Source organism: Streptomyces sp. NPDC056128, from assembly GCF_042263835.1.
In the GTDB taxonomy this organism is placed as follows: Bacteria; Actinomycetota; Actinomycetes; order Streptomycetales; family Streptomycetaceae; genus Streptomyces.
On record NZ_JBHJVQ010000010.1, the window covers coordinates 111,760 to 166,742 of the forward strand.

A 54,983-nucleotide genomic window follows, 5' to 3' on the forward strand; every position below is an offset into this window, starting at 1 on the left:
GTGTGGTGATCGGCAGCTGGCCCGGGGCCCCGGACCTCGCCGCGCGCTGCAATCTCGCGGACCTCCCGGAGGTGTCCGGTGCTCCGCTGCTCGGCGCCGTCCCCGCCGGGGCGGGTGCCCTGCCGCCGGCCGCCTTCCGGTCGACGGCGCCGGGATGGCTGGCGCCGCGGCTGGACGGCACGTGGGACGCGGCGGCCTTCGGGGCGCGGGAGGCGCCCTGAACGGCAGGGCGCGCCCGGCCGCCGGTGCGGTGGGTGCGGAGCGGGTCGTACGGGGGACAATCGCGGTAAGGCACCACCTCGTGAGGGAGGGCCCATGCCGCTGCGATCCGCCCGCGGGGTGCCGCGGGACGCCGTGCACCATCCGCTGTTCGCCCGCTACTACGCCCGGGCCAGCGTGGGCGCCGAGACCCGGATGGGTGTGGGGCGCGTCCGCGAGCGGCTGCTGGCCGGGCTGTCCGGGCGGGTGATCGAGGTCGGCGCGGGCAACGGGCTGAACTTCTCGCACTATCCGGGCGCCGTCTCGGAGGTCGTCGCCATCGAACCGGAGCGGCTGCTGCGGCGGTTGGCGGTGGAGGCGGCGCTGCGCGCGCGGGTGCCGGTGGACGTGGCGCCGGGCGCGGCCGAGGCGCTGCCGGTCAAGAGCGAGGCGTTCGACGCGGTCGTGGTCTCCCTCGTGCTGTGCAGCGTCCGCGACGTGCCGCGGGCGCTCGGGGAGGCGCGGCGGGTGCTGCGGCCCGGCGGCCAGCTGCGGTTCTTCGAGCACGGCCGGGGCGGCGGGCGGATGATGACCTTCACCCAGCGCGCCCTGGACCGGACGCTGTGGCCGCCGCTGTCCGGCGGCTGCCACCTGTCCCGCGATCCCATCGCCGCGCTGCGGGACGCGGGGTTCGCGCTCGGCCCCTACCGGCGGATGATGATCCCGGAGCACGGGCCGGCGCTGCCCAGTTCGTACTGCGTCCTCGGCACGGCTTGGCGGCCACCGGAACCGGGGGCGGGGGCGGACTAGGGGCGGTCGGGTGCTGGCGGCCGTCGCCCGCGGGTGATTGACTCCCGTGTCCCCGAAGGCCCCCGGTGTGCGAGGAGAGTTCATGTCGCGTCCGTTCCGGTTCGGCGTCAGCCTGATGGTCTCGGCCCCGGCCGACGAGTGGAGTGCGAAGTGCCGGCGGGCCGAGGAGCTGGGGTACGACGTGATCCTGGTCCCGGACCACCTGGGCATGGTGGCGCCGTTCCCGGCGCTGGTGGCCGCGGCGCGGGCCACCGAGCGGCCCCGGCTCGGCACGTTCGTGCTCAACGCGGGCCTCTGGAACCCGGCGCTGCTGGCCCGGGAGGTGGCGACCACGGACGCCCTCACCGGCGGACGGCTGGAACTGGGGCTCGGCACCGGGTACGTACGGGAGGAGCACGACAAGGCCGGGCTGCCCTTCGGCTCACCCGGCGAACGGGTGGACCATCTGCGGCACACGGTCGAGGAGCTGGAGCGGCTGCTCGGCGACCCGGAGCACCTGCCGCGCCCGGCGCAGCGGCCCGGAGTGCCGCTGCTGATCGGCGCGAACGGCGACCGGATGCTGGAGCTGACGGCCCGGCACGCGGCCGTCGCCGCGTTCACCGGCGGGCGCACGGGCCGGCGGACGGGCCGGCTGGCACCGATCACCGCCGAGGACCTGGACGAGCGCGTCGCCCGGTACCGGGAGCTGGCGGCGGACCGCGCGGAACCGGCGGAGCTGAACCTGCTCATCCAGATGGTCGTCGTCACCGAGGACCGTGAGGCGGCCGTCCGGCCCTTCCTGGAGTACGTACCGCATCTGACCGCCGGACAGGTGCTGGACCTGCCCATCTTCCTGACCGGGACGCTGGAGCAGATCACCGCGCAGCTCCGGGCGCAGCGCGATCGGTACGGGTTCACCTACCTCACCGTGCTGGAGCCGTACATGGAGGCGTTCGCCCCGGTGCTGCGGGCGTTGCGGGAGGACTGAGCCGCGGTCCGCCGTGGTCCGCATGCCGGAATTCCCGCACGGGTGTGCGTCCGGCGTGCTGGGATCGCGGCATGACCGATCTGCGCATACGGGCCGCCGGGCCCGAGGACCTGGACACCGTGCTGGCCTTCTGGAAGGCGGCCGCCGAGGGCACGAGCATCAGCGACGACCGCGAGGGCGTGGAGCGGCTGGTCGCCCGCGACCCGGAGGCGCTGGTCCTGGCCGAGCGGGACGGGGAGCTGGTGGGCACGGTCATCGCGGGCTTCGACGGCTGGCGCTGCCATCTGTACCGGCTGGCGGTGCACCCGGAGCAGCGGCGCCGGGGCATCGGCACCGCCCTGCTCGCGGCGGCCGAGGAGCGGTTCGTACGGCTCGGCGGGCGCCGCGGCGACGCGATGGTGCTGCGGCGCAACGAGCGGGCCCAGCATGCCTGGCGGGCGGCCGGGTACGCGCCCGAGGAGCAGTGGCGACGCTGGGTGAAGCCGCTCACGGAGTGAACGGACGGAAAGGTTGAGCACCGGCGCATGAGCGAGTCCCTCCACGGCAAGGCTCCCGGCGCCTCCCCCGGCGCACGACATCGCGCGAGCCACCGGTTCCTGGCCGATCATGGATCCGAGGTGACCCGATGACGGAAGTGCTCCTGCTGCTGGTGGCGGTCCTGCTCTCGCTCATGTGCGGCGCGTTCGTCGCGGCCGAGTTCTCGCTGACCACCGTGGAACGCGGTGAGCTGGAGCGGGCGGCGGAGCGGGGCGAGCGGGGCGCGGCCGGCGCGCTGAAGGGCGTACGGAGCCTGACGTTCCAGCTCTCCGGGGCGCAGCTCGGCATCACGGTCACCAACCTGGTGGTCGGCATGCTCGCCGAGCCCTCGGTCGCGGCGCTGATCGCGGGCCCGCTGGAGGCCGTGGGGGTGTCGCGTTCGGCGGCCTCCTCGCTGGCGCTGGTGCTGGGCACGGCCCTGTCGACGGTCTTCCTGATGATCGTCGGCGAGCTGGTGCCGAAGAACTGGGCGATCTCCTCGCCGCTGGCCGTGGCCAAACGGGTGGGCGGCCCGCAGCGCTGGTTCAGCGCGGCCTTCCGGCCCTTCATCACCCACCTCAACAACACGGCCAACCGGATCGTGCGCCTCTTCGGCGTGGAGCCGGCCGAGGAGCTGGCGTCCGCGCGGGGGCCGCAGGAGCTGGCGGCGCTGGCCCGGCACTCGGCCAAGGAGGGCGCGCTGGAGGCCGACACCGCCGAGTTGTTCGTCCGGACCCTGAACCTGGCCGATCTGACGGCCCAGCACGTGATGACCCCGCGCGTCCAGGTCATCGCCCTCGACTCCCGGGCGACGTGCGAGGACGTGGCCAACGCGACGCGGGCGACCGGGCTGTCCCGGTTCCCGGTCTTCCAGGAGACCCTCGACGCCGTGGTCGGCACCGCCCACGTCAAGGACGTGCTGGCGGTGCCCGCCGAGCGGCGGCCCCGGATGCCGGTGTCCGAGCTGATGCGCGAGCCGCTGCTGGTCCCGGAGACGCTGACCGTGGACCGGCTGCTCGACCGGCTCTCCGGGCGGCGCACGATGGCCGTGGTCATCGACGAGTACGGCGGGACGGCGGGCGTGGCCACGCTGGAGGACATCGTCGAGGAGGTCGTCGGCGAGGTGCGCGACGAGCACGACCCGCACGAGACGCCCGAGCTGGACCCGGCCGGCACCGACGCGCAGGGACACACGATGTTCTGGGCCGACGGCTCGGCCCGCGTGGACCGGCTCGCGCGGCTCGGCCTGCGGGTGCCCGAGGGCCCGTACGAGACCGTCGCCGGACTGGTCGCGGCCGGGCTGGGACGCATCCCGGCCGTCGGCGACACGTTCGAGGTCGCGGGCTGGCGGCTGGACGTCGTGGACGACACGGGGCGCCGGGCGGCGCGGGTGCTGCTGCACGCGCCGCTGGACGACGCGGGCGCGGCCGGGGGCCCGCACGGCGCGCGCGGCACGCACGAGGACGGGGAGGGCGGCCGGTGATCGCCGTACAGCTGCTGATCGGTCTGGCGACGCTCGTCGTCAACGCGTTCTTCGTGGGCGCCGAGTTCGCGCTGATCTCCGTGCGCCGCAGCCAGGTGGAGCAGCACGTCGAAGCGGGGGCGGAGGGCGACCGGCGGGCCAGGAGCGTGCTGTGGGGTCTGGAGCACGTGTCGGCGCTGATGGCGGCGGCGCAGCTCGGCATCACGCTGTGCACGCTGGTCCTCGGCGTGGTCGCGGAGCCGGCGATCGCGCACCTGCTGGAGCCGGTGTTCCACGCGGTGGGCCTGCCGTCCGGGGTGGGGCACGCCGTCTCCTTCGCGATCGCCCTGACGCTGGCGACGTATCTGCACATGCTGCTCGGCGAGATGGTGCCGAAGAACATCGCGCTGGCGGAGCCGGTGCGCAGCGCGCTGCTGCTGGGGCCGCCGCTGGTCGCGCTGTCCCGGGCGCTGCGGCCGGTGATCTTCACGATCAACGCCTTCGCGAACGCGCTGCTCAAGCTGCTCAGGGTCGAGACGAAGGACGAGGTGTCGGCGACCTTCACGGGCGCGGAGCTGGCCGAGATCGTGAAGGACGCCGGCGACGCCGGGCTGATCGACGACCGGGCCCAGGAGCGGCTGCACGACGCCCTGGAGCTGGGCCGGCGGCCGGTGCGGGACGTGGTGCTGCCGCTGGAACGCGTCGTCCACGCGCGCGTGGGCATCACGCCCGAGCAGTTGGAGCGGCTGTCGGCGCAGTCGGGGTTCTCCCGGTTCCCGGTGGTGGACGACGGGCGGCGGATCGTCGGCTACCTGCACGTGAAGGACGCCCTGGACGCCTCCCCGCGGGACCTGCCGTTCCGGCTGCGGGACATGCGGCCCATCGCGCGGGTGCGGGAGAGCACCCCGCTGGACGACGTGCTCACCGCGCTGCGCCGCAGCCGTACGCATCTGGCCGCCGTACTCGGGTCCGACGGCCGGCTCGCGGGCCTGGTGACCATGGAGGACGTGCTGCGGGAGCTGTTCGGTCAGCGGACCTGAGCCCGGAGGGCGGGCTGGGAGGCTGGGCGGGGGCGGCCGAGGGGGCCGAGGGCGGGCCTGAGGCGGGCGGACGAAGGCGCGGACCTGAGCCGGGCAGCCGAGGATGCGGACCTGAGCCGAGCGACCGAACGCGCGGACCTGAGCCGGGCGGCGGAAGGCGCGGACCTGAGCCGGGTGGCCGAGCGCGCGGACTGAGCCGGGTGGCCGAGCGTGGATCGGCCTGTAGGACGAGCGACGGGAAGAGAGACCGGGCGCGGCGGCGAAGCCGGACGCCATTGACCGGGAGGCCCGGACGCGGCAGGCCGACGGCAGGACGCGACAGACCGGGAGGCCCAGACGCGGTGCGCCGAAGCAGGACGCGACGGACCGGGAAGCCAGGCGCGGCAGGCCCTAGGCCGACCGACCGTCGGGTATGTGCACGCGCTACCATTTCTGTCGCCATGCAGACGAACCCCACTCACAGCAGCCTCGTCGCCGTGGGCGACTCCTTCACCGAGGGCATGTCGGACCTGCTGCCCGACGGCTCCTACCGGGGCTGGGCCGACCTTCTCGCCGCGCGGATGGCCGCCCGCTCCCCCGGCTTCCGGTACGCCAATCTCGCGGTGCGCGGGAAGCTGATCGGGCAGATCGTCGACGAACAGGTCGAGGTGGCCGCGGCCATGGGGGCCGACGTGATCACCTTGGTGGGCGGGCTCAACGACACGCTGCGGCCCAAGTGCGACATGGCGCTGGTGCGGGATCTGCTGACCCAGGCGGTGGAGCGGCTCGCGCCCAGTTGCAAGCAGCTGGTGCTGATGCGCAGCCCCGGCCGTCAGGGTCCGGTGCTGGACCGGTTCCGGCCCCGTATGGAGGCCCTCTTCGCGATCATCGACGACCTGGCCGCAGGGCACGGCGCCGTGGTCGTCGACCTGTACGGTGCGCGCTCCCTGGCCGACCCGCGGCTGTGGGACGTGGACCGGCTGCACCTGACGGCGGACGGGCACCGCCGGGTCGCGGAGGCCGTGTGGCAGGCGCTGGGCCACGAGGCCGAGGACCCCAACTGGCACGCGCCGATCCCGGTCACACCGCCACCGGGGTGGGTCACCCGCCGGACCACCGACGTCCGGTTCGCCCGGCAGTACCTGCTGCCCTGGATAGGCCGCAGGCTGACCGGCCGCTCGTCCGGCGACGGCCTGCCGCCCAAGCGCCCCGACCTGCTGCCGTACGAGGTCACCGCGCCCTGATCCCGGGGGCGCAGCCGCCCTCGTAGGTTCCGACGAACAACCCCGTGGCGCTGGCCTGCACGAATCGCCAGTAGAATCCGTACACGTGACTTCCGCTCCCGCCAAGCCCCGCATCCCGAACGTCCTCGCCGGACGCTACGCCTCCGTCGACCTCGCCACGCTCTGGTCGCCCGAGCAGAAGGTGAAGCTGGAGCGCCGGCTCTGGCTCGCCGTGCTGCGGGCCCAGAAGGACCTCGGCATCGACGTCCCCGACGCCGCGATCGCCGACTACGAGCGCGTCCTCGACCAGGTCGACCTGGCCTCGATCGCCGAGCGCGAGAAGGTCACCCGGCACGACGTGAAGGCGCGGATCGAGGAGTTCAACGACCTCGCCGGGCACGAGCACGTGCACAAGGGCATGACCTCCCGCGACCTGACGGAGAACGTCGAGCAGCTGCAGATCCGGCTCTCGCTGGAGCTGGTCCGCGACCGCTCGGTGGCCGTGCTGGCCCGGCTCGGCAAGCTGGCCGGAGAGTACGGCGAGCTGGTCGTGGCCGGCCGCTCCCACAACGTCGCCGCCCAGGCCACGACGCTGGGCAAGCGCTTCGCGACCGCCGCCGACGAGCTGCTCGTCGCGTACGGCCGGGTGGAGGAGCTGCTCGGCCGCTACCCGCTGCGCGGCATCAAGGGCCCGGTCGGCACCGCCCAGGACATGCTGGACCTGCTCGGCGGGGACGCCGGCAAGCTCGCGGAGCTGGAGCGGCGGATCGCCGGGCACCTTGGCTTCTCGCAGGCCTTCACCTCGGTCGGCCAGGTCTACCCGCGCTCGCTGGACTACGAGGTCGTCACCTCGCTGGTGCAGCTCGCCGCGGCGCCGTCGTCGCTGGCCAGGACCATCCGGCTGATGGCCGGGCACGAGCTGGTCACCGAGGGCTTCAAGCCCGGCCAGGTCGGCTCCTCGGCGATGCCGCACAAGATGAACACCCGCTCCTGCGAGCGCGTCAACGGCCTGATGGTGATCCTGCGCGGCTACGCCTCGATGACCGGCGAGCTGGCGGGCGACCAGTGGAACGAGGGCGACGTCTCCTGCTCGGTGGTGCGCCGGGTGGCCCTGCCCGACGCGTTCTTCGCCCTGGACGGCCTGCTGGAGACCTTCCTGACCGTGCTCGACGAGTTCGGCGCCTTCCCGGCCGTCGTGGCCCGCGAGCTGGACCGCTACCTGCCGTTCCTGGCCACCACCAAGGTGCTGATGGGCGCGGTGCGGGCCGGGGTCGGGCGCGAGCTGGCGCACGAGGCGATCAAGGAGAACGCCGTCGCCTCGGCGCTCGCGATGCGCGAACAGGGCGCCGAGCGCAACGAACTGCTCGACAAGCTGGCCGCGGACGAGCGCATCCCGCTCGACCGGGCCGGGCTGGACGCGCTGATGGCGGACAAGCTCTCCTTCACGGGCGCCGCGGCCGACCAGGTCGGGGCGGTCGTGGGCCGGATCGAGGAGATCGTCAAGCAGCACCCGTCGGCCGCCGCGTACACCCCCGGGGCCATCCTCTGACCCGCTTCACCCGGGCCGAGTTGGAGGCCGCCCGCGACCGTCTCGTACCGGACGTCGTCGCGGACGGCCTCCGGGTGCTGTTCTGCGGGATCAATCCCGGTCTGATGACGGCGGTGACGGGCCACCACTTCGCCCGGCCGGGCAACCGCTTCTGGCCGGTGCTCCACCTGTCCGGGTTCACGCCGCGGCGGCTGGCGCCGTCGGAGCAGGACCTGCTGCCGTCGTACGGGCTCGGGATCACGAACGTCGTGGCGCGGGCCAGCGCGCGGGCGGACGAGCTGACCGCCGAGGAGTACCGGGAGGGCGGGCTGCTGCTGACGCGGAAGGTGGCGCGGCTGCGGCCCGCTTGGCTGGCCGTGGTGGGGGTCACCGCGTACCGGGCGGCGTTCGACGACCGGCACGCGCGGGTGGGGCCCCAGGAGCGGACGTTCGGGAGCACACGCGTGTGGGTGCTGCCCAATCCCAGCGGGCTCAACGCGCACTGGACGGCGGAGACGATGGCGGAGGAGTTCGCGCGGCTGCGGGTCACGGCGGAGCCTTCTCCGTGACCACCGCCAGCAGTTGCACCTCGTCCGTCTCGTCCCGGTCGGCGACGGCCAGCGCGATCCAGCGGCCGGTGCCCCCGGCCTCCCAGAGGTACGCCACGCGCGCGCGGGCGCTCAGTCCGGCCCACGGCTCCGGTATCTCCTCCCGGTCGGTCCGCAGCAGGACCGTCTGAAGGTTCAAGGGGTCCCCCTCCTCCCCCCAGCGGGCGGCGAGCCGCTCGTGGAGGGCGTCCCGGTCCTTCTCGTACTGCTCCACCGTCACCGCCCGCTCCGCCGGGCACCCGCCGCGCAGGCCGTGGCTGGTCTCCAGCACCGCCGTGAAGTGACCGGGAGCCCCGGCGCCCTCGCCCGACGGACCGTGCCCCGCCGGGAAGGGGCGGTGGCACAGCTCGTCGATGAGGGCGATGTGCCGTGCGATGTCCATGCCGTCCAGTAAACCGGTCGGCACTGACATTTGGCGGCCCGTCAGCCGCCCGCACGCTCAGGCGTCCGGCGGCGCGGCCGAGTTCCACCGCCCCTCGCGGACGCCGAGCGGCTGCGGAGCGCGCGCACACGGGCATCGACGCCGGCGATTGGCGGGGACGCGTCGAGCTGCCGTCGGGCTGATCTACGCTGGGCGGATGCCGGTCAGTGTGCTCCTCGTCGACGACGAACAGGCGGTGAGCACCGCGTACGAGTCGGGGTTCGTGGCGCCGAGGTGAGGCGCGCGCACGGGCCGGGAAGGCGTGGACCGGCACTCGCCGGGGCGGAGCGGGCCGAGTACGATCCGGCCCACACGCGCACGAGCTGGGAGGACGGACCTTGGGAGGCCTGACCGGCGGGGATCCGTCGCTGTTGCGGAGGATCAACTCCGCGGTGGTGCTGCACGCGTTGCGTGCCACGGACTGCGCGACGCTGACCGAGATCACCCGGGTGACGGGCCTGTCCCGGCCGACCGTCGAGGGCGTCGTCGAGGGGCTGATAGAGGCGGGCCTGGTGGTCGAGGCGGCCGCCGAGGAGGGCACCGCCCGGCGGCAGGGTCGGCCGGCGCGGCGCTTCCGGTTCCGGGCGGAGGCGGGGCATCTGCTGGGTCTGGAGATCGGGCCGCACCGCGTCGCCGCGCTCCTGTCCGACCTGGACGGCCGGGTGATCGGCGCCCAGGCCAAGGACGTCGACGAGGGTGCCTCGGCCGACGAGCGGCTGGAGCGGCTGCGCACGGCCGTCGCCGAGCTGCTGCGCCGGGCCGGGGTGGCGCGCGGCTCGCTGCGGGCCGTGGGCGCGGCCACGCCGGGGATCGTCGAGGCGGACGGCACCGTCCGGCTGGGGACCGCGCTGCCGGGGTGGACGGGGCTGAGTCTGGGTGAGCGGCTGAGCCGTTCCTTCAAGTGCCCGGTGCTGGTCGAGAACGACGCGAACGCGGCGGCGGTCGCCGAGCACTGGAAGGGCGCCGCGACGGAGTCGGACGACATCGTGTTCGTGCTGGCCGGGCTGAGCCCGGGGGCCGGGGCGCTGATCGGCGGGCGGCTGCACCGGGGGTACGGCGGCGCGGCCGGGGAGATCGGCGCGCTGCACCTGATGGGCCAGGACGTGACGCCCGAGACGCTGCTGTCGACGACCGACGAGCCGCTGCATCCGCTGGACGAGCAGGCGGTCGCCAAGGTCTTCGCGGAGGCCCGGGAGGGCGATCAGCGGGCCCGCGCGGCGGTGGAGCGTTTCATCCAGCGGCTGGTGCACGACGTGACGGCGCTGGTGCTGGCCCTGGACCCGGAGCTGGTCGTCGTCGGCGGCTGGGCGGCGGGGCTGGACGGCGTACTGGAGCCGCTGCGCCGGGAGCTGGCCCGCTACTGCCTGCGCCCGCCGCGGGTGGCGCTGTCGCTGCTCGGTGAGGCCGCGGTGGCGACCGGCGCGCTGCGGCTGGCCCTCGACCACGTGGAGGAGCAGCTGTTCGCGGTGGAGGGCGCGACGGCACGCCGCTGAGCCGCCGGGAGGCGGGTGCGGGCGGGGCCGGTCAGGAGGCGCGGGTCTGCGGGCCGTGGTGGATCTCCACGTCGCCGGAGTCCCCGAACGTCAGCCGGCAGGTGTCCGCGCGGTAGGTGGCGACGGAGAGCGCGGCGGTGCGGCCCCCGGCGAGGTAGCGGGTGGTGACCACGAGGACGGGCGCGCCCGGGAGGCGGTCCAGCTCCTTCGCGTCGTCGGCGCCGGCCGAGCCCAGCTCGACGGCGCTCTCCCGGCGCTCCAGGTCGCCGCGCTGGAGTTCGCGCAGTACGGCACGCGCGCGGGCGGCGCCGGAGGGCGACTCGATGGCGGTGAGCTCGGGGACCGAGGCCGACGGGACGTAGAGCAGCTCCGCGGCGACGGGCTGGCCGTGTGTCACGCGGGAGCGGCGGACCGTGTGGACGGGCTCCTCGCGGCCGGTCCCGAGGGCGTCGGCGACGGCCGCGGGCGGGGCCGCCGGCGCGCAGTCGACGGGCTCCCAGGCGTCGTCGGCCGTGCCCGGCCAGGCGTGCTGTGCGGTGCCGACGGCAACGCCGACACGTGGCGGGGCGACGGTCGTGCCGACGCCCCGGCGGCGCTGGAGGCGGCCTTCCAGTTCGAGCTGCTCCAGGGCCTGGCGGAGGGTCGCGCGGGCGACGCCGAAGCGGGCGGCGAGCTCGCGTTCGTTGGGCAGGACCTCGCCCACCGAGAACTCCGAGTCCAGGGCCTCGCTGAGTACGGTCCTGAGGTGCCAGTACTTCGGTTCCGGCACCGATTCCAACTGCGTGGTCCCCACCCTGTCCTCCGCAATCGCCGTGGTCCGGCGGCGTTTTGACGCCCTTGTTTATTAAAGGTTGTTGCAGTTCTCTGCGACCATAGGACGCCCTACCCCCTTGGTCAAGACCAATCCGGCTAGGCGAGGTCGGCCAGGGAGAGCAGTTTGTCGGGGTTGCGGATGATGTACACCGACTGGATGCGCCCGTCGGCCACCTCGATCTGGAAGACGGAGTCGGGCTTGCCGCCCGACAGGGCCAGCAGGGCCGGTCCGCCGTTGATCTCCAGGAAGCGGTAGGAGAAGTCCGGGACGCCCTTGCGGGCCGCGCCCTGGAGGAAGCGGGCCACCTTGTCGGAGCTCTCCAGCACGCGCAGGGGCGCCTTGGACTTGCCGCCGCTGTCGCCCACCAGCCGGACGTCCGGCGCGAGCAGCTCCATCAGCCCGGCCAGGTCACCGTCGGCCGCGGCGGCGAGGAAGCGCTCGGTCAGGTCGCGGCGCTGCGCCGGGTCCACGTCGTAGCGCGGGCGTCGCTCGTCGACGTGCTTGCGGGCGCGGCCGGCGAGCTGGCGCACCGCGGCCTCCCCGCGCTCCAGCATGGCGGCGATCTCCGCGTACGGGTAGCCGAACGCCTCCCTGAGCACGAACACCGCCCGCTCCAGCGGTGACAGGGACTCCAGGACGACGAGGACGGCGAGGGACACGGAGTCGGCGAGGACGGCCCGCTCGGCGGTGTCGGGCACGGTGTCCCCGAAGTCGGTGACGTAGGGCTCGGGCAGCCACGGGCCGACGTACGTCTCGCCGCGCGACTTGATCTGGCGCAGCCGGTCGATGGCGAGGCGGGTGGTGACCCGCACCAGGTAGCCGCGGGGCTCGCGGACGGTGGAGCGGTCGGCGCCGGACCAGCGCAGCCACGCCTCCTGGACGACGTCCTCCGCGTCCGCCAGGCGGCCCAGCATGCGGTAGGCGACGCCCAGGAGGACGGGTCGGTGTGCTTCGAAGACGTCGGTCACGGTTTCGGTGGTCACCGCTCCATACCAGCGGACGTGTCCGGTCGTGTCCAGACGGGGCCGCCGGGGGCTACCCGTCGGTAGCTCTTACTGACAGGCTGTCTACGCAACGCCTCAACGTCCGCGTGTCCCGACAAGGAGCCCCATGTCCGCAACGCTCTCCTTCACGGCCCCCACCCCGCACGGTCCGCAGGACATCACCGTCGCCTACACGCGCGTGGGCACCGGCGAGCCGCTGCTCCTGCTGCACGGCATCGGCCACCACCGGCAGGCCTGGGACCCGGTGGTGGACATCCTCGCCACCGAACGCGAGGTGATAGCCGTGGACCTGCCCGGGTTCGGGCAGTCGTCCGCGCTGCCGCAGGGGCTGCCGCACGACCTGTCGACCACGAACGCGGTACTCGGCGCCTTCTTCGCGAAGCTGGGGCTCGACCGGCCGCACGTGGCGGGCAACTCGCTGGGCGGTCTGCTCGCCCTGGAGCTGGGCCGCCAGAACCTGGTGCGGTCGGTGACGGCCCTGTCCCCGGCGGGCTTCTGGACGCAGGCCGAGCGGCGCTACGCCTTCGGCGTGCTCATGGGGATGCGCCGGACCGCCCGGAGCCTGCCCCTCCCCCTGGTCGAGCGGCTGTCCCGCACGGCCGTCGGACGCACCGCGCTGACCAGTACGATCTACGCCCGCCCCGCGCGCCGCTCCCCCGAGGCCGTGGTCGCCGAGACGCTCGCGCTCGCGCACGCCGAGGGGTTCGCCGAGACGCTGCGGGCCGGACGGAGCGTGCTGTTCACCGACGACGTGCCCGGCATCCCCGTGACCGTGGCGTGGGGCGACCGGGACCGGCTGCTCCTCCCCCGGCAGGGCGTCCGCGCCAAGCACGCCGTCCCGCGGGCCCGCCTGGTGCGGCTGCGCGGCTGCGGTCACGTGCCGATGAACGACGACCCGGCGCTGGTGGCCCGCGTCCTCCTGGACGGCAGCCGCTCTCAGGAGGCGAGCGCCGCGAGCACTTCCTTCAGCACCGTCGGGTTGTAGGGCATGCTCGCGTGCGGGGTGCGGTCGTCCGGATCGATGTCCTGGAGCACGATGTTCTTGACGTAGCGGCCCTCGGTCTCCTCCAGGGCGCATGAGGTGTACGGGGTGACCACGTCGTCGTGCCGGGTGGCGATGACCGTGTGCCGGACGCCCTCCGTGGTCTCGCCGAGTTCGGCCAGCTCGCGCTGGAAGGGGTGGCCGTGCTGGAGCTGGGGCCAGGCCGGCACGACCTCCCCGACGGCGCCCTGTTCGAGGAGTTCGACCGCTCCGGGGATCTGGCGGGCCAGGTTCAGCAGCCCCTGCGCGGTGACTCCGTGGTTGCTGGGCGCGATGCCGACGAAGTTGTGCACCTTGGGGCCGCCGCCCAGCGCGTTGAGGTAGTAGCGCGGCATCATGCCGCCCTGTGAGAAGCCGACGACGTCGACCTGCTGGGCGCCGGTGCGCCGCAGCACCTCGTCGACGAAGTCGGCGAGCTGCCGGGCCGAGTGCTTGATGTCGCCGAGTCCGAAGATCACGGGGTTGCCGTGCTGGCCGTAGTCGAGCCGGAAGACCCGGTGGCCGTGGAGCCGCAGCAGCGGTGCGGCCGAGGTCCAGGTGTAGCCGCGGTTGCCGAAGGTGCCGTGCACCAGCACCACGGGGCGCGGATGCTCCTCGCCGGCCGGGACGTTCCAGTCGTCCTCGCCGGCCTGTACGTCGACGGTGGCGACGAGCTGTGCGGTGCCGACCTGCCCGAGGCCGGTCAGTCGGTGCGGGGACTCGGTGAGGTCCGTGGTGACGTCCTCGGAATTGACCCCCGGGATGTGGGGATTAAGGAAACTCACGACGCTCTCCCTGTCGTTGGGACGGCCCGCCGGGATCGCCGATGGGCACGCTGCGACTTCTCAGTCTCGCGTCCATCGAATTGCGCAACGATCCCTCGTCCGAGCGAAAGAATTCCCTCCATCGAGTCATTAGGGTCCGTGCATTCGAATGCGTTACGCGGCCCGTCGGAGAGTGGCGCCGCGCAGCAGCCGCACATACCAGCCGCACTCGACGGGACGGGCCACCCGCCCCGTCAGCGCCCGCTCGGCGCAGTCCATGCCGTGCTCGAACGCCGCGTCGTGCAGCGGCCGGACGATCAGCGCCCAGGCCAGCCAGCGGACGCCGCGGGGGCGGACGACGAGGGTGTTGCGCAGCACCGTCCGCCCGTCGTCGAGACCTTCGAGACTGAATTCGTGGAAGCCGTCGAAGCCCGGGGGGCCGGTGAACCGGAAGCGGACCCAGCGGCCCGGCACATAGTGGCTCACCACATAGCGCACCGGTCCGTGGCCGCCGGACACACCGACGGTCAGCGGCCGCTCGAAGCGCAGCGGTGGCCAGTCGGGCGGCCAGAGGCGGTCGTGCTCGCTGCCCAGCGAGTCGATCAGCGCGCCGACCCTGTCCGGTGCGACGGGCAGGGGGCGTTCATGCACGTTCCACACGGCGATCACGCCATTCATGGTGCCCGTTCCGGCTTTCCGGGGAATCCGCCGAAGGGGCGGCCGCAACGCACCACCGGAGCGCGCGTTCCGCGCCGCGCGCCGTCGCCCGTACGCCAACGCGCGGGCGGCGGACGGGCGTTGCGCGTGGGGGGTGCGACGGCGCCCGAGCGTAAGCACAGATGAGACGGAAACCGCCGGTACGGCACACAGTGAGGGGGAACGGCCATGGCCGCAGGGCCCGAGGTACCCGAGTCCGGTGACGAGGGGGCGAGTTGGCCCGCCGTCCCGCCGGAGGCGCTGCCCGGCGCGTGGCAGCCCCTGCTGGGGCGGCCCGCCCTGGCGGAACTGCTCGGACATCCTCTCGTGGGCGCCGCGCTCACACGGATGCGCCGGCTGCCGCCACGGGTCGCCCTGCACTCCCTGCGGACGTTCCTGCTGGCCGACGCCCGCGCGCGGGTCGACGGGATCGCCTACGACCGGGTCGGGCTGCTGGCCGCGGTGGCGTTCCACGACGCCGGGCTGGTGGGGCGTTCGCCACTCGGGCGCGGCGGATTCCCGGGCCAGTCGGCCGAGTTGCTCGACCGCTTCCTGGCCGGCCATCAGGTGGGGGCGGCCCGGCGCGGAGCGCTGACCCGCGCGGTGCGTGAGCACATGCGGCCGTTCCCGGCGCGGGGGGCCGGGCCCGAGGCGCGGCTGCTGCACTTCGGTGCGTGGCTGGACGTCACCGGGCGCGGCGAGCGTCACGTGCCGGGAGACCGGCGGCGGCTGTCCGAGCTGGCGCCCACTCCCTGGTTCGCCGTCTCCTTCTCCGCCCGGGTCGCGGCCTGCGGGCTGCGCCGGGTGCTGCCCGCATCCCCGGCCGCCCACCGGTGAGCGCGGAGCCGGGCAACTCGCTCTACCCGTCGCGAAAGGAACCGCAGACATGCAAGAGGACCAGCGTGTTTTCGATGTCGCCATCGTGGGTGGCGGCATCGGCGGGACGATGCTGGGGGCCGTGCTCGCCCGCAACGGAGTGCGCGTGCTGCTGCTGGAGGGCAGCGGCCACCCCCGCTTCGCCATCGGAGAGTCCACCGTCCCCGAGACCACGTTCGGCCTGCGGGTGCTGGCCCGCCGCTACGGCGTCCCGGAGATCGAGCACCTGGCGACCAACGGGGCGCTGCGCCGCCACGTGTCGTCCCACTGCGGGGTCAAGCGGAACTTCAGCTTCGTCTACCACCGGGAGGGCGAGCCGACCCGGCCCGACGAGTGCACCCAGTACCCCACCTGGGGCCCGCCGCTCGGCCCGGACTCGCACTACTTCCGGCAGGACGTGGACGCCTACATGTTCCACGTCGCGGTGTCCTACGGCGTCACCGCGTACACCCACACCATGGTCGACGACGTGAAGTTCGAGGAGGACGGCGCCACCCTGGTCACCCGGGACCGGGGGAGCTTCCGGGCGTCGTACGTGGTCGACGCCGGCGGGATGCGCGCCGTGCTGCCCGAGCGGCTGGGCCTGCGGCAGGAACCGCCCTACCGCACCCGCTCGCGCACGATCTTCACGCACATGGTGGACGTGCGCCCCTTCGACACGGTGGCTCCGCCGCGCCGGGAGCACGGCATGCCCAGCCCGTTCAGCCAGGGGACGCTCCACCACATGTTCAAGGGCGGGTGGCTCTGGGTCATCCCGTTCGACAACCACTCGACCAGCACCAGCGAGCTGTGCAGCGTCGGCGTCAACCTCGATCTCGACCACCATCCCCGCCCGGACGACGTCCCGGCCGAGCAGGAGTTCTGGCAGCACGTGCGCCGGTTCCCCAGTGTGGCCCGGCAGTTCGACCGGGCGCGCGCGGTGCGGCCCTACGTGTCCACCGACCGCACCCAGTTCGCCTCGCAGAAGGTGGTCGGCGACCGCTGGTGCCTGCTGCCGCACGCCAGCGACTTCATCGACCCGCTCTTCTCCAGCGGCCTGGCGGTCACGGTGATGGCGCTCAACGCGCTCGGCCACCGGCTCATCGAGGCGGTGCGCCAGGACGACTTCGACACCGCCCGGTTCGCGTACCTGGACCACTGGACCAAGCGCATGTTCCGGTTCTACGACGACCTGGTGTCGTGCAGCTACATCTCGTTCGACGACTTCGAGCTGTGGAACGCCTGGAACCGGGTGTGGACCATCACCACGCTGTACGGGACCAACGCGCAGAACCAGGCCGCCGTGACCTTCGAGAAGACCGGCGACACCGCCTGCTTCGACGCCCTGGAACTGCCGCCCTACCGGGGCCTGCAGGGGGTCGACAACCCGTGGGTGGAACGGCTCTTCGACCAGGCGAGGGACGCGGTGCTCGCCTACCGCGCGGGCGACTCGACGAAGGAGCGGACCGTCGCCCGCATCTACGAACTGCTGCGCGAGAGCGAGCTGTGCCCGGCCGTGTGGGGCACCCTCGACCCCGAAGACCGCTGCCCCGCGGGCGTGTTCACCCTGTGGCCGCTGATGAAGATCCTGCTGTGGGGCAAGTTCCGCTCGCCGCGGCACGTCCGCGGTTCCTACTTCACCGGCGGCGCGCGGCTGGTGGGCAAGGAGGCCGTCCAGGCGTACACCACCGAACTGCGGGCCGGCGGCTCCCAGGTCCACCAGACCGTGCGGGACATGTGGGTCAACTGGAACCGGGACTGGGCACGGCGTCCGGCGCCGCGGAAATGAGCGCGAAGAATCATTCCTGCCGACCGACGGAGGCACACATTCCGGTTTGCCGCTCCAGGGCCTCGGGTAGGAAAAGCACATGGCCGAGAAATGGAAATTCGGCCGCGATTCCCCCTGCTCAATCCGAGAGACAACGGGCTGCAATCCACAATGGCGCGACATTCCACCTGCCAATCGCCCGCTGAATGCTCCTGGGAAGACATCTTCCAGCACCAGGACCGCCTCATGCGGTTGGTTCGGCGAAGACTGCCGAGTTTTCAGGACGCCGAGGACTGCGTTCAGGAAACGATGGCCCGCGCAGCCGCCCACGCCGCGTTGGACAGGAATCGACTCGGTGCCTTTCTGACGTCCGTGGCGCTTCGCCTCTGCATCGACTTCTACCGTGACATGGACCGACGCAGCAGACTTCTCCAGCGCGCGGTCCTCCTGGACGCCTCCGGCACGACCGAGGAGGACGTCTGCGACAGGGACTTCGGCAAATGGCTCCTGGCCCAGGTGCAACACCTGCGGGGGCGGGAGCAGGAAGTCATACTCGCCCGCTCAAAGGGAATTTCCACGGCGGAATTCGCCCGCATGCACAATATCTCCGTCAAGGCGGCCGAGGCCGCCTTCACCCGGGGCCGTGCACGACTCAAGAACGCGTGCGCAAAGGCCCTGGAAGGCTGCATCCAGTAACCCATCGAGCCACAGCTCCCCCATCGAAGAGAAACGGAAAGGGAGACCATCCATGTCCAACAACAAGAACATCCAGGATATTTTCAAGGACCTCGTCGGCAATATGGCCGACAGCGGGAAGGAGGCGTTCGACGACATTCTCAACCGCCCGGAGAAGTCCGGCTCGTCCCGCTCCGGCAACCCCGTCGACACGCTGGCCGGGCTGCCCGCGAACGCCCTCGGCGCCCTGGCCGGCGCCGTCAACCCGGCGACCGCGCTGGCCGGCGCGGCGAACCCGCTGGCGGCCCTCGCGGGCGGTGTGGGCGGCCTGGCCGGCGCGGGCAACCCCCTCGCCGGGCTGGGTGCGGGCGCCGCGAGCCAGCTGGGCAACATCGCGAACGCGGCGCAGAACCCGCTGGCCGCCCTCACCGGCGCCGCGGGCGCGGGCAACCCGCTCGCGGCCGTCGCCGGGGCGGCCAACCCGCTCGCCGCGCTCAGCGGCGCGGGCAACCCGCTGGCGGCGCTGGGCGGTGCGGCGAACCCGCTGGCCGCGGTCGGCGGCGCGGCCGGCGCCCTCGGCGGGCTCGGTCAGCTCGCCGGAGGACTCGGGCACGCGGCGGGCGGGGTCGGCGACCTGATGTCGCTGCCGGGCCAGCTCACCCAGCTGCTCCAGGTGCTGCCCAAGCTCATCGAGACCCTCCAGGGCCTGCAGAACCTGACCAACCTGCCGGCCCAGGCGGGACAGCAGGGTCTCGGCGCCCTCCAGGGCCTGACCGGGCAGCAGGGCGGCGGCGGCGCCTCCCAGGGCGGAAAGTCCTCGACGACCAGCTGACCGTCGCACCACCCCCTCCCGTCGTCCCACCGTCACACCGTCCCACCTTCAAGGAGGACACACGATGGCGTCTGTCGTCGGCGACCGGCTGCGTCTCGTGGTCAAGGTCCTGGGCAGCCTCGTTGCCGACGAGGTCGGACAGGCGACACGGCTGCGGAGGCGCACCCGGCAGGACCTGCGGTCCCCGGCGGAGGGCGCCGACGCCTCCGCCGGGTCCGAGCTGCGCCGCGCGAAGGCGGTGCGGCAGGCACTGGAGAGCCTGGGGCCGTTCTACGTCAAGCTCGGTCAGATCCTCTCCACCCGGCCGGACATGGTGCCGCAGTCGATCCGCGAGGAACTGCAGAACCTGCACGACCAGGTGGACATCCAGCCGTTCTCGGTGTTCGAGCCGGTGCTGGCGCGCGACCTCGGGCCGGACTGGAAGCTGCGCTTCGACGACGTCGAGACCGTCGCCCCGCTCGGGGCCGCGTCCCTCGCCCAGGTGTACCGGGTGACCCTGCCCGGCGGACGTCCGGCCGTGGTGAAGATCCAGCGGCCCGGCATCCGGGACGGCGTGCTGGCGGACATGGCCCTGATGCGCCGGGCGTCGAAGATCGTGGCCCGGGTGGCGCCCCGGTTCAACGAGGTCATCGACATCGAGGCGATGCTCGGCTCGGTCTTCGACGCGATGGAGCCCGAGCTGGACTTCAACGGCGAGGCCCGCAACATGGACGAGGCCCGCGAGCACGTCCGGCCCTTCCGTTCGCTGGAGGTTCCCCGGGTCCTGTACGCCGCTCCCCGGGTCCTGGTCCAGTCGCTGGCCGGCGGCAGGTCGGTGCGGCACATCGACCGCGCCCACTTCACCGACGACGAACGCGTCGAGATCGGCAAGGACCTGCTGCGCTTCATGTACCACGGGTACTTCGTGCACCGCTTCTTCCACGCCGACCCGCACGCGGGCAACGTCTTCGCCGCGCCCGGCGGGCCCGCGACGCTGATCGACTGGGGCATGGTGGGCCGCCTGGACCGGCGCACCAGCCTGCAACTGCTGCCGCTGTTCATGACGTTGGCGCAGAACGACGGCGCGGGCCTGGCCCAGCACTGGGCGGAGATGGGCCGGATCACCCCGTGGGCCAACATGCCGGCGTTCGCCGCCGACATGGCGGCCTTCGTGCCCAAGGTCTCCCATCTGGCGCTGGAGGACATGAACTTCGGCGTCTCGCTCACCACCGTGCTGGCGAAGGCGACCAAGCGGGGCATCGGGTCGCCGCCGTCCGTGTCGCTGCTGGGCAAGTCCTTCGCCAACCTGGACGGCTCGGTGCGCTGCCTGGCTCCGGAGATCACGCTGCCGGAGGTGTTCCAGGGCGAGGTGCCGAAGATCCTGTTCGCGCTGGGCCGCGAGTTCCTCGGCCGCAACCAGTTCGCCCGCAACTCCATGGAACTGCTGCTGGCCGCGGTCACCAGTCCCGACCAGGCCCGCGGGGTGCTGTCCGACATCGCCAACCGCCAGTTCGCGCTCAACATCCACGAGCCGCGTACCCCCGCCGCGATGGGCGGTCAGCGGCCCTCCCGCCCCTCCGGCGGGCTGCTGGCCCTCGGCGCGCTCGCCGTGCTGCTCAGCCGCCGCCGGTCCTCCTGACCCCCACCCCGTCCGCCCTGCCCGAACCCACCGACACGGAGGTTTCCCATGCCGGACCCCGCACGGCCCCAGCCCCCGCCCGCGCCGGGCACTCCCCTGCCGGACGGGCTCTCGCGGGTCGCCCTGTGGACGGCGTCGGCCCACGCCCGGGAGTTCGGGCGGTCCGCGCCGTACGTCCGCGATCCGTGGGCCGCCGACTTCGTCCGCGCGGCCGGCTTCACCGGCGGCCCGCCGGGCGACGGCCCGCTGCAACGGCTGCTGCCCGACTGGGCCGTGGTGCGCACCCGCTTCTACGACGAGTTCCTGGTGGGCGCGGCCCGGGCCGGCTGCCGCCAGGTGGTGCTGCTCGGCGCCGGTCTGGACACCCGCGCCTTCCGCCTCGACTGGCCCACGGGGACACACGTCTTCGAGATCGACGATCCGGCCCTGCTGGCCTTCAAGGAACACGTGCTGGACTGGGCCGCGCCGTCCTGCGGGCGGCGCAGCACCGTGGGTGCCGACCCGGCCGGATCGTGGGGCGGGGACCTGCTCGCCGCAGGGCTGGATCCGCGGCGGCCCACCGCGTGGCTGTCCGAGACGTACCTCTACCACCTCCCGCCGCGCACGGTGGAGTCCCTCGTGCGCACGATGACGGAGCTGTCCGCGCCCGGCAGCGTCTTCGGCGCCGAGTGCGTGAACGCGGGCGCCGCCTCGTCGTCGTTCGTGGCGCCGTTCCTCGATGCCCTGTCGGCGACCGGGATCTCCTGGCAGTGGCAGCTCGCCGATCCGCGGGGCTGGTGGGCGGAGGAGGGCTGGGAGGCGGAGGTCGCCGACCTGTTCACGCTGCCGTACGTGGTGCAGCGGCTGGCGCCCTACCTGCCGCTGCTCACCGAGGCCGCGGCGAAGTGCGTGTTCCTGACGACGGGGACGCTGAAGGAGCACTGACCGCCGGGCGAACGGCGCGGGCCCCGGGCACACGCCGCCCGGGGCCCTCGTCGTGCCGGGTACCGCTACGGCCGTTCCAGTTCCAGCAGCGCCGCGAGCCACAGGCCCGGGAGCGCGTCGGCACTCGTCAGGGCCTCGTCGTGGATCACCGCGAGGCAGGCGGTGTCGTGCTGGCTCGTGAGGGTGGTGAGGCAGCGGATGCCGGCGCCGAGCCCGGAGTAGAGGACGGCGCGGCGGGCGGTGCTGCCCTGGTGGACGAGGGCGCTGCCGAAGTCGACGCTGCTCACCGGACCGGCGACGGAACGGCCGTTGACCATCCGGGTGCCGACCCGGGCGCCGATGCCTCGCGGGCCGGCCGCCAGCAGCAGCCGCAGGGCGTCGCGCTGCCGGCCGGTGCGCATGGTGTCGGTGCGGGCGACCACCCGGGTCAGGGCGTGGAGCGGGGACGGCGCGTCGCAGGGCAGCAGGACGCGGGCGACGACGAGCCGGTTGCCCGGGGCGCACTCCTCGCCACGGGTGCGCACCGACATCGGGACCGCCACCGGCAGCGGCGGGTGGGCGGCGCCGGTGCTCTTCCGGTGCCAGGTGCCCACCGCGTGGGCGAGCGCGGCGAGGAAGACGTCGTTCACCGTGGCGCCGTACGCGCGGCCGACGGCCCGCAGCCGGGCCACCGGGACGACGGCCTGGCACAGGGTGGTCCGGCCGCTCACCGGTACGTCGAAGGCGGGCTTGTCGCTGGCGCGGAAGGAGGCCGCCATGTCGCCGAGGGCCCCGGCGAGTCCGGCGGGCGCCGGTGTGCGGCGGCGATAGGCCGGCGGCCCGCCCGCGGGATGGTCGTCGGGGTGGTCGTCCAGCAGCGCCCGGGCGGTGTGCGCGGCGCCCACGCCGTCCTGGAAGGTGTGGTCGGTGCGGTAGCACAGGCTGTGTCCGCCGGTGGGGCCGTGCACCAGCCACACGTCCCAGGGCGGACGGCCGTCGCCGCCCATGGGACGGGACAGCATCAGCCGTCCGGCGCCCGCGCCGTCGTCGTCCCCGGGCAGCCACGCCTCGTGCACGTGCCGTTCGACGTCGATCCCGTCGACCCGGGAGAAGGTGCGGCTCTGCCGCGCGATGCGGTAGCGCAACGCGGGGATGCGGGCCGCCCGTTCGGCGACCCGGGCGCGTACCGAGTCCAGGGTGGGCGCCCGGCCGGAGAACCCGAACAGGAAACCGGCCGGCAGCGGTCTGCCGCCCATGGCCAGGTGGTAGGCGACGTCGGCGGTGCCCATGGGCAGGGACGGCGGCAGGTCGTCGTGGGCGCCGGGGCGGGGGTCGTGCATCGGGAACCTCTCGTTCGGTTGCGGGACATGGCTACCGCGCCGGACCGGCCCGTCAGCACGCGTACCGCGCGACACGCCCGAGCGTGTCCACGTACCCGCGCAGCACGAACCGGCCGGGCCCGCCCACGGGCAGGCGGGGTGCCCGGGAGCGGTGCCACGGCAGCGGTTCGCCGGGTTCCGGCTCGCCCAGCAGGGCGGCGGCCACGTGCGCTCCGTGCGCCACGGACAGGGCGAGGCCGTGGCCGCAGCAGCCGCCGACGTACCAGACGTCGGGCAGGCCCGGGACCGGCCCGACCACCGGCAGGTCGTCGCCGGTCATGCCGATCCGGCCGGACCAGCGGTGGGTGACCCGGACCCGGGCGAGGTCGGGGTGCAGGGACCGCAGCCACCCCTCCAGCCGGGCCCAGGCGCGCTCGCGGAGCGCCTGGAGCCGGGGAGCGCCGAGCCCGGCCGGGACGGTGACGGTGCCGCCGCCCGCGACCAGCCCCCGGTCCGGCAGCAGCCGGAAGTACGGTGCCAGCGGCACGGCGTCGACGACGGCGTGGCCCGCGCGCCCGCCCAGCGCCTCGTACGCGGCGTGGCTCAGCGGCTCGGTGGCGACGGCGTACACCTCGAGCGGCAGGACCGTGCCGACCGGCAGGTCCAGTGCCTGGGCGGCGGAGTTGACGGCGAGCACCGCCTGCCCGGCGTAGAGCCGGCCGTGCGGGAGGACCAGCTCCGGGCCGACCAGGTCACCCGGGCGGACGGCCAGCAGCGGGCTGCGGCCGTAGAACCGCACCCCCTTCCCGGCGCAGGCTCGGGCGAGGGCGCAGGTCAGGGCGGCCGGGTCGAGCGTGGCGGCGGGCCGGTGCAGGAGCGCCGCCCGGTAGGGCACGCCGACGCGCTCGCGGATGCCGGCCGGGGTGAGGACCGTTAGGTCCAGGCCGAGTTCGCGGGCGGCGCGGGCCTGGCGGGCGAGTGCCACCAGGCCCGCCGGGGAGCGCGTGGCGATGAGCTGGTCGCCGGGGCGCGGCGCGCAGGGCACGTCCAGCCGCGCGCACAGGTCGAGGACGTCCCGCACCGCCCGCTCACCGGCGCGGTGCATGCGGCGTGCGGCGCGCGGGCCGAAGCGGCGCACGGCTCGGTCGAGGGCGGGTCCGGCGCGCGGGCCGAGCAGACCGGTGCCCCGGCCGCTGGCCCCGGCGGCGGGCTGCGCGGCGTCCACCACGGCGATGTCGAGGCCCGGCGCGCGCTCCGCGAGGTGGTAGGCGCAGGACAGCCCGGCCAGACCGGCCCCGACGACGGCCACGTCCGCGGTGACCACGCCGTGCAGCTGGGGCTGGGACGGCAGTTCCGCCGGGGCCCAGCGCGGCGTTCCGGCCGGCGGCCCGGTCATCCGGCGGCGTCCGGGACCGGACAAGTCAGTGCGCCGAACCGGCGGTCGTGCCACAGCAGCGGGCGGCCGGCGCCCACGTGCACGGCGGCGACCCGGCCGACGACGAGGTGGTGGTCGCCGTAGCGGCGTACGTCCTCGGTGAGACACACCGACCAGGCGAGCGACCCGGCCAGCACCGGGACGCCCAGGACCTGCCGGGTGTCGGTGCCGGCGAACCGCTCGGCCGCGGTGGTCGTCGGTGCGGCGAACCGGCCCGCCAGGTCCTGCTGTTCCTCGCGCAGCAGGTGCACGGCGAAGGTCCGGCGGGCCCGGACGGCGGCGAGGGTGCGGGAGCCGTCGCGCAGACAGGCCAGGAGCAGCGGCGGGCGGGCGGAGAGGGAGGTGACGGCGGAGACCGTCATGCCGAGCGGTCCGTCCTCGCCGCGGGCGGTCACGACGGTCACCCCGGCGGCCAGCTTCGCGTACAGGCCGAGGCAGCGGGCGGCGCCCGGTCCCGGCTCCTCGTGCAGGGGGTCGGCGGACGGCGGCGCGGGCCGCTCGGCCGTCCGGTCAGCGACGAGCCGCAGCCGCGCGTTCATCGATCACCTCCGCGTCCGCCAGGCCCCGCAGCACCCGGGCGATGTTGGCCCGTACCGTCGACTCGGCCACCGGGTCGAGGATCTCGGCGAGGGACGGGATGCCCAGGTCGAAGGCGGCGGTGAAGACGACGAGCGTGCCGCCGTCCCGGGCCTCGCAGCGCCAGCTGCCCTCGAAGGTCTGGAAGTCGCCGCTGAGCTGTTCGAAGGTGAGGGAGTACGTCTCGGGCGCGTAGGTGTCGCGTTCCCGCCACCGCATCAGGCCGCCCCGGAACTCGACGGTCCAGTCGGAGACGGTGGAGCCGTCGGGCAGCGGCGGTTCCACCCGCACCTCGCGGAAGGTGGCGCTGTACTCGGGGTAGCGGCGGAAGTCGCTGATGCGGCGGTAGACCTCGGCGGGTGCCAGGCCGTCGGCGAGGGCGTGCAGGACCACGTGGCGCATGGGTGGTTCGGTTCCTTCCCGGTGGGTTCGCGGACGCGGGGGTCAGCCGGCCATGCGGCCGGCGGTGCGGTGCAGGGCCTCGGCGAGGGTGGTGCGGAACAGGTCGAGCGCACCGTCCTCGACCACGGCGGGCGGCGTCAGCCGCAGCACCCGGGTGGAGTTGAGGGAGTGGTTGACGAGCACGCCGCGGGCGATCAGCTCCAGCAGCATCTCGCCGACCGCCTGTTCCTCGGCGAACTCGACGCCGATCAGCAGCCCCCTGCCGCGCACCTCGCGGACCAGTCCGCCCTCGTAGGGCGCGCAGGCGGCCCGCACGTCGGCGAGGATGCGGGCGCCGAGCGCGGCCGCGCGGGCCACGGTGTTCTCGTCCTCCATCGCCCGTACGGTGGCCAGGGCGGCGGCGCAGGCGATCGGGGAGGCGCCGAAGGTGGAGGTGTGCAGGTAGGGGTCGCGGCTGAAGGGCGCGTACGCCTCCTCGGTGGCGGCCATCGCGGCGATCGGTACGACACCGCCGCTGAGCCCCTTGCCGGCCAGCAGCACGTCGGGGCGCACGTCCTCGGCGTCGACGCCCCACCAGGTGCCGAGGCGCCCCATGCCGGTCTGGATCTCGTCGACGACCATCAGGGCGCCGTACGTCCGGCACAGCGCCCGCACCTGACGGAGGTAGCCGGGGCGGGGGATGCGGACGCCGCCCTCGCCCTGGACGGGTTCCACGATGACGCAGGCCCGGTCGCGGCGGGCGGACAGTGCCTGTTCGAGGTCGGCGGGATCGTCGTAGTCGGCCTGGGTGACGTCCGGCAGCAGGGGCCGGAACGGTGTCTGGTAGGTGGCGTTGGCGGTGACGCTGAGCGCGCCGAGGGTCTTGCCGTGGAAGCCCCGGCGGGTGGTGATCACCGAGGTGCGGCCCTGGGCGCGGGCGAGTTTCAGGGCGGCCTCGGTGGCCTCGGCACCGGAGTTGACGAAGTGGACGTAGTCGAGGCCGGGCGGGGTGTGGGCGGCGAGGGCCTGGGCGGCCCGGGCGGCGACCGGTTCGAGGAAGACGCGGCTGGCCAGCGGGTGGGTGTCGATCTGCCGGTGCACCGCCTCGACGACGGCCGGGTGGCGGTGGCCGAGGAGGAACACGCCGTAGCCGCCGAAGTCCAGGAAGCGGCGGCCGTCGTCGGCGTGGATCCAGACGCCCTCGGAGCGGACCTCGGCCATGCCGCCCATGACGCGGCCCATGACGGCGCGGCCGGTACCGATGTGCTTCAGGTAGAGGTCGACCACGTCGGTCGCGTCGGCGGGCGGGGCGGAGGGGGGTGACATCGTCATGACGCCACCTCCGCCGGGGCGGCCGCGGCGGCCCGGTGCCGGCTGAGCAGGCCGGACCGGTCCTCGGCCCAGCTCTCCGCGTTGCGTACCAGCGCGGCCCGGATGTCGCCGCGGGTCAGACGGGTGCCGCAGTGGGGTTCGCCGAGGGAGGTGTCGAAGGGCAGTTCCCGCTGGAAGACCAGCAGCAGTTCCGCGTAGTGCTCCAGCCGGCGGCGGACCGAGGCGGGCAGCGCGGTGCCCTCCAGCATGGGCAGCAGCAGCCGGTGCACCGCCTCGACGGGGATGAGCCGGGGGCGCTGGGGGCGGGGCAGGCCGTGGCGTACGGCGACGTCGGCGCAGACGTCGGCGAACTCCCGCAGTTCGATGGCCGCTCTGCCCGCCGTCAGCCAGTACTCGCCGCCGCCGACCCCGCCCCGGACCAGGCTGCCGACGGCCCGTGCGACGTAGTCCTGGGGGACCATGTCGATCCGGGCCTCGGGGGCTCCGGGAAGCACCGGCACCTGTCCCAGGACCATCGACCCGATCGTCTTGGTCAGGCCCTGCTGACCGGCGATCCGTCCGGTCGCGGAGTCGCCCATGACGACCGAGGGCCGCACGATGACGCCCGGCACGCCCGCCTCGCGGGTCAGCTGCTCGGCCCGGCTCTTGGAGTCGAGGTAGGCGGCGGCGCCGGGGAAGCGCCGGCGGTCCTCGTCGGTGGGGGTGTTGGCCACGAACGCGGTGCTCATGAGGTACAGCGGGGCGTCGGCGCGGGCCGCGAGGTCGAGCACGTTGTCCGCGCCGCGCACGTTGGTGCGGGTGATGTTCTCGGGCGGGGTGCGCCAGTTGGTCTCGGCGGCGGAGTGCAGCACCACGTCCACCTCGAGGGCCAGTTCGTGCCAGGCCCGGGGGCTCAGTCCGAGCCGGGGAGCGACGAGGTCGCCCTGGAGTTCGCGCACCCGCGGGTCGCGCAGCGGTGTGTTGCGGCGCAGGCACAGCAGGTCGTAGTCGGGTGCCAGTTCGTCGATCAGGGCCCGCCCGAGCACTCCGGAGCCGCCGGTGAGCAGCAGGGTGGGGCGGTCGCGCGGTCCCGTGCGGCCGGCGGGCAGGACGGTGAGACGCGGGTTGTCCGAGGGCATGAGGGTGTTCTCCCAACGGGTCTCGACCACCGGTGGGTCGGTGGGGCGGGGTGGGCAGTGGGCCGGGTTCAGGCGATGGCCAGCGGGCCGTCGGCCAGGTACGCGCCGAGCGGTGCGGTCATCCGGGAGCGGGACGGCGGGTGCAGGGAGAGTCCGTTGACGCAGGCGGCCAGGTGGCCCACCTCGTCGGAGGTCATGAAGTTCAGCCCGCCGAGCAGTTCGACCGCGCGGGGGACGATGCGGGCGAGGGCGTCCTGGACGCCGTACCGCACGCACAGGGCCTGGGCGAGGGCGGACTCGTCGAGGTCGCCGCCGTCGACGCGGCGGGCGACGCCCTCGGCGGCGGCCATGGCTGCCTCGGTCTCGACGAAGAGCCGTACCCGCTCGTGGTCGGGGACGCGTTCGTTGAGCAGCACGCGCTCCACCAGGGCGCTCGCGGCGCCGAGGTAGCTGCCCGTCATGAGGACCTGGAACCAGATCAGGCCGGCGGTCTGGAGTTCGTCCAGCCGCTCGCCGGAGGCGGTCGCGGTGCGCAGGACGAGTTCCGGCGGGACGAGGACGTCGGTGAGCGTGACCTGGTCGCTCTCGGCGCCGGCCAGGAAGGTGCTGGACCAGAAGCCGCTGACGCTGAGGCCCTCGCTGTCGGCGGGCACGAGGGCGACGGCGAGTTCGTCGCCCTGCCCGTCCTCGCGCGGGATCACGACGCCGGCGGTGAGCACGTCCATGGAGCGGGCGAGGCTGCACGGGCGTTTGACGCCGTTGATCCGGATGCCGTCCGCGGTCGCGGTGGCGGTCATCGAGGGGTCCAGGATGCCGGCGCCGCTGCGGCCCTCGGCGAAGCCGGAGGCGATGATGCGGTTGCTCGACGCCACCCCCTCGATCAGCATCCACTCCAGGCCGTCGCCGAGGCCGCCGAGGCCGACCAGGGTGGCCATGGAGAAGTGGTGCATGGTGGTGGCGACGGCCAGCGAGGGTGAGCGGCTGCCGATGGCGCGCTGCACCCGCAGCGCGTCCAGCGCGGTGGCGCCGCGCCCCTGGTGGGACTCCGGGACGAGCAGTCCGGGCCCGCCGCTGTCCCGGAAGTGCCGGACGCCCGGGCTGCCCGGCCGCTCCAGTTCCATCAGCGGGGTCTCGCGCAGGGCGGGGTCCAGGTCGGGGAGCAGCTTGGCGAGGGTGGTGCGTTCGCGTTCGAGGAATCTCATGGGGTGTGCGGTCCTCCTGGGTGAGGCGGTGGCGGCGGTGTGGTTCACACGGCGTTGGTGGCGCGCAGCAGTTGCCAGACGGCGCCGGGGCGGGGCCTGCCGCGGAAGGCGATGTACTCCGGGAGGACCGCGTGCGGGGCCCATTTCTGCTTGTACTCGAGCTGGGAGGCGGCGGGGTAGACGGCGCCGCCGTGCTCCGCCAGGAGGCGGGCGAACCGGGTGAACAGGCGGCTGGCGCCGGGGAGTTCGTGCTCCGGGTCGAGCCCGGTGAAGGGGGTGAAGCCGAAGTGCAGCCAGCCCGCGCCGTCGGCGGTGAGCCGTTCCATCACGGTCGCGTTGAGCGCCTCCATCACGCCGGGCGGCGCGTCGGGGCGGCGTCGGCTGAGGTCGTGGAGCATGCCGGGGCGGCTGCCGTAGACCGGCGAGTAGTTGATGTAGCCGACCGCCTCGCCGTCGACGCGGCCGACGAAGAGGCGGCGGTGGCGCTGGAGGCCCCCGGTCCGCTGGCCGACCAGGAAGCGCAGCTCCTTGACGTGCCGGCCCTTCTCCCGCAGCCAGCACTGGTCGATGTGGTCCAGCTCGGCGCAGTCGTCGCCGTCCCGGACCTCGGCGACCTCCAGGCCGGCCCGCCGGGCGCGGGAGATCTTGTTCCGCAGCCGGACGAACCGCGAGCCGCGCAGCGTGAAGCGGCCGAGGTCGACGGCGTAGGAGGCGCCGATCTGGTTGACGGTGAAATCGTGCGCCGCGTACAGCTCGGCGTCCGCCCGCTGCAGTTGTACGGCGACCAGGCGGCGTCCGGTGTGAGCGGCGAAGGCGTCCAGGAGCCGCGCGCGGTGTTCGGGCGCCGTGAAGGGGCCGCCGAATTGCAGGGCGTAGCGGCCGCAGGTCCGATAGGCGCAGGCGCCCTCGAAGCGGTCGCCGTGGAAGTACGAGTTGCCGCTGTTGAGGGCGAGAAAGGAACTGGGGTTGTCGCTGTGCGCGGCGAGGGTGTCAAGCACGGACGGCATCGGTGTCCTCCGTGTCCTTCATGGATGTGCGCGCCGTACCGAATTCGCCGGAATCCACCGACGACCGGTACCGCTGCTCGAACATCAGGAAAGCCGGTGTGGTTTCCGGTTCGAAGGCGACCCCGAAGGGTTTCAGGGAGTTCCCGAAGAGCGCCCGGTCGCCCATGAGATGGATCGGGAGGGCGAGCAGCGCCCATTCCGGCCGGACGAACAGCGCCCACGCCCCGGCCAGGACACCCGCCGTGACCAGGCTGTGCATCAGGTTGTAGGCCACGTAGCAGCCCCGCGGAACGCGTCGGTCGGGGCTGCGCCGGAAGGCGATCGCGCCGGGGAGATATCCGATGACGTCGATCACCGCGAACAGCAGGACGAAGACGGCCCAGCGGATTTCCGTGTGGTGCTGGAATGCGAGCACGAGCGAAACGGCGAGAAAGCCCAGCCATTCGAGTCGGGAGAGGGCGAAGGTGACCTTGGTCTCGAAACGGTTCTTGGCGTCCACGGGCGCTCCTGGATTGCGCGTACGATTCCGGGGCCGGCAGCGGCCTGCCCCCTCGCTGTGGTCTGTCACTCGGTTTACGCACCGGCGGGTCCAACCCCTCGTAAAGTGGGGGCGATTGGAAAGAACTGATACGCGGGGGACTGATCGCATGACGTCGGCCTGGGAGTTGCTGCTGCCCGCCGCCTCGGCACCGGCACGCGCGCGTGGCCGCGCCCTCCAGGCCGCGTTGCGGGACGCGGTCCGCTCGGGCCGGCTCGCCCCGGGCACCCGGCTGCCATCGAGCCGGGACCTCGCGGCCGACCTCAAGGTGTCGCGGAAGCTGGTGACGGACGCGTACGAGCAGCTGACGGCCGAGGGTTATCTGCGCAGCGGGCGGGGTGCGGGGACCTGGGTGGGTGACGCGGTGCGGGCGGCCCGTCCCTCCGCGCGTGACCTCGCCCCGCGCTCCCCCGGTCACCGCGCGGACTTCGTGGCGGGGACGCCCGACCTGTCGCTCTTCCCGCGCTCGGCGTGGGCGGCAGCGCAGCGCGGGGTGCTGGCGGAGCTGCCGCACGAGGCTCTGGGCTATCCCGACCCGCGCGGCCTGCCCCGGCTGCGCGCCGCGCTGGCCGAGCTGCTGGCGCGGCGCCGGGGCGTGGTGGCGGACCCGGAGCGGATCGTGGTCGTGTCCGGGGTGGCGGCGACGGCACTGCTCGCGGGCGTGCTGCACGCGCGCGGGACACGCATCGCCGGTGTCGAGGACCCCGGCAGCCCGCAGCACTGCGACCTGTACGCGTCGGCGGGCGTCGCCACCGTGCCGCTGCCGCTGGACGCGGAGGGGCTGGCCGTCGGCGCGCTGCGCGCATCGGGCGTGCGGGTCGTGGTGACGACGCCGGCCCACCAGTTCCCCACCGGGATCGCCTACTCGGCGCGGCGGCGCGGCGAACTCCTCGACTGGGCGCGGTCCGTGGACGGTCTCGTCCTGGAGGACGACTACGACGGCGACTTCCGCTACGACCGCGCCCCCGTGGGCGCGCTCCAGGGCCTCGATCCGGAACGCGTCGCCTATACCGGCTCGGTCAGCAAGTCCCTCGCCCCGGGACTGCGGCTGGGGTGGCTGCTGGTGCCCGAGTGGCTGGCGGACGAGGTGGTGGCACGCAAGCGCACCACCGACCTGGGGCATCCGACGCTGGACCAGGCGGTCTTCGCCCGGTTCGTCGAGCGCGGCGACTACGACCGTCAGCTGCGCGTCTGCCAGCGCGCCTACCGCGAGCGGCGCGACGCGCTGGTGGCGGCGCTGGCCGAGCACTTCCCCGGCTCGGAGGTCACCGGTATCGCCGCCGGCCTGCACGCGATCGCCACGCTCCCCGAGCGGTACGGGCCCACCGGGCGCTTCCTCGCCCGGGTGACGGAGGCGGGAGTGGCGGTGCGCTCCCTGGCGGAGTACGGGCACGGGGTGGACAGTGGGGCGGCGGGGCGGCACGAGGTGCGGCTGGTGCTGGGATACGCGCATCTGACGCCGGGGCGGATCCGGGCGGGGGTGCGGGCGATGGCGACGGCCGCCTGACCGGCCGCCTCGCGGGTCGGGGCGGCGGGTTGTTCACGCGGAGTTTCCGTGCGCGCCGCGCCGGACCAGTAGGCCTTGCCCTGCACACCGGCCACGGACCCGGCCGGATCCCTGCCCAGGAGTCCTTGGAGGCGCGTTCATGTCACACCGTCCGTTGCCCGGTCGCCGCAGTGTGCTGCGCGGCTCGCTCGCCGCGTCGGCGGCCCTGACCCTGCCCACCGCGCTCGGGGCGGCGCCGGCGTTCGCCCGTTCCGGGCGTCCCGGGGCGGGCTGGGGTGTGCAGACGGGAGACGTGACCTCCCACTCCGGTCTGGTGTGGGTGCGGTCCGACCGTCCGGCCCGGATGATCGTCGAGACGTCCGCGACCGAGTCGTTCCGCCGCCCGCACCGGTGGCACGGTCCGCTGCTCGGCCGGGACACCGACTTCACCGGCACCACCCGGCTGCGCGGCCTGCCGCCCGGCGAGCAGATCCACTACCGCGTCCTCCTCGCCGACCCCGACGACCCGCGCCGCACCGGCGAGCCGGTTTCCGGCACCTTCCGCACCGTGCCGGTCCGGCGGCGCGACGGCGTGCGGTTCGTGTGGTCCGGCGACCTGGCGGGGCAGGGCTGGGGCATCAACCCGGACCTGGGCGGCTACCGCATCTACGACGCCATGGGCGCCCTGGACCCGGACTTCTTCCTGTGCAGCGGCGACACCATCTACGCCGACGGGCCCATCGCGGAGACCGCCGCCCTGCCCGACGGCCGCACCTGGCGGAACGTCACCACCGAGGAGAAGTCCAAGGTCGCCGAGACCCTCGCCGAGTTCCGCGGCAACTTCCGCTACAACCTGCTCGACGAGAACCTGCGGCGCTTCAACGCACGGGTCCCGTCGGTCGTCCAGTGGGACGACCACGAGGTCCGCAACAACTGGTACCCGGGCCAGGTGATCGCGGACACGGACGACCGGTACACCGAGAAGAGCGTGGACGTGCTGGCCGCCCGGGCCCGGCGGGCGTTCGGCGAGTACTTCCCCGTCTCCACCCTGCGTCCCGGCGCGCGCGAGGGCCGCGTCCACCGGGTGCTGCGCCAGGGCCCGCTGCTCGACGTGTTCGTGCTGGACATGCGGACCTACCGCAACGCCAACTCCCCGGGCGGCCAGACCGTCGACCCGCAGGGCATCCTCGGCCGCGAGCAGCTGGAGTGGCTCAAGCGGGAGCTGTCGCGGTCGCGTGCGGTGTGGAAGGTGATCGCCGCCGACATGCCGATCGGCCTGGTCGTGCCCGACGCCACCGAGGGCGCCCCCAACATCGAGGCGATCGCGCAGGGCGACCCCGGCGCGCCGCTGGGGCGGGAGCTGCAGATCGCCGAGCTGCTGCGGTTCGTCAGGCACCGGCGGATCACCGGCACGGTGTGGCTGACGGCCGATGTGCACCACACGTCCGCCCAGCACTACCAGCCCTCGCGGGCCGCGTTCTCCGACTTCGAGCCGTTCTGGGAGTTCGTGTCCGGTCCGCTGAACTCGGGTGCTTTCCCGGCCAGTTCACTCGACGGAACCTTCGGTCCGGAGCGGGTGTTCGTGAAGGCGCCGACCGCCTCCAACGTCTCGCCGGCGGAGGGCTACCAGTTCTTCGGCGAGGTCGACATCGACGGCGACAGCGCCGAGATGACGGTGCGGCTGCGCGAGCAGGACGGCACGGTGCTGTACACGAAGGTGCTGCGGCCGGGGCGGGTGGGGCAGTAGTCCCGTAGCCTGTGGGGTGTACCGCGCTCCGGCGTCATCCCCCGGTGCGCGGTCGGTGACGGTGGTCCGGCATTCCACCAACTCCCCCCAAATGCACCGGAAGCCTTCTTTACCCATCGGTCACAGTGCGTTCGTGATCGGGCAACACCGCTCCTTCACAGTGGGTGCATGAGTCGAGACATGTCTGAAGTGACGGACGCCGTGGCCCGCGTGGCCGAGCACGGTCCGGCGGTGCCCCTGATGCTGCTGGCCTCGGTGGCCGCCCTGATCGCCACGGCGGGGTTCCACACCCGTTGGTCACGCCGCCACGGGCAGGCGCCGCCGGCGGACGATACCGGCGCCCGGCCACCGACCGACGAGCGGCGGGCCGGGCGTTCCGAGGGCGACGTCGGGCCCGCGCGGCCGGCCGGTGCCGAGGAGAGCGCGCTGTGGCGGATGCGGACGACGGTGCGGGACGCGCCGGGTTCGCTGGCGGTGCTGTGCGCGGCCCTGGCCGACCGGCGGATCGACATCCTGAGCCTTCAGACGCACCCGCTGGCCCAGGGCACGGTCGACGAGTTCCTGCTCCGCGCCCCGGCCGGACTGACCGGGTCCGAACTGGCCGACGTGGTGACGGCGGCGGGCGGTGACCACACCTGGACGGAGCGGGCGGACGCGCACGACCTGGTGGACGCGCCGACCCGGGTACTGGCCCTGGCCGCCCGGACGGCCCTGGACGCCGCGGAACTCCCGCTGGCGCTGCGCCAGTTGCTGGGCCGGTGCACCATCCGGTCGCTGCCCGCGGCCGTCGGCGGCGCCGGGGACGACGTACCGCCGGAGGGCGCGCTGGAGGACACCGTGCTGCGGCTGCGCGCCCCGGAGGGCGGGGTGATCAGCGTGGAGCGGCCGTATCTGCCGTTCACCCCGGCGGAGTTCGCCCGGGCGCGGGCGCTGGTCGAGCTGGACGCCCGGCTCGGTCCGCGGGTACCGCGCGGCCGGGACTCGCTGACGCTGCCAGAAGGGCGCGACATCACCGTCCGCCGCGCCGACACCCGGGACGTCGAGGCGGCGAAGGCGATGCACGAGCGGTGCTCGCCGCGCACCCTCGGGATGCGGTACCACGGCCCGGTCGGGGACGCCGACCGGTACATGAACCACCTGCTCAGCCCCCGCTTCGGCCGCACCCTCGCCGTGCAGACCGCCTCGGGGCGGATCGTGGGCCTCGGTCATCTGCTGTGGGACGGGGACGAGACGGAGGTCGCGCTGCTCGTCGAGGACGCGTGGCAGCGCCGGGGCATCGGCGGCGAACTCCTCGGCCGGCTCGTGGCGATGGCGACCGAGACGGGCTGCGCGAGCGTGTACGCGGTCACCCAGGCCTCCAACACCGGCATGGTCGCCGCGATGCGCGGCCTGGGCCTCCCCCTCGACTACCAGATCGAGGAGGGCACCCTGGTCGTCACCGCCCGCCTCAACCCGGCCCCCCGGACCGCCACCGCGCCGGTGCCGCACGGGGAGCGGATCGGCGGGGAGTAGGCGGGCGACCTGCGCCCTCGGCCCACACCCCGCCGGCCCTTACTCGGCCCCCGACAACGCCTCCCGCAGGGGGATCGCGCCGGGCGCCCGCTCCCCCAGCGCGCCGTCCAGGTCGGCCCACAGGTCCTCGACGTCCTCCAGGCCCACCGAGAGCCGCAGCAGCCGGTCGCCGACCCCTGCGCCCCGCCGGTCGTCGGCGTCCACGATGCGGTGGCTGATGGACGCCGGGTGCTGGATGAGCGTGTCGACGCTGCCGAGGCTCACCGCCGGGGTGATCAGGCGGACGCGGCCGATGACCTCGTGCGGGTCGCCGTGGACCTCGAAGGAGACCATCGCGCCGCCGATGCGCGGATAGTGGACGCGGGCCACCCGCGGGTCGGCGGCGAGCCGGGCGACCAGCTCCGCGGCGTTCGCGGAGGCGGCCCGCACCCGCACCGGCAGGGTGGACAGGCCCCGCAGCAGCAGATAGCCGGCCAGCGGGTGCAGCACACCGCCGGTGGCGAAGCGCACCTGCCGCAGCCGCCCGGCGAACTCCTCGTCGCAGGCGACCACGCCGGCCAGCACGTCCCCGTGCCCGCCGAGGTACTTGGTGGCGCTGTGCAGCACCAGCCGGGCCCCGTGTTCGGCGGGGCGCTGGAGCACCGGTGTGGCGAAGGTGTTGTCCACGAGCAGCGGCACAGAGCCGCAGGCGTGGGCGACGGCCCGCAGGTCGACCTCGGCCAGCGTGGGGTTGGCGGGCGACTCGACCAGCACCAGGCCGGTGTCCGGGCGCAGCGCGTCCGCGACGCCCGCCGGGTCGGTCCAGGTGACCTCGGACCCCAGCAGCCCGGCGGTCAGCAGGTGGTCGCTGCACCCGTACAGGGGCCGTACGGCCACGACGTGCCGCAGCCCCATCGAGCCGCGGACCAGCAGGACGGCGCTCAGCGCGGCCATGCCGCTGGCGAAGGCGACCGCGGCCTCGGTCCCCTCCAGCTTGGCCAGTGCCGTCTCGAAGCGGGCGACGGTGGGGTTGCCGAGCCGCCCGTAGACCGGCGGGCCGTCGGGCTCGGCGCCGGTGGCGGCGAAGGCGTCGATACGGGCGGCCTCGCCGCGGCTGTCGTACGACGGGTAGGTCGTGGACAGGTCGATGGGCGGGGCGTGCAGTCCCCGGCCGGCGAGGTCGTCGCGGCCGGCGTGCACGGCCTCGGTGGCCAGTGCCCTGCTCGTGGCGGTGGTGAGGCGTACGTCGTCGGATGGTGACGTGGGCGTGCGCGCAGAGTCCATGGACCGAAGAATGAACACCGACCGGGTCGGCACGGTGGCCGGCCGTGTTACGTTCGGGCCATGGCCGACTCCGTCGTACTGGATCCGGTGGATCTCCATCTGCTGCGGCTGCTGCAGAACGACGCCCGGACCACCTACCGCGATCTCGCCGCCCAGGTGGGCGTCGCCCCGTCGACCTGCCTGGACCGGGTGACCCGGCTGCGGCGGGCCGGGGTGATCCTCGGCCATCGGCTCGAACTGGACCCTGCCAAGCTGGGCCGGGGTCTCCAGGCGCTGCTCTCGGTGCAGGTGCGCCCGCACCGGCGGGAGCTGGTCGGCCCCTTCGTGGAGCGGATCAGGGCGCTGCCGGAGTCGCGCACGGTCTTCCATCTCACCGGCCCGGACGACTACCTCGTCCATGTCGCGGTGGCGGACATGACGGATCTCCAGCGGCTGGTGCTGGACGGCTTCACGTCCCGGCCGGAGGTGGCCCGGGTCGAGACGCGGCTGATCTTCCAGCAGTGGGAGTGCGGCCCGCTGCTGCCGCCGTCCCCGCCGACGGCCACGCCCTGAGCGAAATCCGGCCGCGCACGGCTTCGAGCCCGGTTCACCGGGCTGACGCGGCACCGGTATCCGTATGAGGATGTCCGCATGTCAGAGACCAAGAGCCCGCTGCCCCGCGAGGTCGCCGACGCCTACGTCGACGACCTCATCGCCCTCGACCCGGTCACCGGTACCTATCTCGGCGTCGCCGAGAGCTCGAGCCTCCTGCCCGACTTCTCGCCCGCGGGGCAGGAGGCCCTCGCCGAGCTGGCCAGGACCACCCTCGCCCGGCTGGACGAGGCGGAGCGCCGGCCCGGCGGGGACAGCGACGTGGAGCGGCGCTGCGCCCGGCTGCTGCGCGAGCGCCTCACGGCGGAACTGGCCGTGCACGAGGCCGACGAGGGCCTGCGCTCGGTCGGCAACATGGGCACCGCCGCCCACTCGGTGCGCGAGGTCTTCACCATCACGCCGACGCAGACCGAGGAGGACTGGGCCCGCGTCGCCGAGCGGCTGCGCGCGGTGCCGACGGCGTTCGCGGGCTACCGCGCGTCGCTGGCCCGGGGTCTGGAGCGGAAGCTGTACGCGGGTCCGCGGCCGACCGCGACCTTCGTGGAGCAGCTCGGCGAGTGGGCCGACACCGGCGAGGGGCGCGGCTGGTTCGAGGACTTCGCCGCCGACGGTCCTGACGCGCTGCGCGCCGAGCTGGACGAGGCCGCGCGGGGTGCGACGGCATCGGTGGTGGAGCTGCGGGACTGGATGCGCGACGTGTACGCCCCGGCGATCGAGGGCGCCCCGGACACGGTGGGCCGGGAGCGCTACGCCCGCTGGTCGCGCTACTACAACGGCACCGACCTGGACCTGGACGAGGCGTACGCGTACGGCTGGGCCGAGTACCACCGGCTGCTCGCCGAGATGAAGGCGGAGGCCGAGAAGATCCTCCCCGGGGCCGGGACGCCGTGGGTGGCGCTGGCGCACCTGGACGAGCACGGCAAGCACATCGAGGGCGTCGACGAGGTCCGCGACTGGCTGCAGGGCCTGATGGACCAGGCGATCGAGCAGCTGGACGGCACGCACTTCGAACTCGCCGAGCGGGTGCGGCGGGTGGAGTCGCGGATCGCTCCGCCGGGCAGCGCGGCGGCCCCCTACTACACGTCGCCGTCGGAGGACTTCTCCCGTCCCGGCCGGACCTGGCTGCCGACGATGGGCCAGACCCGCTTCCCGGTGTACGACCTGGTCTCGACCTGGTACCACGAGGGCGTCCCGGGCCACCACCTCCAGCTGGCCCAGTGGACGCACGTCGCGGCGGACCTCTCCCGCTACCAGGCCTCCGTGGGCATGGTCAGCGCCAACGCCGAGGGCTGGGCGCTGTACGCGGAGCGGCTGATGGACGAGCTGGGCTTCCTCACCGACGCGGAGCAGCGCCTCGGGTATCTGGACGCGCAGATGATGCGGGCCGCCCGGGTCATCGTGGACATCGGCATGCACCTGGAGCTGGAGATCCCGGCGGACTCGCCGTTCCACCCGGGCGAGCGCTGGACGCCGAAGCTGGCGCAGGAGTTCTTCGGCGCGCACAGCAGCCGCCCGGCGGACTTCGTGGAGAGCGAACTGACCCGCTATCTGACGATCCCGGGCCAGGCGATCGGCTACAAGCTCGGGGAGCGGGCGTGGCTGCTGGGCCGGGAGAAGGCCCGCGAGCGGCACGGCGACGCCTTCGACCCGAAGGCGTGGCACATGGCCGCCCTCTCCCAGGGCTCGCTGGGCCTGGACGACCTGGTGGACGAGCTGTCCCGGCTCTGACGGGCGGTCACCTGCGGAAACCGCCCTCCGAGTCGACGACCTGACCGGTGACCCACTCCGCCTCGTCCGTGGCCAGCCACGCGATGAGGCGGGCCGGGTCGTCGGGCATGCCCCACCGTCCGCCGGGGAAGCACGCGGCTACGGCCTCGTAGGCGTCGCCGGTCAGGTAACCGGTGTCCACGGGACCGGGGTTGACCGCGTTGACCGTGACGGCGTGCTCGGCGAGGGTCGTCGCCAGGGAGCGGGTGACGGACGCCAGCGCGCCCTTCTGGAGCGCGTAGGCGATCTCGCCGGGCATGCCGCCGGCGATGTCCTGTCCTGAGGTCATCATCACGACGCGGCCGCCGGGCGTCCGGGGCGGCAGTGCGGCGCGGTGCCGGGCGTACGCCTGGACCAGCAGCAGTACCGAGCGGGTGTCGACCCGCCAGTGCGCGTCGAGCATCGCGGCGTCGATCGTGTCGAGGGTGCCGTCGGAGCCGCTGAGGGCGTGGTTGGCGACCAGGATGTCCAGCCGCCCGCCGAGCGCCTCGGCGGCGGTGGCGACGAGTCCGGCGGGCGCGTCCGGGGCGGTGAGGTCGCCGGGGCCCGCGTGCACGGCCGCGTCCGGGTCGCCGAGCGCCGCGCGGACGGAGGCGACGACGTCCTCGGGACGGTCGGCGCCCCAGGGCATGGCGGCGTCGTGCGGGACGTGGTGGTGCAGGTAGACGCTCGCTCCGTACGCGGCGAGCCGGCGGGCCACGGCGTGGCCGATGCCGCCGCGCCGGCTGGCGCCGGTGACGAGGGCGGTACGGCCGCGCAGGGGCAGCGGGTCGCGGCGCAGCTCTTCGGGGGTGGGGTGCGGAAGTGGGGGCATGGGCACCCATGATGGGCGGGCCGGGGCAGCCCCGCACGTCAATATCGCGGCGGCTACCGGTCGGCGAGCCGCCGCAGCTGGACGAGGCTCAGCCACGTCTCCGCGCCCGGGCGCGCCTCGGCCGCGCGCACCGCGTACCGGCCGGGGTCGAGCGCGACCCGCACGCGCCCCGCGTGCTCCGACGCGGCGCCGGGCCAGGCGGCGTCGAACAGGAGCACCGGTCCCGGCACGCGCCAGGCCACCTCGGGCTCCCACTCGGCCGTGTCGAGGGCGGCGGGCACCCCGGCCAGCACCTCGTCCTCGGAGTCGGCGGCGCACCAGCGGACGAAGGTCCCGTGCTCGGGCAGGTAGGCGGTCGAGGCGGGTTCGTCGCCGAGCACCAGGGCGGTGGAGTCGCCGACCGGGAGGAGTCCGACGTAGCCGTCGACCTCGCAGGCCCGGTCGTAGTCGGAGTCCGCGTCCTCGCCGTCGGCACCGGTCCAGAACGGCAGGACCGTCTCCGGAACCGCTATGAGCGGACCCCCGCCCGACTCGACCCACTCCACCGCGCCCGGCTCCGCGTATCGCACCATGCGGCAGAACCTACACGCCGATCAGCAGCCGCAGTCGTCCGCGTCCACCGGGACGGTCAGGGGGTCGGCGGCCGGGTGCTCGGTGCCCTGCCGGGTCTCGTAGGCGAAGCCCTCGCGCACCCAGTACTCGAAGCCGCCGCGCATCTCCTTGACGGGGTAGCCGAGTTCGGCGAGGGCGAGGGCCGCGCGGGTGGCGCCGTCGCAGGCGGGTCCCCAGCAGTACGTCACCACCGGCACGGCGGGGTCGAGGAGGCGCCCGGCCTGTTCGGGGACCAGCGCGGTGGGCAGGTGGACGGCGCCGGGTACGTGGCCCTGGTCCCAGGACTCGGTGGACCGGCAGTCCACCAGCGTGAATCCGGGGCCGCCGTCGGCCGCCATCGCGGCGGCGACGTCGGAGACGTCGGTGTGGAAGGCGAGGCTCGCCCGGAAGTACGCGGCGGCCTCGGCGGGCGGCGCGGGGGCGACGCGCAGGACAGGGTTGACGGTGGTGACGCTCATGGTCCGGCCTCTCCTCGATGGATCTTCCGGTTCAGAAATCTACGGTCGGCAACCAGGAACCTGAACGGTGATTCCCCGGCCTTTCGCTTGTTGCACCGGGGATTCCCTGCTATCCATCCCCCATGACCGAGTATTCCCCTGACACCACCGACTGGCTCATCCTCGACGCGCTGCAGCGCAACGGGCGGGCCGGATTCGCCGAGCTGGCCCGTGCCGTGTCGATGTCCGCGAGCGCGGTGACCGAGCGGGTGCGGCGGCTGGAGGAGGCCGGGATCATCCAGGGGTATGCGGCGGTCGTCGACCCCGAGCGGCTGGGGCTGCCGATCCTGGCCTTCGTGCGGCTGCGCTATCCGGTCGCCAACTACAAGCCGTTCCACGACCTGGTCGCGGTCATGCCCGAGATCCTGGAGGCGCACCACGTCACGGGCGACGACTGCTTCGTCATCAAGGTGGCGGCCCGTTCGATGCGGCACCTGGAGGAGGTGTCCGGCCGGATCAGCGCCCTGGGGTCGGTCACCACGAGCGTCGTGTACTCCTCGCCGCTCCCCCGCCGCCCCCTGGGCCGCTGAGGTCCGCCGGGGCCGGTCAGCCGGTGCCCCGTTGGCGCAGCGCGGATCCCGACCGTCCCTTCACGACCTCCAGTTGGGCGTGGACCCGGCGCCGCAGGTCGGCGACGTGGCTGACGATGCCGACGCTGCGGTCCCGTTCGCGCAGGGAGTCGAGGACGTCGAGGACCTCGTCGAGGGTCTGGTCGTCGAGGCTGCCGAAGCCCTCGTCGATGAAGAGGGTGTCCAGGCGGACGCCGCCGGCCTCGTCCGTGACGACGTCGGCGAGGCCGAGCGCGAGGGCCAGCGAGGCGAAGAACGTCTCGCCGCCGGAGAGCGTGGCGGTGTCGCGCTCCCGGCCGGTCCAGGCGTCGACGACGTGCAGACCGAGGCCGCTGCGGCCGCGGCCGGTGCGGTCGTCGGAGTGGACCAGGGTGTAGCGGCCGGCGGACATGCGGGTGAGCCGCGCGGTCGCTGCCGCGGCGACCTGTTCGAGGCGGGCGGCCAGGACGTAGGACTCCAGGCGCATCCGGCGGTCGTTGTCCGCGGACGTGCCCGCGGCGAGGCCGGCCAGGCGGGCGACGCGGGTGTGCTCCTCGCGCAGCGGGGCGAGCCGGTGCACCGAGTCGGTGGCCCGTGCGGAGAGCCGGTCCAGCTCGGCGCAGCGCCGGGCGGCGGCGTCGTGGGCGGAGGACGCCTCGCGCAGGCGCCGGCCCGCGTCGGCGGCGGCGCGTTCGGCCGCGGCGGGGTCGGCGTGCGGGCGGCGGGCCGCGTCGGCGGTGTCGGGCTCGGCGAGGACCGCGCGGACGGCGGTCTCCTCCGCGTCCCGGGCGTCGAGCCGGTGCTGCAGCTCGCGGTGGGCGTCGTCGTCGAGCAGCGCGGCGGCGGCGTCCGCCGGGGTGTCGAAGCCGGCCCGGAAGGCGGCGTCGGCGAGGCGCGCGTCGGCGTCCTTGAGCCGCTGGGCGGCCTCCTCGGCGGCGCGGGCGGTGTCGGCGGCGTCGGTGAGCAGGGCGGCCCGGCGCTCCAGTTGCGCGGCCCGTGCCGTCACGCTCCCGGCGGTGCCGCGGGCCCGGGTCAGCTCCTGCTCCAGCGCGGCCTGTTCACTCTCCAGCCGTTCCCGGCCCGCGACCCGGGAGGCGGACCGTACGGCGGCCTGCTGCTGGGCGGCGACGCGCTGCTCGCGTTCGTCCCCCGCGCGGCGCAGCTCCTCCTGTGCCGCGTGCAGCCGGGAACCGACCGCGCGCACCCGCTCGTACTCGCGCTCCAGCTCCCCGGCCTCCTCGGCCAGCCGGGCGGTGGGCGCGTCCCCGGCCTCGGCCGTGGCGGCGGCCAGCGCCTCGCGTACGGTGCCCAGGCGCCGTTCGGCGTCCGCGCGGCGCTCGTCGGCGTCCTGGTAGGCGGTGAGGGCCCGCTCCTCGGCCGCGCGGTCGACGTGGCCGTCGATCCGGCGGGCGGGTGCGGGGTGTTCGGTGGCGCCGCAGACCGCGCAGGGCGCCCCGTCGGTGAGGCCGGCGGCGAGTTCGGCGGCGATGCCGCTCAGCCGCTGCTCCTTGAGGTCGAGCCAGTGGGCGCGGGCCGCGACGGCCTCCTCGGCCGAGGCGAGTGCCCGGCGCTGGGCCTCGTCGGTGTCGGCGGCGAACTGGTCACGCTGCCGGGCCGCGTTCAGCCGCCGCCGCGCGGGGTCGCGCTGTACGGCGAGCTGTTCGGCGCGGGTCGCGGCCTCCTGGGCGTCGTCGACGCGTGCCTGGAGTCCGGTGCGGGTGGCCTCCCAGTCGGCGAGCCAGGTCTCCGCCTCGTGCCGGACGTCGTCGTCGGCGCGTTCCTGGCGGTCCAGGACGGCCCGCTCCTCGACCAGTTCGGCGAGGCGCCGTTCGGCCCGGCGGGCCGACTCCAGGCCGCCCAGTTCCTCGGCGGCCCGGCGGGCGGCGGCGGCCAGTCCGGCGGCACCGGCGTCGGCGAGGGCCTCCGGCAGCTGGGCACGCGCGCGTGCCTCCGCGGCCGCCGACCGCCCGTGTTCGGTGTTCGCGGCGTCCCGCAGCTCCAGTGCGGGTGCGACCGCTTCGGCCTTGCGGGACCGCTCCATGCGCCGCTGCGCGGCCTGGTGGGCCTCGGTGCGCTCCGCCAGCCGCTCGGCCCGCTCCCGCGCCTGGGCGAACCGGCGCTGCAGGCGGTCCAGTTCCCGTGCGTCGGCGAGGGCGCGGTCGGCGGCGGCGTGGGCGGACTCGGCGGTGGCGAGGCGGCAGTCGGCGACGGTCAGCAGTTCGCGGGCCGTGGAGCGGGCGACGGCGGCGGCGCCGAGGACGGTCTCGGCCAGGCCCGGCTCGCCCGGTGCCAGTTCCGGCAGTTCCATGGCGTCGCCGGCCGCCTGCTGCATCCGGTGGGCGTCGGCCAGGAGAGCGGCGTCGCCGTCCCGGACCCGGGCCTCGGTCGTCCGGCGCCGTTCGGCGAGACGCTGCTCGACCTCGGCGAAGCGACGGGTGTCGAAGAGGCGGCCGAGCAGCTTGCCGCGGGCCTCCGCGTCGGCGCGCAGGAAGCGCGCGAAGTCGCCCTGGGGCAACAGCACGACCTGGCAGAACTGCTCGCGGCTCATGCCGAGCAGCTGCGTGACCTCCTCGCCGATCTCCTGGTGGGAGCGGCTCAGGTCCTTCCAGGCCCCGGCGGTCGCGTCGTACTCGCGCAGCCAGGTCTGGGCCTTGTCGACGGTGGTGCCCTTGCCGCGCAGCTTCGGCCGCTGCCAGGGCGGCTGCCGGGTGATCTCCAGGCGCCGTCCGGCGACGGTGAGTTCGAGCCGGACCTCGGTACGGGTGCCGGTCGCCGCGTGGTCGCTGCGCAGGGTCATGCCCTGGCCGCTCTGCCGGGCTCCGGGCACGGAGCCGTACAGCGCGTAGCAGACGGCGTCGAGGACGGACGTCTTGCCGGCGCCGGTGGGACCGTGCAGCAGGAAGATGCCGGCCGCGGACAGGTCGTCGAAGTCGACGCTCTGCGCGCCGCCGAAGGGGCCGAAGGCGGTGAGGTCCAGCCGGTGCAGCCTCACCGGGCCACCTCCCGCACGGTCTCGTCGGCGCGCACCGCGTCGAAGGCGTCCCGCAGCACGGCCTGTTCGTGGTCGTCGGGTCCGGCGCCGCGCACATGGGCCACGAAGTCCTCGGCGATCTGCTTGTCGCTGCGGTCGGCGAGGCGCCGGGCGTAGGACACGCCGGGTTCGTCGGGGGCGCGCTCGGGGTCGAAGACGAGGCTGAGGGTGTGCGGGAAGCGCTCCGTGAGCCGGGCCATGGGATCGTCCGGGCGGACCGGGTCGGTGAGGGTCGCCTCCACCCACGCCTCTTCGTGCGGGGTCAGCCCGGGGTCGGCGAGCAGGTCGTCCAGGGTGCCGCGGAGCCGGGCCAGCGCGCGCGGCACCGGGCAGTCGACGCGCTCGGCGGTGACCGTCCCGGCCGCGTCCAGGTCGATGAGCCACACGCTCTTGCGGTGCCGGTGTTCGGAGAAGGAGTACGGCAGCGGGGAGCCGGAGTAGCGGACGCGCTCGCCGATGGTCTGGCAGCCGTGCAGATGTCCGAGCGCCACGTAGTCCACGCCGTCGAAGACACCGGAGGGGACGGCGGCGACCCCGCCGACGGTGATGTCCCGCTCACTGTCGCTCTGCTCGCCGCCGGTGACGAAGGCGTGGGCGAGGACGACGGAACGGGTGCCCCCCGCGCGCGTGGCGAGGTCGGCCCGCACCCGGTCCATGGCGGCGGCGAGCACCGCCTCGTGCCCCGCCTTCTCCACTCCGAACTCCGCCTTCACCAGGGCCGGTTCGAGGTACGGCAGGCCGTAGAAGGCGACGTCCCCGTGGGCGTCCGGCAGCACCACCGGGGTGCCGCAGCCGGCCGGGTCGGTGCGCAGGTGGATGCCCGCGCGGTCGATGAGTCCGGCGCCGACGCCGAGGCGACGGGCCGAGTCGTGGTTTCCGGAGATCATCACGGTGGGCACGCCGAGCCCGGCGAGGCGGTGCAGGGCGTCGTCGAACAGCTCGACGGCGGCGAGCGGTGGCACCGCGCGGTCGTACACGTCCCCCGACACGACCACGACGTCGACGGCGTGCTCCCGCACGGTCGTGACGAGGTGGCCGATGAACGCCTCCTGGGCGTCGAGCATGTTCACCCGGTGGAACGCCCGGCCGAGATGCCAGTCGGAAGTGTGCAGAATTCTCACAGAATCGCCCCGACCCGCATGTTTCGCCTCACTCCGCCCCAGAACCCGGCACGACTCCCGCCACCGGCACCGACCACGCTAACGCCCGCCGGCCCCTGATCCACCACGAACCTCAGTCTGTCACCCGCGCCGCCGCCGCCGTCACGCGTCCCCGTACGCCTCGCCGCCCAGTTCGAACCCGGCCGACCCGGCGGTGGCGTTCGCGAGCCAGGAGCGGAAGGTCTCCACGTCGGTCTCGGGCAGGCCGACCTCGATGGTGACCGCCTCGGCGTAGCGCACGTCGCGCACCGCGTGGCCCGCCGCGCGCAGGTCGTTCTGGAGCCGCCCGGCCCGCTGGTGGTCGACGGTCACCGTGGCCAGCCGGAACCGGCGCCGGGTGAGGGTGCCGAGGTCGTCCAGCGCCTCGCCGACCGCGCCCCCGTAGGCGCGGATGAGTCCGCCCGCGCCGAGCTTGACGCCGCCGTAGTAGCGCGTGACGACGGCGACGACGTACCGCATGTCGCGGCGCAGCAGCATCTGGAGCATCGGGACACCCGCCGTGCCGCCGGGCTCGCCGTCGTCGCTCGCCTTCTGGACGGCGGCGTCGGCCCCGATGACGTACGCCCAGCAGTTGTGACTGGCGTCGGCGTGCTCCTTGCGTACGCCCGCGACGAACGCCTGGGCCTCCTCCTCGGTGGCGGCGGGGGCGAGGGCGCACAGGAAGCGGGAGCGGTTGATCTCGGTCTCGTGCACACCCGCGCGGGCGACCGTGCGGTACTCGTCCTGCATGCGGCCAGCCTATGCGCTCACTTCCGCCCGCCCCTCGGCACCGTCATCGCGGTGAGCAGGGCGGCTCCGGGGGCCAGCGCCCGCCAGGTGGTGCCGTGCCAGTCCAGTACGGCCACCGCCGACGTGGGGTACTTGGCCCGGACCCGGTCCAGCGCGTCGTCGAGGGCGTCGCCGGCCAGGGTGCCGATGAGGTCCTCCAGGCCGGGGTTGTGGCCCACCAGGAGCAGCGTCCCGACGTCGGCGGGCGCCTCGCGCACGACGTCCAGGAGGTCCGGTACGCCGGCGGCGTAGAGGCGCGGGTCGTGGCGCACCGGCGGTGGTGTGCCCCACTGCGCGGAGGCCAGGTCCCAGGTCTGCCGGGCGCGTACGGCGGTGGAGCACAGGGCGAGATCGGGCAGCCAGTCGTGCTCCGCGAGGGCGCGTCCGGCGGCGGGGGCGTCGCGCAGTCCGCGCCGGGCGAGCGGGCGGTCGTGGTCGGCGACGCCCTCGGGGCGGGCCGACTTGGCGTGCCGCAGGACCACCAGGCGGCGCAGCGGGCCGGAGCCGGGGCGCGCGATCACGCGGGGGCTCCGAGGTCGCGGGTGAGGTGGAGGCCGAGGAAGCGGTCGGCGTAGGCGCAGATCTCGAAGCGGGCGCCGTCCGGCAGGTCCGGGTCGGTCTCCACGCCGCGCAGGACCCGCAGCACCCCGGGCGCGTCCAGGTCGTCCTCCCAGGCGGCCCGCAACCGGTCGCGCACCTCGCCCGGTACGGGGCGCGAAGGCTGCCGCGCCCAGGCGGCGACCGCGCTCCGCCAGCGCGCGAGGGTGTCGCGGGCCTCGTCCAGCGCGGTCGCGTCCAGCTCCACGCGCGCGTGGTGGTGCCGTTCCAGCAGGGCTAGACGCACGGCGTCCGGGTCGGCGAGGTCGAGTTCGGCCGGGTGCACGGGGGCGACGGCGATCGTCGGGCCGTCCGGGACGGGGCCGCCCTCGCGCAGGACGTGCACGGTCTGGCCGGTGTCCGGTCCGGCGCCGCCGTCCTCGAAGGGCCGGATGCCCAGGGCCGCCGCCCGCTCCCGCAGCCCGCCGGACTCCCGCGCGGCGGTCAGCAGTGCCCACGCGGGCGTACCGGCGAGTTCCAGGGCGCGGATCAGGAGGTCGGCGACGAGCAGCACGCGCAGTGCGGTCGTGTCGCCCTCCGGCGCGTGCGCCACCACCCTCGTCGGAGCCCGTCGGGCGGGGGCGGCGGGGGTGGGCTCTCCGGTCCGGGCGTCGATGATGCGCAGCACGGGGTGAGCGTAGGCGGGGTGACGCGGTGACGCACAGGGGGCGCGCTCGCCGCTCCCGCGCCGCGCGGGGAATCTCGGCTCCCCGCGCTCCGTTGACCCGACCGGGAGACGCGACACGCGGGTCGCCCAGGAGCCGAAGGAGGCCGCCGGTGTACGGCGACGAGGCAGCAGTCCGCAAGATCCTCACCGAGCTGGGAGACACCTGGGCCGTGGTGGGCCTCTCGTCCAACCGGCAGCGCGCGGCGTACGGCGTCGCCGAGGTGCTTCAGCGCTTCGGCAAGCGCGTCGTGCCCGTGCATCCCAAGGCGGAGACGGTGCACGGCGAGCAGGGGTACGCCTCCCTCGCCGACATCCCCTTCGACGTGGACGTCGTCGACGTCTTCGTCAACGGCGACCTGGCCGGCCCGGTCGCCGACGAGGCGGTCGCGAAGGGTGCCCGGGCGGTGTGGTTCCAGCTCGGCGTGATCGACGAGGCGGCGTACGAACGGACCCGGTCCGCGGGCCTGGAGATGGTCATGGACCGCTGCCCGGCCATCGAGATCCCACGACTGGGCTGACGCCGTCCGGCGGGACACGGCTGACACCCGCGGGCGCGTGGCCCGTGATCACCGGCCCCCGGCCGGGCCCGACTCGATGACCACCACCCGCGCCCAGTCGGGCGGCGAGTCCGGGACGTACTCGGGGTTCTCCTCGTCCACCGACGTCCGCTCCCGGGGGAACAGGCCCACCACCGTCCGGCACGGCGGGCGGGCGTCCGGCCAGGGGGTCTGTCCATCGGTCAGGACGACCACCGCGTCCGGCGCGGGACGCGCCCGCAGGGCCTTGGCGAAGCCCGTGCGCAGGTCCGTACCGCCGCCGCCGACCAGCGGGATCCCCTCGGCCCGGCACAGGGTGTGCGCGACCCGGGCCACCGCGTCGCAGGGCACCACGCTGACCAGGTCGCGACGGCCTCCGACGGCGCGGGCGATCGCGGCGACCTCCAGGAGCGCGCTGCCGAGTTCGGCGTCGCTGACCGACCCGGACGTGTCGATGACCACGGCGACCCGGGGCGGCCTGCGCCGCAGGCTCGGCAGCACCACGCCGGGCGTGCCGGCCGAGCGCCGCGACGGCCGGCCGTACGTGTAGTCCTCGCCCGCACCGCCCGAGGAGGTCGCCGAGCGGACCGCCGCCCCCAGCAGCTCCCGCCAGGGCTGCGGCGGATGGAAGACCTCCTCCGCCCACCGCTGCCACCCCTTCGGCGCGCGGCCCGGCCGGGCGTTGATGCCGCGGGCCACCCGGAAGCGCACCGCGTCCCGTTCCTGTTCACTGAGTCCGTCCGCGCCGTCCGGCCCGAGGTCCCACTCCCGTTCGAGGCCGTCGGCGCCGCTGCCGCAGTCCAGCCAGGCCAGGCTCTCGGTGAGCCGCCCGAGCCGGAACTGGCGCAGGTAGTCCTCCATGAGCTGCCCGGCGGGCAGTCTCAGCAGCCACGGCTGGACCGCGCCCTCGGGTTGGACCAGGCCGTCGCCGAACACGTCGTCGTTGATCTCGCAGTCGGCGGCGATGTTCATCCGCAGCCGTTCCGCCGGGCCGTTCAGTCCGCGCTCGCGCGCGACCCGGTCGCTGCGCCCGTGGTGGTCGCGCAGCAGGTGGGACACCTCGTGCACCCAGACGCCGGCCAGTTCCTCCACGGGCGTCCGGTCCACGAAGACCGGCGAGACGTAGCACCGCCAGTACCGGTCGACGGCCATCGTCGGCACCCGTAGCGAGGGGACGACGTGCAACGCGAACAACGCGGTCGCCAGGTAGGGCCGCGCCCGCGCCGCTTGCAGCCGGGCGGCGAAGAGCTTGTCGAGGTCGAGCTCCACCCGGGAGTGCCCGGCCTCGGAATACACGGCGTCGTCCGTGGTGCCCGTGCTCATCGGCCCGCCTCCGAGCCGCCCGCGACCCGCCCCGCCCCGCGGTCCGCCGCCCGGTCCGCCGCCCGGTCGGCGCGGCGGGACAGGGACATGGCTCCGGCGAGCCGGTCGATGGACGCCGGCACGTCCCAGTCCTGCTGTCGCAGCGAGGCGAGCGTGGTCGCCGGGACGACCACGACGTCCGGGGCACCGGTCTCCATCGCCCGCGCGAGCAGCGCCCATGCCGCGTCCCAGCGGGCCTTGGACGGCCGCTTGCGTACGGCGGCCACGACACCGTCGAGCACGGCCTGCCGCAGATCGCCCCGTTCGGGCAGCTCCGCCCCGGCGGGGTCGGCGAGCAGCGTCTCCGGGTCAGGGAGGTCCATGCGGTCCACGAACGCCATCAGCTCCAGCCCGGGGCCGTCCCCCACGGTGCCCCGCACGAGCAGCGAGAGGACTTCCCTGGAGGAGCCGGCGGCGGTCGCGAAGGCGATCAGGCACAGGGTCATCTCCCAGCTGCGCGGCGACGGCCAGGCCCCGCCCCTGCGGGTCTCGCCACTGGGCAGCCGGTGTACGAGGCCGGGGCGGGCGGTGAGGAACTCGCACACCGCGCGGCGGGCGTGGCGCACGGCCTCGGCCAGCCGGTCCGGGGCCAGGCTCGGCAGCGTCGCCCGGGGCCAGGTCCCGCCGAGTCCGCGTACGACGACGTCGTGGTCGTGGGTCCACTGGAGATGGACGAACCGGTTGGCCAGCGGCGGGCTCAGCTCCCAGCCGTCGGCCGCCGAGGACCGCGGGTTGGCGGCGGCCACGATCCGCACCCCGGGCGGCAGCCGCAGGGCGCCGATCCGCCGTTCGAGGACCAGGCGGAGCAGCGCGGCCTGGACCGCGGGCGGCGCGGTGGACAGCTCGTCGAGGAAGAGCAGTCCCCGCCCGGCCCGTACCAGGCGCACCGCCCAGTCCGGCGGGGCCATGGGAACGCCCTGTTCCGCGGGGTCGTCGCCGACGACGGGCAGTCCGGAGAAGTCGGACGGCTCGTGCACGCTGGCGATCACGGTGGTCAGCGGGAGGTCCAGGGCGGCGGCCAACTGGGTGAGGGCGGCGGTCTTTCCTATCCCCGGCTCTCCCCAGAGCAGCACCGGCAGGTCGGCGGCCACGGCCAGGGTGAGGGACTCCAGCTGAGTGTCGGGCCTCGGCTCGGTGGTCGCGTCGCGCAGGAGGGTCAGCAGTTCCCCGGCTACGTCGAGCTGCGAGGGCGCGGCGGCGAGGGGAGGGACGGAGGAGAGGGGTGCGTACGTCGTCATGTGGCATCACCTGAGGGTCGAGGGTCGTCGGTGGAGAGCGGGAGTGCGCCTTGCCGCCCGCGGGAAGGCGCGGCCCGGCGTGGTCAGCCGAAGGTGGCCTGGCGCGGGCGGAACCGGCCCTCGCGGGGACGTTCACGGTGCGGGCCGACGCGCCCGGCGGCGGGTGCGTCGAGGCCCGCGCGGAACATGCCGTGGGCGATCCGCCGTTCGGCGGCGGCCTCCAGTTCGTCCCGCAGGGCGCCCTCGCGCAGGCGTGCGCCGGGGCCGAGGAGGCTCTCCACGGCCGCGAGGGCGCCCGCGGTGTCGCCGTGGTCCAGGCGTTCACGGATGTCGGGGAGGCATTCCGGGCGGCGGTGCGCCTCGTCGATGACCTGGAGGCAGGGCAGCGGGGTTCCGGTCAGCGCGGCCAGCAGTTCTTCCCGGCGGATCTCGGCCGGGTCGTGGTCCAGCGCCGCCAGCACCCCGTCGACCAGGCCGATCCGGTGCCGGGCGCCCCGGCAGTCCACGACGCGTGGTCCCGCCGAAAGCGCCGGGCCCGGGAACGAGGGCGGGGGCGGGAGGGCCGGCCCGTGGTCCGGGAGCAGCGCGGGGGCGACCAGCGGATGCAGCTGCCCGGCCCCGATCGCACCGGCGCGGACCAGTTCCAGGTCGGGAGGCACCCAGGTCGCCGCGTCCGGCAGTACCGGCAGTGCGGACAGGGCGCCGCCGCGTGTGGGGGCCGAGCCGATCCGCAGGGCGCCCAAGGCACCGCGGCCGTCGGCCCCCGTGTCCGGGTCCGGGTCCGGCTCCAGGACGAGCCACCGCCCGGCACCGATGCGCACGACGACGCCACGGGCGCCGGTACCCGTGCCGCCCGGTGTCCGTCCCTCGGCGCGCAGCAGGAGGTCCGCCTCGGCCGCCCACCGGTCGACGGCGCAGGGACGCATCGGCGGCTCCGTCGCCCCCTGCGGATCGGGCGGGTCGGCACCGGGCGGCAGGTCGGCACCCGACCGGACCCGAAGCTCACCGGCCCGGCGCGCGTCCCACAGATGGCGGTGCAGGTCGAGCCGGAACCGGCGGCGGGGACGGGGGTGCGGGTGCCGTGCGGCGCCAGTGCCCGGGCCGTGGCCGTCCCACAGGGCCAGGCTGATCCGCTGGCCGCCCGCCGCCCAGGCGGGCGGGGTCCGGACCACGAGGTGCACCGCACCGGCGCCGTCGCGGCCCGCCCCGTCGTACCGGGCCAGGGTGCACGTCAGGCCCGGGCGCACCAGCCCGTCCGGAGCGATTCTGGGCATGTGCCAGCGCAGCAGGTCGGGCGCGAGACGGCGTAGGTCGGCCCGGACGCGGGTGGCGAGGTCGTGGCCGTGGACGCGGGCCACGGACCGCAGATCGAGGTCGACGTCGAAGGCCGCGGCGGCACACGCGCCCGCCCAGTCCCCGGCACGGCGGCGGACGGTCGCGGTCTCGATCATGGCGGGCGGCACGGCGTACTCACGCACGCGCCGCCAGAAGGAGAGGCGGGAGTCGGAGGCTCCGTTCGCGAAGTGAGTGGGCATCAGCACTCACCTTGCGCGGACGGGTCCCCCAATCTGCCTGGAGGAGGAGTAGTCATCGCGGGGAGCATAGCCACCGCCGGCCCCGACCGGCCAGGGATTTTCCGGCACCCCGGGACGAAGGCCCCACGGCCGTTCCCGAGGGCGTCCGGGCGCCCACATAATGTGCGCGTGACCGCACCTTCCCCCCACTCCAACTCAGCCTCCGCGCAGCGCTTTTCGGTCGTCGTCGTGGGCGCCGGACCGGCCGGCCTCACCATCGGCGCCATCCTGCGCGCCGCGGGCGTCGACTGTCTGGTCCTGGAGACCGAGACCCGTGAGTTCATCGAACGGCGGCCCCGCGCGGGGGTCATCGAGGAATGGGCCGTACGCGGGCTGGAACGGCGGGGGCTGGCGCGGACCCTGCTGGGGCGGGCGCAGACGCACACCGAGTGCGAGTTCCGGTTCGCCGGGGAGCGGTACCGGTTCGAGTACACCGGACTGACGGGGCAGCACCACTTCGTCTATCCGCAGCAGTTCCTGGTGACGGACCTGGTGCGCGAGTACGCGGACGTGCGCGGCGGTGAGATCCGGTTCGGCGTCCGGGACGTACGCCTGCACGAGCCGGAGTCCGACCGACCCTCGGTGTCGTACGTGTGCCCCGAATCCGGTGAACGCCGCTGCGTTCAGGCGGACTTCGTGGCGGGCTGCGACGGGGCGCGCGGGGTGACGCGGGCGTCGCTGCCCCCGGAGCGGGCCCGGCTCGCCCGGCACGACTACGGCGTCGGCTGGCTGGCGCTGCTCGCCGAGGCGCCGCCGTCCTCGGACTGCGTCGTGTTCGGCATGCACCCGCGCGGTTTCGCCGGCCACATGCCCCGCAGCGCCGAGGTGACCCGCTACTACCTCCAGTGCCCGCCGGGGGACGACCCGGAGAACTGGTCGCACGACCGGGTCTGGACCGAGCTGCGGGAGCGCCTGGGCGCGGCCGGCGCACCGCCGCTCCAGGAGGGGCGGCTGATCGAGCGGCGGGTCCTGGACATGCACAGTTACGTCGTCGAACCCATGGTCTTCGGCCGTCTCTTCCTGGCCGGGGACGCGGCGCACCTGACGGCGCCCATCGCCGCCAAGGGACTGAACCTCGCCCTGCACGACGCGTTCCTGCTCGGCGACGGGCTGGCGGCGCACTTCACGAAGGGCGACGACGCCGGGCTGTCCGGGTACGCGCGGGCGTGCCTCGCCCGGGCCTGGGACTACCAGGAGTTCTCCCAGTGGCTGTCGGAGGTGTACCACGGCACGGCGTCGGGCGACCCGTACCGCGCGGGTGCGGCGCTGGCCAGGCTGCGCCGCCTGTTCGACTCGCCGGTCGCGGCGGCGGAGTTCGCCGAGCGCTACCTGGGCGTGCGGACCGGCGGCTGAGGCCGCCGGTCAGTCGTGCAGCGGCCGGTCGCCGAGCCGGTGGTCGGCGACGTTCAGCGCCTCGTCCACCAGGCGGCGCAGATGCCCGTCGCGCAGCGTGTACACGACCCGGCGCCCCTCCTTGCGGGTGCTCACCAGCCCCGCGAGCCGCAGCCGGGCGAGATGCTGGCTGACCGCGGGCCGGGCCGCGTCGCACGCCTCGGTGAGGGTGGTGACGTCGGCCTCGCCGTCGGTCAGGGCGTGCAGCAGGGTCAGGCGGGTGCGGTCGCCGAGCAGGGCGAGGAGTTCGGCGGCGAGCGCGAACTGCTCCTCGCCCGGTGTGCGCGGGTGCGCATCGTCCGCAGCTGACAGGTGCATGCGTGCGCTCATACGCACATAATGGCGCCGTGGGCGTCACGCGTCCACCCACCGCACCGACCACCGGACACCGACACCGGACCACCGGAAGGGGCACCCCGTGAGCGACCCGCACCGGCAGCACCCCCACGACGGCCACCCCCACACCGCCCACCACTCCCCCGTCGGCAGGTGGCGCCGCCTCGCGCACCGGCTCACCCCGCACTCCCACGAGAGCGCCGCCAAGGTGGACTCCGCCCTGGAGTCCTCGGCCCGCGGACTGCGCGCGCTGTGGGTGTCGCTGGCGGTGCTGGGCGCCACGGCGCTCGTCCAGGCGGCCGTGGTGGCGGTCTCCGGGTCGGTGGCCCTGCTCGGCGACACGGTGCACAACACCGCCGACGCGCTGACCGCCGTACCGCTCGGCATCGCCTTCGTCCTGGGCCGCCGCGCGGCGACCCGGCGCTTCACCTACGGCTACGGGCGGGCGGAGGACCTGGCCGGCATCGTGATCGTCCTGACGATCGCCGCGTCCGCGGTCCTCGCGGCCTGGACGGCGGTGGACCGGCTGCTCGACCCGCGTCCGGTCGCGCACGTCCCGGCGGTCGCCGCGGCCGCGCTGGTCGGCTTCGCGGGGAACGAGTGGGTGGCCCGCCACCGGATCCGGGTGGGCCGGGAGATCGGCTCGGCGGCGCTGGTCGCCGACGGGCTGCACGCGCGGACGGACGGCTACACGTCGCTGGCCGTGCTGCTGGGCGCCGGCGGCGCGGCGCTGGGGTGGCAGCTCGCCGACCCGCTGGTGGGGCTGGCGATCACGGCCGCGATCACGCTGGTCCTGCGGGACGCGGCGCGCGAGGTGTTCCGGCGCCTGATGGACGCCGTCGATCCGGCGCTGGTGGACCGGGCGGAACAGGTGCTGCGCGAGGTACCCGGCGTGCGCGGGGTGGGTGAGCTGCGGCTGCGCTGGGTCGGGCACCGGCTGCGCGCCGAGGTCGCCCTGGTCGTGGACGGCGAGGCGACCGTCCGCCGGGCCCACGGCATCGCCGTCGAGGCCGAGCACGCCCTGTTGCACGCCGTGCCGCGGCTCACCGCCGCGCTGGTCCACGCCGACCCGGCACCGGTGCCGGGCGAGGCGGACCCGCATCTGGCGCTGGCCCACCACGCGCCGGGGTGACGGTCAGGCGACGCCCAGCCCCTCCAGGACGACGGCGCCCGGCAGTTCGGCGAAGGCCTTGCCGGGCACCAGCAGCTTGCCGCGCCGGCGTCCGCTGCCGACGAGGACGTAGGGCAGGTCGACGACGGCCGAGTCCACCAGCAGGGGCCAGTCGCCGGGCAGGCCGACCGGGGTGATGCCGCCGTACTCCATGCCGGTCTCGCCGGTCGCGGTGTCCATCGGGGCGAAGGACGCCTTGCGGGCGCCGAGG

General features: G+C 74.5%; 54 protein-coding genes (2 of these 54 only partly in view). 26 read left to right on the forward strand and 28 right to left on the reverse strand.

Going from position 1 to position 54,983, the window contains the following annotated elements; genetic code table 11:
* From bioD to mug, 9 genes are all read left to right on the forward strand, one after another.
* A protein-coding gene (gene bioD, locus ACFC1X_RS20860; protein WP_376355704.1) for a dethiobiotin synthase crosses the window boundary here: on the forward strand, positions 1–221 show its 3' portion. 496 nt of this gene lie to the left of the window's left edge; 221 of the gene's 717 nt are visible here — the last part of the coding sequence; its start codon lies beyond the left edge, outside the window; it ends in the stop codon at positions 219–221.
* Between the two features lie 94 nt (positions 222–315).
* Positions 316–1,008 (forward strand): class I SAM-dependent methyltransferase, encoded by a 693-nt coding sequence (locus ACFC1X_RS20865; RefSeq protein ID WP_376355706.1) that lies wholly within the window; start codon positions 316–318, stop codon positions 1,006–1,008.
* Positions 1,009–1,090: 82 nt separating this feature from the next.
* Positions 1,091–1,975 carry an LLM class F420-dependent oxidoreductase gene (locus ACFC1X_RS20870; protein WP_376355708.1) on the forward strand — a complete coding sequence of 295 codons (885 nt, stop codon included), beginning with the start codon at positions 1,091–1,093 and terminating at the stop codon, positions 1,973–1,975.
* A 71-nt stretch (positions 1,976–2,046) separates the two neighbouring features.
* Positions 2,047–2,472 (forward strand): GNAT family N-acetyltransferase, encoded by a 426-nt coding sequence (locus ACFC1X_RS20875; protein ID WP_376355710.1) that lies wholly within the window; start codon positions 2,047–2,049, stop codon positions 2,470–2,472.
* Positions 2,473–2,600: 128 nt separating this feature from the next.
* Complete coding sequence (locus ACFC1X_RS20880) at positions 2,601–3,974, forward strand: hemolysin family protein (RefSeq protein WP_376355712.1); 1,374 nt, start codon at positions 2,601–2,603, stop codon at positions 3,972–3,974.
* A complete protein-coding gene (locus tag ACFC1X_RS20885; protein ID WP_376355713.1) occupies positions 3,971–4,993 on the forward strand; it encodes a hemolysin family protein in 1,023 nt (340 codons plus the stop codon). Before ACFC1X_RS20880 ends, ACFC1X_RS20885 begins: the two co-directional genes overlap by 4 nt.
* A 440-nt stretch (positions 4,994–5,433) precedes the next feature.
* Positions 5,434–6,216 (forward strand): SGNH/GDSL hydrolase family protein, encoded by a 783-nt coding sequence (locus tag ACFC1X_RS20890; protein ID WP_376355715.1) that lies wholly within the window; start codon positions 5,434–5,436, stop codon positions 6,214–6,216.
* An 85-nt stretch (positions 6,217–6,301) separates the two neighbouring features.
* Positions 6,302–7,744 (forward strand): adenylosuccinate lyase, encoded by a 1,443-nt coding sequence (purB, locus tag ACFC1X_RS20895; protein WP_376355717.1) that lies wholly within the window; start codon positions 6,302–6,304, stop codon positions 7,742–7,744.
* Positions 7,741–8,292: a G/U mismatch-specific DNA glycosylase gene (mug, locus tag ACFC1X_RS20900; protein WP_376355914.1), complete on the forward strand. Its 552-nt coding sequence runs from the start codon at positions 7,741–7,743 to the stop codon at positions 8,290–8,292. Before purB ends, mug begins: the two co-directional genes overlap by 4 nt.
* Here the strand turns inward: mug and ACFC1X_RS20905 are convergent.
* Entirely contained in the window at positions 8,270–8,713 is a 444-nt protein-coding gene (locus ACFC1X_RS20905) for a hypothetical protein (RefSeq protein WP_376355719.1), read from the reverse strand. The genes mug and ACFC1X_RS20905 overlap by 23 nt on opposite strands.
* Before the next feature lie 377 nt (positions 8,714–9,090).
* Between ACFC1X_RS20905 and ACFC1X_RS20910 the strand changes: the two genes are divergently transcribed.
* Complete coding sequence (locus ACFC1X_RS20910) at positions 9,091–10,245, forward strand: ROK family transcriptional regulator (RefSeq protein ID WP_376355721.1); 1,155 nt, start codon at positions 9,091–9,093, stop codon at positions 10,243–10,245.
* 31 nt (positions 10,246–10,276) lie between these two features.
* Here the strand turns inward: ACFC1X_RS20910 and ACFC1X_RS20915 are convergent, their stop codons facing one another.
* Both ACFC1X_RS20915 and ACFC1X_RS20920 read right to left on the reverse strand, forming a co-directional pair.
* Positions 10,277–11,038 (reverse strand): GntR family transcriptional regulator, encoded by a 762-nt coding sequence (locus ACFC1X_RS20915; protein WP_376355722.1) that lies wholly within the window; start codon positions 11,036–11,038, stop codon positions 10,277–10,279.
* 116 nt (positions 11,039–11,154) lie between these two features.
* Positions 11,155–12,042, reverse strand: a complete 888-nt coding sequence (locus tag ACFC1X_RS20920) for an RNA polymerase sigma-70 factor (protein ID WP_376355724.1) — start codon at positions 12,040–12,042, stop codon at positions 11,155–11,157.
* A 127-nt stretch (positions 12,043–12,169) separates the two neighbouring features.
* Between ACFC1X_RS20920 and ACFC1X_RS20925 the strand changes: the two genes are divergently transcribed.
* A complete protein-coding gene (locus ACFC1X_RS20925) occupies positions 12,170–13,048 on the forward strand; it encodes an alpha/beta fold hydrolase (RefSeq protein ID WP_376355726.1) in 879 nt (292 codons plus the stop codon).
* Here ACFC1X_RS20925 and ACFC1X_RS20930 read toward each other — a convergent pair.
* Both ACFC1X_RS20930 and ACFC1X_RS20935 read right to left on the reverse strand, forming a co-directional pair.
* The gene (locus ACFC1X_RS20930; protein WP_376355728.1) at positions 13,000–13,869 is read right to left on the reverse strand and encodes an esterase/lipase family protein; all 870 of its coding nucleotides are present in this window, start codon (positions 13,867–13,869) and stop codon (positions 13,000–13,002) included. The two genes, ACFC1X_RS20925 and ACFC1X_RS20930, sit on opposite strands and share 49 nt — an antisense overlap.
* A gap of 153 nt (positions 13,870–14,022) precedes the next feature.
* The gene (locus tag ACFC1X_RS20935) at positions 14,023–14,517 is read right to left on the reverse strand and encodes an SRPBCC family protein (RefSeq protein WP_376355729.1); all 495 of its coding nucleotides are present in this window, start codon (positions 14,515–14,517) and stop codon (positions 14,023–14,025) included.
* A gap of 216 nt (positions 14,518–14,733) precedes the next feature.
* On the opposite strand from ACFC1X_RS20935, the gene ACFC1X_RS20940 reads away from it, so the two are divergent.
* The 6 genes from ACFC1X_RS20940 (at position 14,734) to ACFC1X_RS20965 (ending at position 21,216) form a co-directional block, all read left to right on the forward strand.
* A complete protein-coding gene (locus ACFC1X_RS20940) occupies positions 14,734–15,381 on the forward strand; it encodes a hypothetical protein (protein WP_376355731.1) in 648 nt (215 codons plus the stop codon).
* 49 nt (positions 15,382–15,430) lie between these two features.
* On the forward strand, positions 15,431–17,188 hold the full coding sequence (locus tag ACFC1X_RS20945; RefSeq protein ID WP_376355732.1) for an NAD(P)/FAD-dependent oxidoreductase: 1,758 nt from the start codon (positions 15,431–15,433) through the stop codon (positions 17,186–17,188).
* 90 nt (positions 17,189–17,278) lie between these two features.
* Positions 17,279–17,863, forward strand: a complete 585-nt coding sequence (locus ACFC1X_RS20950) for an RNA polymerase sigma factor (RefSeq protein WP_376355734.1) — start codon at positions 17,279–17,281, stop codon at positions 17,861–17,863.
* A gap of 52 nt (positions 17,864–17,915) precedes the next feature.
* Positions 17,916–18,674 (forward strand): hypothetical protein, encoded by a 759-nt coding sequence (locus tag ACFC1X_RS20955; RefSeq protein ID WP_376355736.1) that lies wholly within the window; start codon positions 17,916–17,918, stop codon positions 18,672–18,674.
* A 64-nt stretch (positions 18,675–18,738) separates the two neighbouring features.
* Positions 18,739–20,292: an ABC1 kinase family protein gene (locus ACFC1X_RS20960; RefSeq protein WP_376355738.1), complete on the forward strand. Its 1,554-nt coding sequence runs from the start codon at positions 18,739–18,741 to the stop codon at positions 20,290–20,292.
* Positions 20,293–20,340: 48 nt separating this feature from the next.
* On the forward strand, positions 20,341–21,216 hold the full coding sequence (locus ACFC1X_RS20965) for an SAM-dependent methyltransferase (protein WP_376355740.1): 876 nt from the start codon (positions 20,341–20,343) through the stop codon (positions 21,214–21,216).
* Between the two features lie 65 nt (positions 21,217–21,281).
* Here ACFC1X_RS20965 and ACFC1X_RS20970 read toward each other — a convergent pair whose 3' ends face one another.
* From ACFC1X_RS20970 to ACFC1X_RS21010, 9 genes are all read right to left on the reverse strand, one after another.
* The gene (locus tag ACFC1X_RS20970; RefSeq protein WP_376355742.1) at positions 21,282–22,535 is read right to left on the reverse strand and encodes a wax ester/triacylglycerol synthase domain-containing protein; all 1,254 of its coding nucleotides are present in this window, start codon (positions 22,533–22,535) and stop codon (positions 21,282–21,284) included.
* A gap of 52 nt (positions 22,536–22,587) precedes the next feature.
* Entirely contained in the window at positions 22,588–23,910 is a 1,323-nt protein-coding gene (locus ACFC1X_RS20975; RefSeq protein ID WP_376355744.1) for an NAD(P)/FAD-dependent oxidoreductase, read from the reverse strand.
* A complete protein-coding gene (locus ACFC1X_RS20980; protein WP_376355746.1) occupies positions 23,907–24,488 on the reverse strand; it encodes a flavin reductase family protein in 582 nt (193 codons plus the stop codon). The genes ACFC1X_RS20975 and ACFC1X_RS20980 overlap by 4 nt, the downstream gene beginning before the upstream one ends.
* Complete coding sequence (locus ACFC1X_RS20985; protein WP_376355748.1) at positions 24,460–24,927, reverse strand: aromatase/cyclase; 468 nt, start codon at positions 24,925–24,927, stop codon at positions 24,460–24,462. The genes ACFC1X_RS20980 and ACFC1X_RS20985 overlap by 29 nt, the downstream gene beginning before the upstream one ends.
* Positions 24,928–24,969: 42 nt before the next feature.
* Positions 24,970–26,238 (reverse strand): aspartate aminotransferase family protein, encoded by a 1,269-nt coding sequence (locus ACFC1X_RS20990; RefSeq protein WP_376355750.1) that lies wholly within the window; start codon positions 26,236–26,238, stop codon positions 24,970–24,972.
* Positions 26,235–27,356 carry an SDR family oxidoreductase gene (locus ACFC1X_RS20995; protein WP_376355916.1) on the reverse strand — a complete coding sequence of 374 codons (1,122 nt, stop codon included), beginning with the start codon at positions 27,354–27,356 and terminating at the stop codon, positions 26,235–26,237. The genes ACFC1X_RS20990 and ACFC1X_RS20995 overlap by 4 nt, the downstream gene beginning before the upstream one ends.
* Positions 27,357–27,424: 68 nt before the next feature.
* Complete coding sequence (locus ACFC1X_RS21000; protein WP_376355752.1) at positions 27,425–28,558, reverse strand: acyl-CoA dehydrogenase; 1,134 nt, start codon at positions 28,556–28,558, stop codon at positions 27,425–27,427.
* A gap of 44 nt (positions 28,559–28,602) precedes the next feature.
* On the reverse strand, positions 28,603–29,565 hold the full coding sequence (locus tag ACFC1X_RS21005) for a bifunctional lysylphosphatidylglycerol flippase/synthetase MprF (protein ID WP_376355754.1): 963 nt from the start codon (positions 29,563–29,565) through the stop codon (positions 28,603–28,605).
* Positions 29,549–30,064 carry a hypothetical protein gene (locus ACFC1X_RS21010; protein WP_376355756.1) on the reverse strand — a complete coding sequence of 172 codons (516 nt, stop codon included), beginning with the start codon at positions 30,062–30,064 and terminating at the stop codon, positions 29,549–29,551. Before ACFC1X_RS21010 ends, ACFC1X_RS21005 begins: the two co-directional genes overlap by 17 nt.
* A gap of 148 nt (positions 30,065–30,212) precedes the next feature.
* Here ACFC1X_RS21010 and ACFC1X_RS21015 point away from each other — a divergent pair, with 148 nt between their 5' ends.
* The 3 genes from ACFC1X_RS21015 to ACFC1X_RS21025 all read left to right on the forward strand — a co-directional run bounded on the left by ACFC1X_RS21015 (position 30,213) and on the right by ACFC1X_RS21025 (position 34,848).
* Positions 30,213–31,610, forward strand: a complete 1,398-nt coding sequence (locus ACFC1X_RS21015) for a PLP-dependent aminotransferase family protein (RefSeq protein WP_376355758.1) — start codon at positions 30,213–30,215, stop codon at positions 31,608–31,610.
* A gap of 139 nt (positions 31,611–31,749) precedes the next feature.
* The gene (locus ACFC1X_RS21020) at positions 31,750–33,336 is read left to right on the forward strand and encodes an alkaline phosphatase D family protein (RefSeq protein ID WP_376355760.1); all 1,587 of its coding nucleotides are present in this window, start codon (positions 31,750–31,752) and stop codon (positions 33,334–33,336) included.
* A 180-nt stretch (positions 33,337–33,516) separates the two neighbouring features.
* Positions 33,517–34,848, forward strand: a complete 1,332-nt coding sequence (locus ACFC1X_RS21025; protein WP_376355762.1) for a GNAT family N-acetyltransferase — start codon at positions 33,517–33,519, stop codon at positions 34,846–34,848.
* Between the two features lie 39 nt (positions 34,849–34,887).
* On the opposite strand, the gene ACFC1X_RS21030 is transcribed toward ACFC1X_RS21025, so the two are convergent.
* Entirely contained in the window at positions 34,888–36,111 is a 1,224-nt protein-coding gene (locus ACFC1X_RS21030) for a trans-sulfuration enzyme family protein (RefSeq protein WP_376355764.1), read from the reverse strand.
* Positions 36,112–36,171: 60 nt separating this feature from the next.
* On the opposite strand from ACFC1X_RS21030, the gene ACFC1X_RS21035 reads away from it, so the two are divergent.
* Positions 36,172–36,663, forward strand: a complete 492-nt coding sequence (locus ACFC1X_RS21035) for an Lrp/AsnC family transcriptional regulator (protein ID WP_122620957.1) — start codon at positions 36,172–36,174, stop codon at positions 36,661–36,663.
* Positions 36,664–36,741: 78 nt separating this feature from the next.
* Positions 36,742–38,430: a DUF885 domain-containing protein gene (locus ACFC1X_RS21040; protein WP_376355766.1), complete on the forward strand. Its 1,689-nt coding sequence runs from the start codon at positions 36,742–36,744 to the stop codon at positions 38,428–38,430.
* A gap of 7 nt (positions 38,431–38,437) precedes the next feature.
* On the opposite strand, the gene ACFC1X_RS21045 is transcribed toward ACFC1X_RS21040, so the two are convergent.
* The 3 genes from ACFC1X_RS21045 to ACFC1X_RS21055 are packed head-to-tail and all read right to left on the reverse strand — an operon-like array spanning position 38,438 to position 40,353.
* Positions 38,438–39,283 carry an SDR family oxidoreductase gene (locus tag ACFC1X_RS21045; protein WP_376355767.1) on the reverse strand — a complete coding sequence of 282 codons (846 nt, stop codon included), beginning with the start codon at positions 39,281–39,283 and terminating at the stop codon, positions 38,438–38,440.
* A gap of 53 nt (positions 39,284–39,336) precedes the next feature.
* Positions 39,337–39,855 carry an immunity 21 family protein gene (locus tag ACFC1X_RS21050; RefSeq protein WP_376355768.1) on the reverse strand — a complete coding sequence of 173 codons (519 nt, stop codon included), beginning with the start codon at positions 39,853–39,855 and terminating at the stop codon, positions 39,337–39,339.
* Between the two features lie 21 nt (positions 39,856–39,876).
* Positions 39,877–40,353, reverse strand: a complete 477-nt coding sequence (locus tag ACFC1X_RS21055) for a rhodanese-like domain-containing protein (protein WP_376355769.1) — start codon at positions 40,351–40,353, stop codon at positions 39,877–39,879.
* A gap of 122 nt (positions 40,354–40,475) precedes the next feature.
* Between ACFC1X_RS21055 and ACFC1X_RS21060 the strand changes: the two genes are divergently transcribed.
* Entirely contained in the window at positions 40,476–40,922 is a 447-nt protein-coding gene (locus ACFC1X_RS21060; protein ID WP_376355770.1) for an Lrp/AsnC family transcriptional regulator, read from the forward strand.
* A 16-nt stretch (positions 40,923–40,938) separates the two neighbouring features.
* On the opposite strand, the gene ACFC1X_RS21065 is transcribed toward ACFC1X_RS21060, so the two are convergent.
* The 5 genes from ACFC1X_RS21065 to ACFC1X_RS21085 all read right to left on the reverse strand — a co-directional run bounded on the left by ACFC1X_RS21065 (position 40,939) and on the right by ACFC1X_RS21085 (position 47,124).
* On the reverse strand, positions 40,939–43,932 hold the full coding sequence (locus ACFC1X_RS21065; RefSeq protein WP_376355771.1) for an AAA family ATPase: 2,994 nt from the start codon (positions 43,930–43,932) through the stop codon (positions 40,939–40,941).
* Entirely contained in the window at positions 43,929–45,092 is a 1,164-nt protein-coding gene (locus ACFC1X_RS21070) for an exonuclease SbcCD subunit D (protein WP_376355772.1), read from the reverse strand. Before ACFC1X_RS21070 ends, ACFC1X_RS21065 begins: the two co-directional genes overlap by 4 nt.
* 141 nt (positions 45,093–45,233) lie before the next feature.
* Positions 45,234–45,860 (reverse strand): YigZ family protein, encoded by a 627-nt coding sequence (locus ACFC1X_RS21075; protein WP_376355773.1) that lies wholly within the window; start codon positions 45,858–45,860, stop codon positions 45,234–45,236.
* Positions 45,861–45,877: 17 nt separating this feature from the next.
* Positions 45,878–46,420, reverse strand: a complete 543-nt coding sequence (locus ACFC1X_RS21080; protein WP_376355774.1) for a histidine phosphatase family protein — start codon at positions 46,418–46,420, stop codon at positions 45,878–45,880.
* On the reverse strand, positions 46,417–47,124 hold the full coding sequence (locus ACFC1X_RS21085; RefSeq protein WP_376355775.1) for a hypothetical protein: 708 nt from the start codon (positions 47,122–47,124) through the stop codon (positions 46,417–46,419). Before ACFC1X_RS21085 ends, ACFC1X_RS21080 begins: the two co-directional genes overlap by 4 nt.
* A gap of 149 nt (positions 47,125–47,273) precedes the next feature.
* On the opposite strand from ACFC1X_RS21085, the gene ACFC1X_RS21090 reads away from it, so the two are divergent.
* The gene (locus ACFC1X_RS21090) at positions 47,274–47,681 is read left to right on the forward strand and encodes a CoA-binding protein (RefSeq protein ID WP_161329755.1); all 408 of its coding nucleotides are present in this window, start codon (positions 47,274–47,276) and stop codon (positions 47,679–47,681) included.
* A 48-nt stretch (positions 47,682–47,729) separates the two neighbouring features.
* Here the strand turns inward: ACFC1X_RS21090 and ACFC1X_RS21095 are convergent, their stop codons facing one another.
* The 3 genes from ACFC1X_RS21095 to ACFC1X_RS21105 all read right to left on the reverse strand — a co-directional run bounded on the left by ACFC1X_RS21095 (position 47,730) and on the right by ACFC1X_RS21105 (position 51,834).
* Complete coding sequence (locus ACFC1X_RS21095; protein ID WP_376355776.1) at positions 47,730–49,022, reverse strand: VWA-like domain-containing protein; 1,293 nt, start codon at positions 49,020–49,022, stop codon at positions 47,730–47,732.
* Complete coding sequence (locus tag ACFC1X_RS21100; protein ID WP_376355778.1) at positions 49,019–50,299, reverse strand: AAA family ATPase; 1,281 nt, start codon at positions 50,297–50,299, stop codon at positions 49,019–49,021. The genes ACFC1X_RS21095 and ACFC1X_RS21100 overlap by 4 nt, the downstream gene beginning before the upstream one ends.
* Before the next feature lie 83 nt (positions 50,300–50,382).
* Positions 50,383–51,834 carry a hypothetical protein gene (locus ACFC1X_RS21105; protein ID WP_376355780.1) on the reverse strand — a complete coding sequence of 484 codons (1,452 nt, stop codon included), beginning with the start codon at positions 51,832–51,834 and terminating at the stop codon, positions 50,383–50,385.
* A 168-nt stretch (positions 51,835–52,002) separates the two neighbouring features.
* Here ACFC1X_RS21105 and ACFC1X_RS21110 point away from each other — a divergent pair, with 168 nt between their 5' ends.
* Positions 52,003–53,226, forward strand: a complete 1,224-nt coding sequence (locus tag ACFC1X_RS21110) for a 4-hydroxybenzoate 3-monooxygenase (protein WP_376355782.1) — start codon at positions 52,003–52,005, stop codon at positions 53,224–53,226.
* A gap of 9 nt (positions 53,227–53,235) precedes the next feature.
* On the opposite strand, the gene ACFC1X_RS21115 is transcribed toward ACFC1X_RS21110, so the two are convergent.
* Positions 53,236–53,595, reverse strand: coding sequence for an ArsR/SmtB family transcription factor (locus ACFC1X_RS21115; RefSeq protein ID WP_376355783.1), 360 nt, complete (start codon positions 53,593–53,595; stop codon positions 53,236–53,238).
* An 88-nt stretch (positions 53,596–53,683) separates the two neighbouring features.
* Here ACFC1X_RS21115 and ACFC1X_RS21120 point away from each other — a divergent pair, with 88 nt between their 5' ends.
* Positions 53,684–54,733, forward strand: a complete 1,050-nt coding sequence (locus tag ACFC1X_RS21120) for a cation diffusion facilitator family transporter (protein WP_376355785.1) — start codon at positions 53,684–53,686, stop codon at positions 54,731–54,733.
* Between the two features lie 3 nt (positions 54,734–54,736).
* On the opposite strand, the gene ACFC1X_RS21125 is transcribed toward ACFC1X_RS21120, so the two are convergent.
* A protein-coding gene (locus ACFC1X_RS21125; protein ID WP_376355787.1) for a YbaK/EbsC family protein crosses the window boundary here: on the reverse strand, positions 54,737–54,983 show its end. 311 nt of this gene lie beyond the right edge of the window; only the last 247 of its 558 coding nucleotides appear in the window; its start codon lies beyond the right edge, outside the window; its stop codon occupies positions 54,737–54,739.

Coding starts and splice junctions, on each gene's coding strand:
- ACFC1X_RS21115 (WP_376355783.1), bottom strand. CDS start 53,595: ATGAGCGCACGCATGCACCTGTCAGCTGCGGACGATGCGCACCCGCGC.
- ACFC1X_RS21015 (WP_376355758.1), top strand. CDS start 30,213: ATGACGTCGGCCTGGGAGTTGCTGCTGCCCGCCGCCTCGGCACCGGCA.
- ACFC1X_RS21045 (WP_376355767.1), bottom strand. CDS start 39,283: ATGCCCCCACTTCCGCACCCCACCCCCGAAGAGCTGCGCCGCGACCCG.
- ACFC1X_RS21000 (WP_376355752.1), bottom strand. CDS start 28,558: ATGAGATTCCTCGAACGCGAACGCACCACCCTCGCCAAGCTGCTCCCC.
- ACFC1X_RS20905 (WP_376355719.1), bottom strand. CDS start 8,713: ATGGACATCGCACGGCACATCGCCCTCATCGACGAGCTGTGCCACCGC.
- ACFC1X_RS20890 (WP_376355715.1), top strand. CDS start 5,434: ATGCAGACGAACCCCACTCACAGCAGCCTCGTCGCCGTGGGCGACTCC.
- ACFC1X_RS20985 (WP_376355748.1), bottom strand. CDS start 24,927: ATGCGCCACGTGGTCCTGCACGCCCTCGCCGACGGCCTGGCACCCGCC.
- ACFC1X_RS21030 (WP_376355764.1), bottom strand. CDS start 36,111: ATGGACTCTGCGCGCACGCCCACGTCACCATCCGACGACGTACGCCTC.
- ACFC1X_RS21075 (WP_376355773.1), bottom strand. CDS start 45,860: ATGCAGGACGAGTACCGCACGGTCGCCCGCGCGGGTGTGCACGAGACC.
- ACFC1X_RS21005 (WP_376355754.1), bottom strand. CDS start 29,565: ATGCCGTCCGTGCTTGACACCCTCGCCGCGCACAGCGACAACCCCAGT.
- ACFC1X_RS20880 (WP_376355712.1), top strand. CDS start 2,601: ATGACGGAAGTGCTCCTGCTGCTGGTGGCGGTCCTGCTCTCGCTCATG.
- ACFC1X_RS21055 (WP_376355769.1), bottom strand. CDS start 40,353: ATGAGCGTCACCACCGTCAACCCTGTCCTGCGCGTCGCCCCCGCGCCG.
- ACFC1X_RS20995 (WP_376355916.1), bottom strand. CDS start 27,356: ATGCCCTCGGACAACCCGCGTCTCACCGTCCTGCCCGCCGGCCGCACG.
- ACFC1X_RS20870 (WP_376355708.1), top strand. CDS start 1,091: ATGTCGCGTCCGTTCCGGTTCGGCGTCAGCCTGATGGTCTCGGCCCCG.
- ACFC1X_RS20990 (WP_376355750.1), bottom strand. CDS start 26,238: ATGACGATGTCACCCCCCTCCGCCCCGCCCGCCGACGCGACCGACGTG.
- ACFC1X_RS20960 (WP_376355738.1), top strand. CDS start 18,739: ATGGCGTCTGTCGTCGGCGACCGGCTGCGTCTCGTGGTCAAGGTCCTG.
- ACFC1X_RS20945 (WP_376355732.1), top strand. CDS start 15,431: ATGCAAGAGGACCAGCGTGTTTTCGATGTCGCCATCGTGGGTGGCGGC.
- ACFC1X_RS21100 (WP_376355778.1), bottom strand. CDS start 50,299: ATGACGACGTACGCACCCCTCTCCTCCGTCCCTCCCCTCGCCGCCGCG.
- ACFC1X_RS21050 (WP_376355768.1), bottom strand. CDS start 39,855: ATGGTGCGATACGCGGAGCCGGGCGCGGTGGAGTGGGTCGAGTCGGGC.
- ACFC1X_RS21025 (WP_376355762.1), top strand. CDS start 33,517: ATGTCTGAAGTGACGGACGCCGTGGCCCGCGTGGCCGAGCACGGTCCG.
- ACFC1X_RS20940 (WP_376355731.1), top strand. CDS start 14,734: ATGGCCGCAGGGCCCGAGGTACCCGAGTCCGGTGACGAGGGGGCGAGT.
- ACFC1X_RS21020 (WP_376355760.1), top strand. CDS start 31,750: ATGTCACACCGTCCGTTGCCCGGTCGCCGCAGTGTGCTGCGCGGCTCG.
- ACFC1X_RS21060 (WP_376355770.1), top strand. CDS start 40,476: ATGACCGAGTATTCCCCTGACACCACCGACTGGCTCATCCTCGACGCG.
- ACFC1X_RS20980 (WP_376355746.1), bottom strand. CDS start 24,488: ATGAACGCGCGGCTGCGGCTCGTCGCTGACCGGACGGCCGAGCGGCCC.
- ACFC1X_RS21105 (WP_376355780.1), bottom strand. CDS start 51,834: ATGCCCACTCACTTCGCGAACGGAGCCTCCGACTCCCGCCTCTCCTTC.
- ACFC1X_RS20970 (WP_376355742.1), bottom strand. CDS start 22,535: ATGCACGACCCCCGCCCCGGCGCCCACGACGACCTGCCGCCGTCCCTG.
- ACFC1X_RS20875 (WP_376355710.1), top strand. CDS start 2,047: ATGACCGATCTGCGCATACGGGCCGCCGGGCCCGAGGACCTGGACACC.
- ACFC1X_RS20925 (WP_376355726.1), top strand. CDS start 12,170: ATGTCCGCAACGCTCTCCTTCACGGCCCCCACCCCGCACGGTCCGCAG.
- ACFC1X_RS20950 (WP_376355734.1), top strand. CDS start 17,279: ATGGAAATTCGGCCGCGATTCCCCCTGCTCAATCCGAGAGACAACGGG.
- ACFC1X_RS20975 (WP_376355744.1), bottom strand. CDS start 23,910: ATGACCGGGCCGCCGGCCGGAACGCCGCGCTGGGCCCCGGCGGAACTG.
- ACFC1X_RS20965 (WP_376355740.1), top strand. CDS start 20,341: ATGCCGGACCCCGCACGGCCCCAGCCCCCGCCCGCGCCGGGCACTCCC.
- ACFC1X_RS20955 (WP_376355736.1), top strand. CDS start 17,916: ATGTCCAACAACAAGAACATCCAGGATATTTTCAAGGACCTCGTCGGC.
- ACFC1X_RS21095 (WP_376355776.1), bottom strand. CDS start 49,022: ATGAGCACGGGCACCACGGACGACGCCGTGTATTCCGAGGCCGGGCAC.
- ACFC1X_RS21035 (WP_122620957.1), top strand. CDS start 36,172: ATGGCCGACTCCGTCGTACTGGATCCGGTGGATCTCCATCTGCTGCGG.
- ACFC1X_RS21040 (WP_376355766.1), top strand. CDS start 36,742: ATGTCAGAGACCAAGAGCCCGCTGCCCCGCGAGGTCGCCGACGCCTAC.
- ACFC1X_RS20865 (WP_376355706.1), top strand. CDS start 316: ATGCCGCTGCGATCCGCCCGCGGGGTGCCGCGGGACGCCGTGCACCAT.